The sequence below is a fragment of the Campylobacter sp. CNRCH_2015_1657 genome (assembly GCF_025772685.1).
GTDB classification, from domain to species: Bacteria; Campylobacterota; Campylobacteria; order Campylobacterales; family Campylobacteraceae; genus Campylobacter_D; species Campylobacter_D lari_D.
On record NZ_JAKMSO010000003.1, the window covers coordinates 114,603 to 168,217 of the forward strand.

The following is a 53,615-nucleotide window of genomic DNA, read 5'->3' on the forward strand; positions in this document are numbered from 1 at the left end:
AACCCCTAGTTTATTATTTAAAAGTTCTTGCAAAAATTTTATCTACATTTTTTGTATAGTAGTTATAATCAAAACAATTTCTAATATCTGCTTCACTTAAAGATTTTTTCAAATCCTCATCAGCTAATAAAGCTAATAAAAACAAACTCTCGCCTTTTTCATTTAAAGCAGGCTTACCATTTTGCAAATCAGCCCAAACTTTCATAGCATTTCTTTGAACAATCTTGTAAGCTTCTTCTCTGCTTATACCTTTAAATGGAAGCTCAAGCAATACTCTTTGAGAGAATACAAGTCCTCCAGTTAAATTTAAATTTTTCATCATATTTTCTGGATATACCAAAAGCTTTTCTATCACACCGCATAATCTTGAAAGCATAAAATCAGTCGTGATAAAAGCATCAGGTAATACAAATCTTTCAACGCTAGAATGTGATATATCTCTTTCATGCCATAGGGCTACATTTTCTAAAGCAGGTGTTACATAAGCTCTTATCATCCTGCAAAGACCGGTGATATTTTCACTCAAAACAGGATTTCTTTTATGAGGCATAGCTGAGCTTCCTTTTTGTCCTTGAGAAAAATATTCTTCAGCTTCATATACTTCTGTTCTTTGAAAATGGCGGATAGCAACAGCTATTTGCTCACAACTTGAAGCTAAAATAGCTAAAGCCGAGATAACCTGTGCGTAGCGATCTCTTTGTATAACTTGGTTTGAAACTGGTGCTGGCTTAAGATCTAAGTTTTTACAAACTTCTTCTTCAAATTCAAGCGGAGCATGAGCAAAATTTCCCATAGCACCGCTGATTTTTCCATAGCTAATCACTTCTTTTGCATGAATGATTAAATCTTTTGCATGAACTAGCGAATCATACCAAATAGCCAAAACCAAACCAAAAGTTATAGGCTCTCCATGAATTCCATGGCTTCTTCCTACCATTAAGGTATTTTTATGCTCATATGCTCTTGTTTTAATCGCTGCTAAAACTTGATCTAAATCTTGCAAGATTAATTCTAAACTATCTTTAATCTGCAAAGCAACTGCAGTATCAATACAATCTGAACTTGTCATCGCATAATGCACAAAACGACTTTCCTCACCCAAACTTTCACTTACACTAGTTAAAAAAGCGATAACATCATGTTTGGTAGTTTTTTCTATCTCATCTATTCTTGCTATATCAAATTTTGCATTTTTTATAATTTTTTCACAATCATCGTCTTTAATAAGACCAAGTTTATTCCACGCTTTCACAGCAGCTAATTCCACTTTTAACCACGCCTCATATTTTGCTTGCATGTCCCATTTTTTAGCCATGATTTCTCTGCTATATCTTTCAACCATTTTCAAGACCTTTTTTTATATAATTTTTTATGAAAAAATAGCTTGAATTTTATTATAAATTACCTAAGAAAGTTATTAAATGGCATATATAAAAAAGAAACTAGCAAATAATGGAAAAAAGGCATTTAGACTACTTATGGATGAGTTAAAAATTTCTATGCGTGAAGCACAAAAACTCATTGATAAAAAAAGACTATTTTGTGATGGAAATTTGGTAGAAGAAAAAAACAAATTTTTAGATGGTCTAGTAGAATTAATCATATATGAAAATAATCCCAAAGGATTAGAAATAATTTATGAAAATGAAGATTTTGCTGTAGTAGAAAAACCAAGCGGGGTGCTAACTCATCCTAATGGACGCAATTGTACTTATAGTCTTTGTGATGAAATTTGGCATTTATGGGGTGAAAAAGCTTGCGTGGCTCATAGATTAGATAAAGAAACAAGCGGGCTTTTGCTCATAGCTAAACATAAAAATGCACAAATTGAGTTAAAAACCATGTTTGAAAAAAGATTAGTGCAAAAAAGCTATCTTGTTCTAGTAAAAGGAAAAACTAAAAAAGAATTTATAGTAGATAAAAGCATGGATTTAGCTAAAGACTACGATGCAGTAAAAACTAGAATGCATATTTGTGAAAATGGTAAAGAAGCTTTAACGCAATTTTATACTTTAGAATATTTTGAAAATTTAGATGTCAGTTTAGTTTTAGCTAAACCTCTAACAGGCAGACAACACCAAATAAGACTACATTTGTTTCATGTGAAACATAAAATTTTAGGTGAACCTTTATATGGTTTAGAAAAAACACAAATAGAGCAAATACTTGATGGAAAAATGAGTAATATAAAAAGAGCTCAAATTACAGGTGCTAAAAGACTGCTTTTACACTCTTTTAGCTTAGAATTTACATATAAAAATCAAAAATTTTTGATACAATCTCAAAAAGATATAAAAGATGAATTTTTGAAAAATTTATCTTAATCTTTTTCTAATTTTAAAACTTTATCAGTTTGGATTGCAACTGCAATTTGCTTAGCTGGCTTACCATAATCCCTACAATAATCACAAGATTTATAAAAATCTTGAGAATAAAATTCAAAAAATCTTTCTTTAGAATCCTCTAAATTTAAAAAATCGCCATTAAATTCTTCAAGTCCTTTTAAACGTGATAAAGAACTTGATATAGGGCAAACAAAAACAGCTCCTTTGGGTGCTAATTGTTTATTTTCTAAACCCTCAGATGTCATCAAACTTACACATGGCATTTGACAATTACGATAGTTTTTGATTATATCTTCTTTACTTCTACTACGTTTATAAATTTTTTCAGGATCACTCCAAGTAGAATTTTCACCACTAGAGTCCATAGAAAATGGAATTTTATTTTCTTTTAATTTTCTTAAAATGCTTTCTTGCTTTAGTGGAATTTTTAAATTTGGTGATCTTTTGTAATCTGAAATCGTAATTTTTCTAACCTTATTAGATTTTTTTAACTTTTTCATCAATTCATCTTTAAAATCAATAGTTGCATTAGTAACTAAAGAAAAAGTTAGTATTTTCTTTTGAGTATCTAAATAATCAATCAATTGTGGTAAATCTTTAAATAACAAAGGCTCTCCACCTATGATTCTAACCCTTGCGATAGAATCTACCTTAGATAAAAGTAGCTCTAATGATTCTATAATGCCCTCTAAAGTACAAGTATATTGATTTGATGGTGAAAAATACTGCATTAAATTATTACATGATTCACAACGCAAAGTACATCTTGTAGTTAAAACTAATTCTAAATAAGGAATATCCACCTTACCTTCTAAAACCCTCTTTTCGAAGTATTTTTTCAAATAAAATTTTTTCATCAAAGCAGCATAAGGAACTTTAAAAATTCTAGCAATTCCTCTTTTGCCATTTAAATACGAAAAATACCAAGAAATATTTGGTTTTATATATCTATTTTGAAATAATTGGTTTTCTAATAATTGTTTTTTATCTACCATTGTTTTTCCCTTCATTCTTTAATACATAAATAATTCCACCAAGTCCTATGATCACTACTATGCTTATAAAAATAAGCTGTGCTATATCTAAAAAAGTCATTGTTTACTCTGCCTTTCTTTAAGCTGTCCGCATGCAGCTGAAATATCAAGTCCTTTACTTTCTCTTATCGTACAAGTAACACCTTTGGCACTTAAATAATCTTGAAATTTAACCGCATTTTCAACACTTGGTCTTTTATATAAACTTCCTTCGTGTGGATTAAAAAGTATTAAATTCACTTTGGCTTTTATACCATTTAAGAGCTTGACTAGTTCTTTTGCATGTTCTATTTTATCATTTATACCATCGATTAAAAGGTATTCAAACATTACTCTTTTACGCTGATCTATAGGAAAATTTCTCACCGCTTCCATAATGCTTGCTATATTATAAGCTTTATTAATAGGCATTAATTCACTTCTAAGCTCATCATTTACAGCATGGAGCGAAATAGCCAAAAGCACACCTAAATTCATTTCTCCAAGCTCTTTAATTTGCTTTGCTAAACCACTTGTACTTATAGTTTGTCTTCTAGGGCTTATCGCTAAAGCATCATTATCAGCTAAAATTTTAACTACCTTAGAAACATTTTTAAGATTATCCAAAGGCTCTCCCATACCCATATAGACTATATTAACCCTTCTTTCATAAGGTATGTTATTATGTTTTTTAATCCATAAAATTTGTCCTACTATTTCTCCTGCAGTCAAATTTCTTTTCAAACCGCCTTTAGCAGTCAGACAAAAACTGCACCCACTTTTACACCCCACTTGAGAGGAAACACAAATAGTATATCTTGCATGTTTGATGATTTTTCCATTTTCATCTACAAGCTCTTCTTTCATAGGTAGCAAAACAGCTTCTATTTTTTTACCATCTAAAAGCTCAAAAAGATATTTAATACTCCCATCCTTGCTTTTTTCATCTTTCACACATTTTAAAGGTGAAAAATGAAAATTTTCTTGCAAAAACACCCTAAAGTCTTTTGGTAAAGATGACATTTGTAAAAAATCGTCTGCATATTTTTTATATACCCATTCAAAAATTTGCTTTGCTCTAAATTTTGGCTGGACTAAATTTTCTAATTCTTCTTTAGTAAAATCTAATATATTTTTTAATTCACTCAATTTTTTTCCTATATAAGTTTCTTATCTAATAAAAAATCTTTTAATAATTCTTTTGCTTCTTGATGATTTTTAAAAAAATCTTCATGTGCAAATTCATTACAAAAATTTGTAGCACATAAATAACAAATTCCTTCTATTCCTTGCATTTTTGCACAAGAAAGCACAGCGTATGCTTCCATATTTTCTATATGTACGCCTTTTTTAAAAAATTCTTGGGCAATATTTTCATCTTTACAAATATAATTTGAAGAATTAATCATAGTTTCATGTGAAACATTTAATCTAATCTCATTTGCTATAGGTGTATAAAAACTATCAAATAAATCTGCGTATTCTAAATTTGCAGCATTAGAACTTTCATAAATGTCTAAAATTTTTCCTTCTTGGTAAATTCCACATGTACCTATAAAAATCACTCTATCTGTTTTTACTTGACTTAAAATTTTACCTAGAGAAAAAGCAGAATTAACTAAGCCTACACCTATACTTTGTGCAAATTTAAAATCCTCATTTCCTCCTGCACACACTATAAGATTTTTCAAAAATTAACCTTTATAAAAAATAATTCAAATTTTATCTAATTAGCGCTTAAAATAATGCTATAATTAATATTTTTTAGATAAAATAAATTTATGATAAAAGCAAAAAAATATTTTGGGCAAAATTTTTTATATGATAAAAGCGTGGTAGATAAAATCATCCAAGCCATACCCAAAGATACTAAAAATATAGTTGAGATTGGGCCTGGCTTAGGTGATTTAACGCAAGAACTTTTGAAAATTCCACAAGCTCATATTAGAGCTTATGAGATTGATAAAGATTTGATTCCTATTTTAAATAAAAAATTTCAAAATGAGATTGAAGGTGGAAATTTTGAGCTTATTCATCAAAATGCAAGTGATGCTTTTGATCAAGGAAGTTTAAGTGATAAAGAGTACTTTTTAGTAGCAAATTTACCATATTATATTGCTACAAATTTGATTTTAAAAGCCCTAGAAGATCAAAATTGCCTTGGGCTTATAGTAATGGTGCAAAAAGAAGTGGCACAGAAATTTTGTGCAAATGAAAAAGAAAGTAATTTTTCGGCCTTAGGGGTGCTTTGTGCATTAATATGCCAAAGACAAATGCTTTTTGATATACAGCCACAAAGCTTTAATCCTCCACCAAAAGTTACTTCAGCTGTAATGAAGTTAATAAAAACTACTCATTATCAGCAAAAATGTGAAAATATAGAAGCTTTTAAAGAATTTCTTAGAGCTTGTTTTCAAAATCCTAGAAAACAACTCTTATCTAATTTTAAAAATAAAAAAGAAAAAATTCTAAAAGCATTTGAAGCACTAGACATCTCTTCTACCTCAAGAGCTCATGAAATTAGCGTTGATTCATACCTTAAAATTTATGACTATTTAAAGGATGACTATGAGCGAAGAAAACAAAACTCAAGAACAAAATAAAACTAAAAGATTTAATAAATTTAGAAACAAAAGAAAAAAAGATTCACAAAATCAAGAGCAAAATAGCGAAATTAAAAATGAAACAAAAGTAGAAAATACTCAAACTGAAGCTAGCGAAGAAAAAAAGAAAAAGAAAAAAAATAGAAATTTACCATCTAAATTAAGCGGTAATGAAGAATGGCAAATAGAACTTGCCAAAAGTATAGAAGCTAATAAAATCATGCACGAGCTAAGACTTCACCCTTTAAAACACAACAACTCAAGCGAACATAAAATTCGTATTACACCTTTGGGCGGGCTTGGGGAAATCGGTGGAAATATCACTGTTTTTGAAACTAACAATGATGCAATTATCATTGATATAGGTATGAGTTTTCCAGATGGAACTATGCATGGAGTAGATATTATCATACCTGATTTTGACTATGTAAGAAAGATTAAAAACAAAATTCGTGCTATCATCATCACTCATGCTCATGAAGATCACATTGGTGCTGTGCCGTATTTTTTCAAAGAATTTCAATTTCCTATCTACGCAACACCTTTAGCACTAGGTATGATTTCAAATAAATTTGAAGAGCATGGTTTAAAGGCTGAGCGTAAATGGTTTAGACCTATAACAAAAAGACAAATTTATGAAATAGGTGAATTTAATTTAGAATGGATTCACATAACCCACTCTATCATCGATGCTTGTGCTTTGGCTATTAAAACTAAAGCAGGAACCATCATACACACTGGCGATTTTAAAATAGATCAAACACCAATTGATGGCTATCCAACGGATTTAAGTCGTTTAGCTCAATATGGCGAAGAAGGCGTACTTTGTCTTTTAAGTGATAGTACAAACTCATATAAAGAAGGTTATACAAAAAGTGAAAGCTCCGTAGGACCTACTTTTGATCAAATTTTTGCCAAAACTAAAGGCAGGGTAATCATGAGCACCTTTAGCTCTAATATCCACCGCGTATATCAAGCTATTAGTTATGGTTTAAAATACGGCAGAAAAGTGTGTGTTATAGGGCGTTCTATGGAAAGAAATCTCTATACTACTATGGAACTTGGCTATATCAAACTTGATAGGAAAATTTTCATTGACGCTGATGAAGTAAGCAAATACAAAGACAACGAAGTACTAATTGTCACTACAGGAAGTCAAGGCGAGACCATGAGTGCTTTATATAGAATGGCAACTGATGAGCATAAATTTATCAAAATCAAACCTAGCGATCAAGTTATCATTTCAGCTAAAGCAATACCAGGTAATGAAGCAAATGTTTCTGCTGTGCTTGATTTTCTTTTAAAAGCAGGAGCTAAAGTAGCTTATCAAGAATTTAGTGAAATTCATGTAAGCGGACATGCTAGTATAGAAGAACAAAAACTCATGCTAACTTTAGTAAAACCTAAATTTTTCTTACCAGTGCATGGAGAGTATAATCATATCAATAAACACAAAGAAACTGCTCTAAAATGTGGTATACCTGAAAGAAACATCTACTTAATGAGTGATGGGGATCAAGTAGAGCTTTGTCAAAAATACATCAAACGTGTAAAAACAGTTAAAACAGGAAAAGTCTTTGTAGATAATCAAATCAACAAACAAATCGCAGATGATGTGGTAATTGATAGACAAAAACTCGCAGATAGCGGTATAGTTGTCATTATCGCCCAGCTTGATAAAGCAAGTAAAACACTAATTAATAAACCAAGAGTATTTAGTTATGGCTTGGTAGCTGATAAACAAGATGGAGCATTCTCAAAAGAAATGAGTGATGTTTTAAGTCAATTTTTCCCAAATGTAAAAGATGAAATTTTAGATAATCCAAAAGTTTTAGAAGCTCAAATTAGACAAGTACTAAGAAAGCATATTTTTAGAAAAATCAAAAAATATCCAACCATAGTACCAACTATTTTTGTGATGTAAAGTAAAATTATGAGAATTAATAAATTCATCTCACACAATAGCAAATATTCTCGCCGTGAGGCTGATGAGCTAATCAAGCAAGGCTTAGTAAAAATCAATAAAAAAACAGCCTTGCTCAGTGATAGTGTAAATACTGAAGATAAAGTTTTTATCAATGGTAAAAAACTCCATAAAAAAACACAATTTTCAGTCATCATTTATCACAAGCAAAAAGGCGAAATAGTTAGCAAAAAAGATGATAGAGGTAGAAAAACCATCTATCATACTTTACCAAAACAGTTTAGCACTTGGCTTAGCGTAGGAAGGCTTGACTTTGCAAGTGAGGGATTACTTTTACTAACTGATTCACCTGTAATAGCAGATGCACTTATGCATAGTGATTTAGAAAGAGAATATTACTTAAAAGTAAAAGGTAATATAGATAAAAATGTCATCGAAGCTATGCAAAATGGCTTAGAAATTCAAAATGAAAAAAAAGGGGCTCACGCCAAAACTAAAATAACCTCAATGAGTTTTGCTCCATTTTTAGGCTTTGAAATTTTTGGTTCAAGCGGAGGCTATACCAAACTAAAAGTAATCATTAATGAAGGTAAAAATAGGGAGCTAAGACGCTTTTTTGGACATTTTGATTTAGAAGTGATGGATCTTAAAAGAGTGGCATTTGGAGCATTAGATCTTGGTATGTTAAAAGCTGGTAAATATCGTTATTTGGAAAATGGCGAGTATGAAAAACTGCGCGATTTTTTAAAAATAAATGATATTAGGTATTAAAATTAATACTTTAAAAATACTTAAATTAATTAAAATTTAATTTTAATTTTGTATAATTAGCAATTTAATTTATATAAAAAAGGAAAATTATGGCAAACCATAAATCTGCTGAAAAAAGAGCAAGACAAACTATCAAAAGAACTGAAAGAAATAGATTTTATAGAACAAGATTAAAAAACATTACAAAAGCGGTTCGTGAAGCAGCGGCAAATAACGATAAAGAAGCTGCACAAAATGCATTAAAAGTAGCTAATAAAAGCATTCACGCTATGGTAAGTCGCGGATTTTTGAAAAAACAAACTGCATCACGCCGTGTTAGCAGATTAGCATTATTGGTAAACAAATTAGCATAATTAATGTTAGCTGATAAACTCAAACCTTTTTTAGCACGCTTTGATGAGTTAAATACTCTTCTTAGTGATGTTAATATCTCTAATGATATTTCTAAAATGACAGCTCTATCTAAAGAGCAAAAAAATTTAGAACCCATAGTAGAAAAAGCAAAAGAATATCTCAAAACCTTAGATGATATAGAAGAAAATAAACTTCTTTTATCTGATCCTGAACTAGGTGAACTTGCAAAAGAAGAACTTAAAAATCTCGAAGTTTTAAAGCCACAACTTGAAGAAAAATTAAAAATTCTCTTATTACCTAAAGATCCAAACGATGATAAGAATATCTTTTTAGAAATTCGTGCAGGTACAGGTGGCGATGAAGCTTCTTTATTTGTTGGGGATTTAGTAAAAGCTTATATACGCTATGCTGAAAATCGTGATTATAAATACGAAATAGTCAGCTCAAGTGAAGGTAGCGTAGGTGGATTTAAAGAAATCATCATTCTTATCAAAGGAAATGGAGCTTATTCAAGGCTAAAATACGAAGGTGGCACACATAGAGTTCAAAGAGTACCTGAAACAGAATCTCAAGGTAGAGTTCATACTTCAGCTATTACAGTGGCTATTATGCCTGAAGTTGATGATGTTGAAATTCAAATCAATCCAAATGATTTAAAAATCGATGTAATGCGTAGTAGCGGTCATGGTGGTCAAAGCGTAAATACCACAGATAGTGCTGTAAGAATCACTCACATTCCAACAGGTATAGTTGTAGTAAATCAAGATGGTAAAAGCCAACATAAAAACAAAGAAAGTGCCATGAAAGTCTTAAAGGCAAGACTTTTTGAAATGCAAGAACAAGAACGCTTAGCTAAAGAAAGTCAAGCAAGAAAATCACAAGTTGGAAGTGGCGATAGAAGCGAACGCATACGCACTTATAATTTCCCTCAAAATAGAATTAGTGATCATAGAATAAATCTTACTTTATATAGACTTGATGCGATTTTAGAAGGTGGACTTTTTGATGAAATCATTGAGCCATTAATCGCTTATTATCAAGCAGAGGCTTTAAAACAAGAAAATTTATAATTCTTGTTTTAATTATTGCTTGCTAATAAAATTCTATATTGTTCTTTATCAACATTTATCAAAAGCGAAACTAATTTAAAAGCTCTAAATTTTTCCATTACAAAAAGATCTTTACTATCTTTTAAAACTATAGCAACTAAATTTTTCATTACTTTATCAAGCCAAATATTTTTATATTTATCATTTGCTGAATGATATCTTCCAATAGCATTCCAATTAAACCCGTATCGTTGTATAATTTCATAAAGTAATCTTGCTGCTATGTCTATATTTGCACTAACTTTTACAATCTCTTTTTCGCTAACACCATAACGCTTTAAATGAATGCTATTAATTTGCATTAAACCATAATCTCTTGTTTGATTTTTATTTCTACCAATGATATTATGTTCATAAGCTGCATTCTCTGTCAAAGCTATGGCTTTAAGTAATGCCATGGGTATGTTATACTTTCTAGCCGCGATTTTAAAATCTTTATCATATTTATAAAAATTTTCAGGTATATAAATATCACCTATAAAAATTTTTGTATCAAAAGCAAAAGTAAAATTAAAAAATATTGCTAATAATAAAATCCTTTTTAACATTTTACTCCTTTATAGTACTTATGCTATAGCAAATTTATAAATAAAAATTATGCAAATAAGTTAATAAATTATCTAAGAATTTCTTTTATAGTAAGTTGAGGGGTGATTAATCCTCTAAAATTATTTTTAGAAATACTAGCTATAAAATCAATATTTTCACCAATTTCTGGCTCATAGTCAAAATTAAAAAATAAAGCTTCTAAAGTCTTATTTCCTTGTGTTAAAATAAGTTTTATATGATTTTCATCTTTACCAAGTCTTTTTTTGTTTTTTACAAAAAGCTTATCAAATTTAAAATATGGTCTTGGGTTTTTATGCCCAAAAGGTTCAAAAAATTCCAATATCTCTAAAAGTTCAAAATCAACTTCATTTGGATCAATACTACCTAAAACCTCATCAGTATTGTAAAAATCATCTTTAGGGATATTTTGACAAATTTCATAAAGCTTATTTTTAAAAATACCAAATTTTTCAAGCTCGACTAAAACTCCAGCTGCACCTTTATGTCCACCATAGCTTAAAACAAATTCTTTAGCTTGTTCTATAACATTTAAAATATCTATCCTACCCACGCTTCTAACGCTAGCTTTAGCCTTTTGCTCACATTCTGAAAAAACAAAGGCAGGCTTGTTAAAATGCTTTGCTAAACGACTTGCAACTATACCCAAAACACCCTCATGCCAATTTTGGCCATTGACAATAATCACAGGATCATTTTCATCAACTTGTTCTAAACATTGTTTAAAAAGCTCGCGCTCTTCATCTTTACGGCTATTATTATAAGTAATAATTTGTTCTAAATAACCCATAACCTCATTAATATTTTTAGAATGCAAAAATTTATAAGAAATAATCGCATCATCCATTCTACCTGCACTATTAATCAAAGGTGCAATTAAAAAACTAATATTATCAAGCTCAAATTTATCCTTACCAAAATACTGCTTGATAGCTTTAAATGCAACTCGTTTTGAATCATTAATACATTCTATGCCTTTTCTAACTAAGGCTCTATTTAAATCTCTAAGCTCCATCATATCTGCGATAATTGCGATAGATAAAAGCTCTATAAATTTACACATATTATAATTAATTTTACATACTTCTTTTATAGCAGCAACTAAATACCAAGCCACTTGAGCACCACAAATTTCAATATCAGGAAATTCACAATCTTGTTGTTTAGGATTAATGATCGCATAAGCTTTTGGTAAAGTAGCTGGAGGCATATGATGATCGGTAATGATTAAATCAATTCCTTTTTGTAAACAAAGCTCTGCTGCATCAAAAGCAGCTATACCATTATCTACAGTGATGATTAAATCTACCCCATTAAGTTCATTGATGATTTCTTCATTTAGACCATATCCATCTTTAAAACGATTTGGAATTTTTACCACATAGTCATATCCGATATCATCAAAAAATTCAGATAAAATCACACAAGAAATCACCCCATCTACATCATAATCTCCAACAATAGCAAGCTTTTGATTTTTTTCAATCGCTTCTTTAATACGTAAAGCACCCTTATAGACATCTTTTAAACAAGATGGCATAGGTAAATCACAAAGCTTTACATGTGTATCATTGATAAAACGCTGGTGTAAAATTTCTTTTATTTTGGCTTTATTTAGCATGATTTGTTAAAGATGCCTTGATAAAAGAAAAAATAGCCGGATTAACCCTAACTAAGCGTGAAGTAAATTCAGGGTGAAACTGCACTGCTAAGAAAAATGGATGATCTTTAAGCTCTACAGCCTCAACTAAACCTTCATTTTCCCCGCTTATAATAAGCCCATTTTTTTCAAACATTTCTTTATATTTTGGATTAGCTTCATAGCGGTGGCGGTGGCGTTCTTTTACGCTTTTTTGATTATCATAAACCTTACTTAAAAGTGTATTTGGCTTGATATGACACTCATAAGCTCCAAGACGCATAGTTCCACCAAGTGGAGTTTTACTTGTTCTAATTTGCTTTTCTCCACTTGCGTCAATAAATTCATCAATCAAAAAGATGATAGGATTTTTACAATTTGGATTGAATTCATGAGAATTTGCATCTTCTAGTTTTAAAACATTGCGTGCAAATTCCACTAAAGAAAGCTGCATACCCAAACAAATTCCTAAAAATGGAATTTTATTTTCTCTTGCATATTGTATGGCTTTGATTTTTCCTTCTACTCCACGGTAACCAAAACCACCTGCTACTAAAATCCCATTTACATCTTTAAAGCTTTCTTCGACATTTGCATTTTCTAATTTTTCACTATCGATCCATTTTAAATTTACTCTTGCATCAAGTGCTGCACCTGCATGGATAATGGCCTCTGTTAAGCTTTTATAGCTTTCTTTTAAATCTACATATTTTCCTACAAAAGCGATGCTAAGTTCATTACTTGGAGCGATGACTCTTTTTACTAAAGAATCCCATTCGTTCATACTTGGCTTTAAATTTTGAAGATCTAATAAACTTGCAATAGAATTTAAAATATCTTGTTTTAAAAAATTTAGTGGAATTTGATAAATACTAGCTGCATCCACACTTTCTATAACGCAGTTTTTTTCAACTCCGCATGAAATTGCGATTTTGTCTTTTAACTCTCTATCTAAAGATTTTTCACTTCTGCAAATGATCATATCAGGGCTTATACCTATACGGCGTAATTCCCCCACACTATGTTGAGTTGGTTTTGTTTTAAGTTCTCCTGCTGCTTTGATAAATGGCACTAAAGTCAAGTGAATATTAATAGCATTGTATTTACCCACTTCAAGTTTTAAAGCTCTAATAGCTTCTAAAAATGGTAAGCCTTCTATATCTCCTACCGTGCCACCTATTTCAACAATTAAAATATCTTTATCAATTCCAGCCTTTTTAATACGATCTTTTATCTCATCAACTATATGAGGGATTACTTGTATAGTTTTTCCTAAGTAATCTCCTCTTCTTTCTTTTTCTATAACACTTTGATAAACTCTTCCTGTGGTAAAGTTATTATCTTGAGTTAAATTCTCATTTAAAAATCTCTCATAATGTCCTAAGTCTAAATCTGTCTCAGCTCCATCTTCAGTTACAAACACTTCCCCATGCTCTAAAGGACTCATCGTGCCAGGATCTACATTAATATAAGGATCTGCTTTTAAAATACTTACTTTTAAACCTGAATTTTTTAAAATAGTAGCAATAGATGCTGCTGCTATACCTTTTCCTAATGAGCTTAAAACACCACCGGTTACAAAAATATATTTAGTTTGTTTTAATTTCATAAAATAACCTTAATTTCTTTTTTTAAAATTATAACGAATAAAAAATTTTATTTTTATAAACATTTGTGTAAAATTCAATTATTTTTGAAGGAAATTTTCGATGAAAATCACATTATTAAATCATACTCCACTTTCTGTATGCTCTCATGCAACAAGAACATGTTGGCAAAGTTTTGACAAAGGTGATTGTGGTGGTGAGAAAGACAAAGAATTAATCGATCGAGTGGGAAATAAATTCAAACATGCTTCAACCTTAGAGCATTTAAACTATACTTTTTATATACAAGGTATTTCAAGAGCATGCTTACAAGAAGTTGCAAGACACCGCCACACTAGTCCTAGTGTAAAAAGCACAAGATATACTTTAAAAGAACTAAGAAATGAAAGCGAATTTAAAGAAAATGACTTTGAAAATGCTAAAAGATACTTAGTATTAACCGGAAATGAAGTAGTAGATAATGCAAGTATCAAAGCTTTAGAAAATCTGCGTTTGATTTTGCAAAATAGCATTAGTTTAGATATAGCAAAATACTGCTTACCAGAAAGTTATAAAACAGAATTAACTTTAACAATTAATGCAAGAAGTTTGCAAAATTTTATTACTCTAAGAAGCTCAAAATCAGCCCTTTGGGAGATAAGACAACTCGCAAATGCTTTATTTGAAAACTTGCCTGAGGAACATCAATTTATTTTTAAACATTGTGTTTATCAAGAAGAAAATTCCCAAGATTGATTGGGAATTTTTACTTATATTTTTTTAAGAAATTCAGTTTTCAAAACAATCACACCAAATTTATCTACTTTAGCTTCAATTTCAGTGTCTTTGCTTGTAAGTTTAATATTTTTTATAGTCGTGCCACGCTTTAAAGTAGTGCTTGTACCTTTTACCTTTAAATCTTTCACAACACTTACACTATCACCTGCATTAAGCTCAGTTCCATTTGCATCTTTTGGCATATATTCTCCTTAGAATTTATAAGTATATCCTAGATATAAACCATAATTTGTTTGTTTAGGATCGTAAAAGTTTGAACCTACCATATTTTGATAAAAATTTCTTGTATTATAATGAGTTTGCTCAGCTTTAAAACCAAACTCAATTTCATTTACTTGATTTAACTCATATAAAGCACCTATTTTTGCCCCATAAGTATAACCATCAAAATCTTGAGATAATGATAATATACTTGTTTTTAAAGTAAGATCTGTTCTTGCATAACCACCATATACCCCTAAAACTGCTCTTGTTTTTTCAAAGATTTTTGGAGTAAAATCATAACCAAGTAAAAACTTATGTGTAGTAAATTCTCCATCAATTTTAAACTTTGTAGTATTGATTACATCACTAAATTCGCTTGAATAATTATAAGCACCATAAATTCTATGATTTTCACTAAAACGATAACCAACTCTTAAACCAAAAACAGGAACATTACCTTCTAAATCACCATTATATTTAATGTTTTGTGTTTTTCTATGATCAAGATCAGATTTTACCTTAGTATGGAACCATCCTGCATCAATACCTAATAATATTCCTGAATTTTCATCAGCTAAAGCTAAATTTGAAACCAAAGCAACACTTGTAACTAAACTAAATAATTTTAATTTCATATTTTCCTCCTTAAAATAAGACTTAATATATCCTTTTATTTTTAATAAAAACTTAATTTTGTGGTACCACTAAATCAGATCTACACTCAATTACGGTATGAACATTACCACGAGGGTTAAAATCACCTACTACTTTTATCCATTTTGGATCAAGTTTTTCTTTTAAAGTATTATAAATTTCATTAATACTTGCTTCATGTGAAACATTTCTATACATAAAGGTATTAATATAAAGTTTGATTGCTTTAAGTTCTACTACTAATTTATTTGGAATGTATTCTAAGTAAATTGTAGCAAAATCAGGATACCCACTACGCGGACAACAACACATAAATTCAGGTAAAGTGATTTTAATCACATAATCATTTTTGGCATCATTTGGCCAAACTTCCATATTTTCTACACTAAAATCTTTGATTTCTTTTTCACCATATCGCATTTATAATCCTTAGTTTGTTTTTAAAACTTTATAATACCACAATATTTTATATTTTATTTTGACAAAATTTAAAAAGCTTATCTTGAAGTGAAAGTAATTTTTCACTTTCATTACTAAGAATTTTTATACACAAACCCTCATAAAAAAGTTGATTTATATCGTCAAATGAAGCTTTTAATTCTTCATAAAACTCATCATATCCAAAAAGATAAATACTCAAATAATGCGTATGATTTGCAAAAAAATTTAAATCATTTTCTTTCATATAAGAAGGATTGATTTTAATTTTATCATTTAAAATTAAAGTATCATTTCTATAAATTTGAGTTAAACTCTCATAATTTTTAAAAACAAATTTTTCATCCATAGCCACTCTACCAAAAATGACAAAATCAACATAAACTAATCTTGAAAAAGAAGCTAGATTAATCTTTGTATTTTGTATAAAATTTGCATTTTCTTGAAGCAAAAGTGGCTTTGGCATATAAAAAAAGCTTGCATTTTCTTCAAGAGTAAAATCAATATTTTTACTCGCAAAAGAATCTTTAGTATCATATACCTTTTCATAACTTTGTGTGAGTATAGCGGTGTTTGTACTTTTCTTACATATGATTTCAAAACTTAAATGATCCTCTTTAAAAATTCCAGCACTAGAATTTAAAACATATATACTAGTTAATTTTTTATCATAAAAATTCCTCATAAGTTTAAAAGGAGGAGTGAAAAAAGAATTTTTTATGATAGTTTTTTCATTGATAGTATCTAATGTAAGTTTAAAAACACTCTTTTGAGCAAACAAATCAATCCTTTAAAAGTGTGTATTTTTTAATCCAAGTAATGATTTCTTCTAAACCTTCTTTAGTTTGAAGATTACTCATGATAAAAGGTCTATCTCCACGCATTTTTAAAGTATCTTCTTGCATGATTTTTAAAGAAGCATTTACATAAGGAGCTAAGTCTATTTTATTGATAATCATTAAATCAGATCTACAAATAGCAGGACCACCTTTGCGTGGAATTTTTTCTCCTTGAGCAACATCTATAACAAAGATAAAAAAATCCACAAGTTCAGGTGAAAAAGTCATTGATAAATTATCTCCACCACTTTCTATAAAAATAAGATCTAAATCACTAAAACGCTCTTGTAAAAGTTCAACAGCTTCAAGATTACAAGAAGCATCTTCTCTAATGGCTGTATGAGGACAACCTCCAGTTTGCACTCCAATGATTCTTTCTTTTTCAAGAACGCCTTGTTTGATTAAAAAATTTGCATCTTCATTTGTATAAATATCATTCGTAATTACAGCCAAAGAAAGCTCATCTTTTAAAGCTTGACATAAATTTAATACTAAAGCTGTTTTACCACTACCTACAGGACCACCTATGCCTATTTTAACCATTATAACCCTTTTAAGAAATATAAATTTTAAATGCTAAATTTTGGTGTTTTATACCCAAATAATCATTTAAGATATTGTGATTTTCACACCAATCTTTTAAAGTTAAATTTTGTAATTTAGAAAGAACCTTTTGAAAATCTTGCTGTAATTGAAAAAGTAAAATCTGTCCTTCATTTTGCGATAAAGGCACGATTTTTACAAGAATATTAACAAAATTACTCATTAAAGCAAATAAAAAACTTTCATACATAAAATCAAGCTCATTATCTTTACAAAATAAAGCATACACAAAAGGATAAATAGGAGTTTGATTTTCTTTAATGTATTGATTTAATAAAGGATTTGATAATCCATAAAGACTGACATTTTTTACAAAGCGTTTAGCTAGAAAAACATAAGCTTGACTTTGTTCTTTTGCAACTATACTTGATAAAAATTTTCTTTGAAAGACTAGTAAATTTTTTACATCATTTGCGTTTTCATAAGCTATTTTCAAAGCTAAAAGCTCAAAATATAAAATATTAGAATAAAGCTGAGTTTTTAAAACTTTTTTTGTATCTTCTATATTTTTTATATAAGCAAAATTCACATAAGATTCTAAACCAAAAGAATGTGAAAAAGCTCCTATAGGAAAAGAAGAATCACTAATTTGTAAAAGTAAAAAATTTAATTTATTCATCTTTATTCTTTAATAAGTTTAAAATTTGGATCAACTTGGATAAAACTTGGCATATCAAGCATATATTTTGGCTCTAAAATTTCTTCACATTTTTCGTATTTTATATTAAATTTTTCTAAAAACTTTATGATAGAGTTTTGCTCTAAAGTAATGAGTTTATGATCTTTATAAAATAAATTTAAATGCATATTGCCCACTTGATAACTTATTAAAGCAAGGTTGTATTCATTTTCTATGTGAATTTTTAAAACCTTTTCAGGTTTGATTTTCACTAAAATCAAAAAATCCTCATCATATAAACAATCATTATGATTTAAACCTTTATTATTAGGCATTTTTATAGCGACATCTAGTCCTTTTAAAGTCGTTGTTCTTAATATCTTTTTAAAAGTATCAAACCAACTAAGCTCTAAAAAATCGCATTCTTTGTTTAAATCATAATGCGTTATTTTATTTTGAAGTAAAATCATTAAATCATAAAATATTTTCTAGCTAAAGCTAAAGAATCAACGCTCTTAGAGCTAATAAGCTCACCATTTATTTTTACTTCATAAGTTTGTGGATTTACTTCTATATCTTGAACTTTATCATTAAATTTTAAGTCTTTTTTAGTGATATTTCTACAATTTTTTACTGCAACACATTTTCTTTTTAAGCTTAATTTTTCAGGCATATTAGCTTCTAAAGAAGCTTTAGAAACAAAATGTAAAGCATTTTCATTTAAATTTGCACCAAACATTTTTTCATAGATAATAGGCTCAGGTGTTGGGATAGAAGCATTAGCATCGCCTATTTTTGCACCTACTATCAAGCCACCTTTTAAAATAAGCTTTGGTTTTACTCCAAAAAATTTAGGTTGCCAAAGTACTAAATCAGCAAATTTTCCTACTTCAATAGAACCAACATAACTATCAATCCCATGTGCAATAGCAGGATTTATAGTATATTTTGCTATATAGCGTTTAATACGGAAATTATCATCTAAATCATTATCTTCTTTCAAAGCACCAAATTCTTTTTTACATTTATCAGCACTTTGCCATGTTCTTAAAATCACCTCACCTACGCGTCCCATAGCTTGAGAATCACTACTCATAATGCTAAAAACACCCATATCATGAAGTTTATCTTCTGCTGCTATAGTTTCAGGACGAATTCTACTATCTGCAAATTCAACATCTTCTTTGATTTTATTATCTAAATGATGACAAACCATAAGCATATCTAAATGTTCATCAATGGTATTTTTAGTAAAAGGCATAGTAGGATTAGTACTTGCAGGTAAAACATTTTCAAAACCTGCCATTTTAATAATATCAGGAGCATGGCCACCACCTGCACCTTCAGTATGAAAAGTATGGATAACTCTACCATTAATAGCTTTAATCGTATCTTCTACAAAACCTGCTTCATTTAAAGTATCTGTATGGATAGCTACTTGTATATCCATTTCATCAGCTATATTTAAACTAGCATCAATCACACTAGAAGTAGCACCCCAATCTTCATGAATTTTTAAGCCGCATGCACCGGCTATGATTTGCTCTTTTAAAGCATTTTTATTACTTGAATTTCCTTTACCTAAAAAGCCAAAATTCATAGGGTAATTTTGCGTAGCTTTTAACATAGAATGTATATGATAAGCCCCACTTGTGCAAGTTGTAGCATTTGTTCCCTCACTTGGTCCTATGCCACCTCCTATCATAGTAGTAACACCACTATATAAGGCACATTCAATTTGAGTTGGGGAGATAAAATGTATATGAGTATCAATACCACCTGCAGTTACTATTAAACCTTCTGCACCGATAATATCTGTACTTGTGCCTATAACTAAGCTAGGATCAACTCCATCTTGTATATCAGGATTGCCTGCTTTTCCTATACCTACTATATAGCCATTTTTTATCCCAATATCTGCTTTATAAATACCGGTATAATCAACAATCAAAGCATTAGTTAAAACTAAATCCGGAAATTCTCCCTCACTTACACTTTGAGCCATACCATCTCTAATATTTTTACCACCACCAAATTTAACTTCTTCGCCATATAAAGTATAATCTTTTTCTACTCTTAAAATCAAATCTGTATCTGCTAATCTTACTCTATCATTAGTTGTTGGACCATACATATTCACATAGTCTTTTTTGCTAATCTTAATCAAAGAAATCCTTTCTCTTTTGCTTTTGATAAAGCTTTAGTTTTATTTTCATCATTGATAAAATCATCACAAAGATTATTAAAACCTAAAACCTTTTTTAAACCACCAAATTCTATTAAACTTACTGTTTTTTCTTCACCTGGTTCAAATCTCACACTTGTTCCTGAAGCGATATTTAACCTTTTACCATAAGCTTTTTCTCTGTCAAAAGACAAAAAGCGATTAACTTCAAAGAAATGAAAATGCGAACCAACTTGTATAGGACGATCACCTTTATTGCTTACTTTAATTTCTATAGAAGTTTTATTTTCATTAAGCACAATAAATTCTGATGATAAAAATATCTCTCCAGCTTTTATTTTATCATCATTTGCTATAGGCTCATGTATAGTAACTAATTTTGTGCCATCTTCAAAAGGAAGTTCTATTTGAATTTCTTCAAGCATACTTGCAACACCATCAATCACATCTTCACTTGTAAGTAAAGTTTTCCCTATACTCATCAATTCACTCACACTTAAATTTTTTCTTGCAAGTTCCATTAATTCATAACATATATAAGCTAAAGCTTCATTATAATTTAATTTTATTTTTTGCTCTTTTCTATCTTTAGCGATTTTCCCTGCATAATGAAGCATTAATCGTTGCAATTGCTGCTGAGTAAAATGCATTTTAATCCTTATAAATTTTTTAGATATTATATAACTATTTGCTTGCTTTTAAGCAAAAAATTCTATTACATTTTTTAATTCTATTTTATAGTCTTTTTGAATTTCTATAAAAGGAAGATTTAAATTTTCACATTGAGCTTTAAATTTTTGATGATTTAAAATAAGAGTGTTTATTTCTTCTTTTTCACTAAATAAACGCTTTTCTATAACATTTTCATTTTGATAGATTAATTCATAATTTTGCAAAATATATTCTTTTGAAAAAACGATATAAAGTATTTTAATATCAGAATGATTTTGAAATTTTTGTAACTTTTTTGGAGTAAGATAAAATCCTTCAATGATTAAATTTTGTTTATTTTCTATACAAATTTAAATCATACCATCTACAATAGGAAACAAAAAATCAGTTATTTTTTCATCCTCATCTACTCTAAAAGGACAATTTTTCAAGAAGTCTTTGAGCAAGCAAGGTCTTTCCACTATGACCTTGCCCTCCAGTTAAAAAAATCATTTAAAAATTAAACATCCAAATGTTTAACATCTTTAGCATGAGCTTGTATATACTCACGGCGTGGTTCTACATCATCACCCATGAAAAGGTTGAAAGTATCATTTGCTCTTTGAGCATCTTCTATGGTGATCTTTAACAAACGACGATTACTTGGATCCATAGTTGTTTCCCAAAGTTGTTCAGGATTCATCTCACCAAGACCTTTATAGCGTTGTATATAAGCACCTTTTTTAGCATTTTTTTCAACTTCATCTAAAATTTCTAAAATATCTTTATCAAATTTTAAATCTCTATCTTTAATTTTTTGATAAATATAATTTGCCTCTTCATATAAAGGATTAGCAAACAAATCATCATTGATGATAAGCTCTTCTAAACCATTTTCAGTTTGCACATAAACACGAATTTCATTTTCATTGATATATGAATTTAAGATATTGTGATTTTGTTTTTCTAAAAATTCTTTTATGACTTTAAATAATTCTTCATTAGAAGCTTTTATCAAATCAGGATTTTCTATCAAATACCTAATCACTGAAATTACATTAAATCTTTTTTCTAATTCTTTTAAAACACTTCTATAAGCTGCAACGATTTTTAGAAAATCTTTTAAATCATTTAATCCTATGCCCTCATAAGTAGAACTTTCTATACCTGTTTCGATCAAATAATCATTTAAAGCTTTTTCATCTTTTAGATAAATTTCTTTTTTCTGACCTTTTTTATAACGATATAAAGGTGGTTGAGCTAAATAAATATGTCCATTTGTTACAAGATCATTCATAAAACGGAAGAAAAATGTCAAAAGCAAAGTTTGTATGTGAGAACCATCTACATCAGCATCTGTCATAATGATGATTTTATGATATCTTAGTTTTTCTATATCAAACTCATCACCGATCCCACAACCAAAAGCTGTGATCATATTTTGAATTTGTTCACTTTTTAAAATTTTATCTAGTCTTGCTTTTTCAACATTGAGTATTTTACCTCTTAAAGGTAAAATCGCTTGGAAAGTTCTTTCTCTACCTTGTTTTGCAGAACCTCCTGCACTATCACCCTCAACTAAATAAATTTCGCTTTCACTTGGATCTTTACTTTGACAATCAGCTAATTTTCCTGGTAAAGTCCCTACACTTGAACTTTCTTTTTTACGGGTTAATTCTCTAGCTTTTTTAGCTGCTTCTCTACCACGAGCTGCCATTAAAGCTTTATTCATGATAGCTTTTGCTTCGATAGGATTTTCTTCAAAATATTTTGTCAAATATTCAAAAGAAGCCTTAGAAACTATAGGTCTAACATAGCTTGAACCTAATTTTCCTTTAGTTTGTCCTTCAAATTGTGGCTCAGGTACTTTAACACTTACAACTGCTATTAAACCTTCTCTTACATCATCACCTGTGATTTTAGAGTCTTTCTCTCTAGCACTAGCATTTGCTTCAATGTAATTGCTAATAACACGAGTTAAACCCATTCTAAAACCTGCTTCGTGCGTTCCACCATCTGGAGTTTTTATATTATTAACAAAAGAAAGTAAATTTTCACTATAACTATCATTATAAAGCAATGCTACTTCAACATTTACATCTTCTTCATCTACATTGAAAAATATTGCCTTAGTTAGAGCTTGTTTTTTATTTAAATCTGTAACAAATTGACTTATACCACCTTCAAAATGAAAGCTTTCTGCTTTTCCTACACGATTATCTTTAAAATTTATAGTAATTTTTGGATTTAAATATGCAAGTTCACGAAATCTTTTAGCTAAAATTTCATAATCAAAATCAGTCACTTCAAAAATTTGATCATCTGGCCAAAATTCTATGATTGTTCCTGTTTTTTTACTTTTACCTATGGTTTCAAAATTACTTGTAACTTTACCTTCTGAAAATTCTTGGCGATAAATTTCTCCATCTCTATGCACTGTAGCAACTAATTTTCTTGATAAAGCATTTACAACGCTTACACCAACCCCGTGTAAACCACCTGAAACTTTATAAGTATCTTTATCAAATTTTCCACCTGCATGAAGCACGGTTAAAACTACAGTTAAAGTAGGGATATTTTCAGTAGGGTGAATTCCCACAGGAATTCCTCTACCATTATCACTTACTATACAAGAGCCTTCTGTAGTAATTTCTACATTAATCGTATCACAAAAACCTGCCATAGCTTCATCAATAGAATTATCCACTACTTCATAAATCATATGATGAAGACCGCCTATGTTGGTATCACCTATGTACATACCAGGGCGTTTTCTAACAGCTTCTAAGCCTTTTAAAACTTTAATATTTCCTGCGCCATAATTTTGATTTTCTTGCATTTATTTTCCTTATAAAATAACTGGCATAATTACAGTTTGTAATTCTTCACTTGAAACTAAGAATGCCATATGAGGTTCATTTATGCTAAGTTTGAATGTTTCACTTTCAATAGAATTTAAAAAGTCAGTGATGAATTTATTTTTAATGCAAAGATTAAATTCTTCATCTATATTAAGTTCCATTTCAAGTTCAGTTTTTGCTTCCATATTATCTAAACTAATACCTTCAAATACAAGTTTATCTTTATGAAAATTTAATTTCATTTTTTCAGTGATTACATTGATTTTTTTCAATGCATCCATAAATTCTTCTGTTTTAAAAATAAATTCTTTTGTGATATTTTTTGGAATTACTCTTTCATAATCAGGGAATTTATCATTAATAAGTTTTGTAAAAAACTCAAAATTATCATTTTTTGCAATCAATATATTTTCATCATAATAAATTTCAATTTTTTCAAAAAAGATTTTTTGCATTTCTAAAATAGCTTTTTTAGGGATACAAAGATTAAATTCTTTTTCGTTTGTTTTATTTAGTGTAAAAACCGCTAAGCGTTTAGTATCTGTTCCTACAAAGCTAATGTGGGTTGTTTTTATATCAAGTAAAGCACCATTTAAAGAATACTTTGGATTATTTGTATCAACTGCAGGTAGGATTTTTTTCAAAGATCTACTTAAATCACTCGAATCAATATCAAATTTATCTTTTCCTTCGGTGCTTGGGAAATTTGGAAAATCTTCATAATTAAACATAGGAAGTTTATATTTAGTTCCTTTTTGTCTAATAAAAAGGAAATTTTCTATAGTTTCTAAAACTACATCTTCATTATTTAAACTTTTAATGATATCTAAAATACTTTTAGCATTAGCAGTTGCAAAACCTGTACTTTCAACTTTAATTTTTTTGATTTTATAGTTAATACCTATTTCATAATCACTTGCCCTTATGATTAATTTATCTTCAACTACTTCAAAAAGTAAGTGAGAAGCGATGTTGCTTGAGTCTTTTTTGTCTACATAAGAGTTAGTTAAAACTATGGCAGATTCTAAAGTGTTTTTATTAATGCTAATTTTCATTTTACTTCCTTTGTTTTTTAAATTTATTTTATCATAATAATAAGCAATGTGAAAATGTGAAATGCTTTTTAAAAGCCTTTTTTTATAGAAATTTTACTCATAGAATAAAATTTTTTATTTTTCACTTTTATTCACAGGGTGCTTTTTATTTTTGTTAAAATTTTATTTCTTAATTCTTCTACTATGGCTTTTAGGTTTTCATTTTCGCTCATTAACTCTTGAATTTTTTTAATATTATGTGAAATGGCAGTGTGATCTTTCATATTAAAAAATCTAGCAAGTTGAGGCATAGACATAGTTGTAAGCTCTCTTGCTAAATATATCACAACCCTTCTTGCCATAACGATATTTTGTGTTTTTTTGTTTGATTTTATATCATTAGGTTTAAGATTATAGCTTTTTGAAACATCAGCAAGTATATCTTCAACACTAATATTTTCTTTTGTTTCTTTAATGTGATCTTTCATAAAGCTTTTAACGATTTCTAAAGTGATTTCTTGGTTAAAAAGCCTTGCTTGAGCATTTAAATTTGTAATCATACCTTCTATTTCTCGGATATTATCTCCCATTGAAGTAGCGATGTAGCTTATGACTTCAGGTTTGAGATAAATAGCATTAAATTCGCATTTTTTCTTGATAATTGCGATTTTTGTATCAAGCTGAGGTGGAGTGATATCTGCGATAATCCCATTTGCAAAACGACTTTTTAAGCGTTCTGTTATGCCTTTTAGCATATTTGGAGGATTATCACTTGTCATGATGATTTGTCCAAATTTTTCTTTGATTTCATTAAAAGTAAAGAAAAATTCTTCTTGAATTTTGTCTGTTTTACCTAAAAACTGCACATCATCGATGAGTAAAACATCGCAATTTTTGTATTTTTCATGGAATTTACTCATGGTTTTGTTATTTAAATGCATGGTAAAATCATTGATAAAATTATCACTTGTAGCATAAATAACCTTATATCCATTATCCAAGCACACATTTCCGACAGCTTGAAGCAAGTGAGTTTTTCCAAGTCCTGTAGGGCCATAGATAAAGATAGGGTTGTATAATTTTCCAAGTTTGCTTTTATCGGTAATGGCTTTGCAAGTTGCATAGGCAAATTGATTAGAATCTCCTACAACAAAGCTTTCAAAAGTAAAAGAAGGATTTAAAATAGTACTTTGAAATTTAATCTGTGAAATATCTGTAGAAAAATGTTTTTTCTCTATCTTTTGATCATTTGTTATGATTTTAACTTGAGGGTTAATCCCTGTTTTTACTTCATAAAAATAAGCTAGTTTTTGTGCGTATTTTGTTTGTATAAATTTAGCCAAAAAATGATTTGGTGCGATAAATACTAAGATATTATTTTTACTTAATTTTTCACTAAATTGTAAGTGAGAAATGTAAGTATTGTATTCGTTATTGCTAATTTCAGTTTTAAATTCAAATAAAAAATCTTTTATATTCATTATTATTCTTATAAATTATGATGTAAAACTTAAAATTCTAGCTTATTTTTTATAAAAAATGGTTAAAATTATTCACATAAAAATTTAAATTTCACATCTATGTGAATAAAAAGGTGAAAAGTTTGAAAGTTTTAGGGATAGATCCTGGTTCTAGATATTGTGGATATGCTATTGTAGAAAGAATAAATAATAAAAATCAACTCATAGAAGCAGGACTTATCAAAATCAAACCCAATGATTTACAGTATCAAATTACAGAATTATGTGAAGGACTTGATCTAATCTTTAAAAATCATCAGTTTGATGAGGTAGCTATAGAAGATATATTTTTTGCTTATAATCCAAAAACGGTTCTAAAACTAGCACAATTTCGTGGAGCTTTGAGTTTAAAAATCTTACAAATTCATGGAGAATTTGCAGAATACACACCTTTACAAGTGAAAAAAACCGTAACAGGTAAAGCAAAAGCTACTAAAGAGCAAGTAGCTTTTATGGTAAAAAGATTACTTGGAATTTCAAAAGACATCAAGCCACTTGATATTACCGATGCTATCGCAGTAGCTTTGACGCATTTAGCAAATTTGAGAGTAAAAAAGTGATTTTACTTTCCATTTCCTATAAAATAAATTTCAACATCATGTAGAAGTTTTTCACATACAGCAGAATCAGTATTTTTTTCTACTACTAGGTTGATATGATTTTTGGTATCTCTAAAACTTCCTGCAGATTTTGAATTTTTTAATTCTAATTTTTGATTATCTTTTAAATATTTAATAGTTATTACAAATTTATGTGCCGCGGTAGCTTCGCCTAGATTTGTTTCTATCAAAACATTCATATTTGATGCTTTTGCTAGGGTTGCTTGAGTTTTGTTAATCACTTCTTTCATTCTTCTATTGAGTTCTAAAATTCTTGAGATGAATTTATTATCTATACTTTCAAATGCTATTTTTAGTTTATTCATAATTTCTTGATTAGTAGGTTTATCAGGTGCTACATAAACCATATAAAGTCCATTTTTAATATCTACTTTAGTGCTTTTAGTATCACGCCCACTACCAAAAACTTTTATATATATAGCATTATCAAGATATACTCTATCTATCATAGGACCATAGATTTCATATTCTCTTTTCCTTACGATTACTTCTCTTGCGGCTACTTGAATTTTTACTGAACAATCATGAATTATAGGTTCCATTTCTTTTTTTATTTCAAGTAGTTCTTTTAGCATATAACATCCTTATTATTTTTTTAGTATTATAGATTATAACAAAAAAATGTTTTTTTCTTTGTTAATTTTAGTTTATATAATTTTTATAACATTCCAAAGTTATTTTAAAAAAAGGAAAAAAATGAAAATTAAAATTATAGTTTCAAGTTTAGTTTTAGCAAGTACTTTATTTGCTGCAAATTCTCATCATGCTCATCATGGAGCTTCTGGAAGTATTTCATCACAAATCATGATGAGTATGCATGAACCTATGATGAAAAATCCTTTAGTACAAAGCAATGACATAGAAAGAGATTTTTTAGCTAATATGATTCCACATCACCAAGGTGCTATTGACTCATCTAAGCTTTTATTAGAACATACAAAAAGTGAAGAGATGAAAAAAATCGCTCAAAATATCATCAAAGCTCAAGAAAAGGAAATCCAAGAATTTCAAGAAATTTTAGATAAAAATCTTTATACAAAAACTCAAATTGATGAAGAAACTTATAAAAAATTCGTTCAAGAAGAAAAAGAGTTAATGCAAAAAATGATGATTTTAATGAGTTCGGTTAAAGAAAGCAAAAACATCAATAAAGACTTTTTAGAAGCGATGATAGCACATCATCAAGGTGCAGTAGATGCTTCAAAACAAATTTTATTTTATTCTAAAGACAAAACTATCACTGATATTGCTAAAAAAATCATCTTAGATCAAGAAAAAGAAATCCAAGAATTTACGAATTTGTTAAAGTATATGTAAAAATAGGTAGTTTAGTAAAATTTCTAAGAACATATTATTACTTTTATCTAAAAATAAAAGTAATAATATTTTTAGATATTAATTAAATACTAAATACTAGCTTTTATTTAAAATTCAATATATCTTATATAGATTAGTATATAATTATATAAAATTTATATTTTGGATATTAATGACTACGTTATCAAGTTTTAATATTAGTTCTCGTCGTTATTTAGGCAACAAAACAAAACTTTTACCATTTATTTTAAACATTACAAATAAAAACTGTAAAAATATAAAGTCTGTTGCTGATATATTTTCAGGAACGGGAGTAGTTGCTAGCGCATTTATAGATAAAATAATTTATACAAACGATATCTTACAAAGTAATTATTTTTGTAATGTTGCATGGTTTAGTCCTGAAAATTATGATGAAGATAAAATAAAATTTTTGTTAAATGATTTTAATAAATATGATAAAAATGAAAATAATTATATGAGAGAAAATTTTGCTGATACTTATTTTAGTGCTAAAGTGTGTTCTAAAATAGGTTTTATTCGTGAAAGTATTGAAAATTTAAAAGAAAGTGATAAAATTAATGAAAAAGAAAAAGCTATTTTAATTACTTCATTAATATATGCAATGGATAAAATAGCAGCTACATGCGGACATTACGATGCTTATAGAAAAAATGCAAAACTAGTTAATGAAATTAATCTTACTCTACCACAATTTTATAATAAATTAAACACTAATAATCGATGTTTTAATAAAGATGCAAATGAACTTATAGAAGAAATTTATGCAGATTTAATTTATATCGATCCTCCTTATAATTCTAGACAATATAGTGACACTTATCATTTATTAGAAAATATAGCTACTTGGAAAAAACCACAGGTTTTTGGTGTAGCCCGTAAAATGGATAGAAGTATGATTAAAAGTAAATATTGTAGTAATACTGCAAATGATACTTTTGTTAATTTAATATCAAATATAAATGCAAAATATATATTATTATCTTATAATAATATGTTTGCTAAAGGTAATAATCGTTCAAATGCGAAGATAAGTGATGAAGTTATAATACAATCATTAAGCACAAGAGGTGAAGTGAGTATTTTTTCTCAAGAACACAAAGCATTTAGTACAGGTAAATCAAATATTAAAGACAATTATGAAAGGTTGTTTTTATGCAAATGCCGTTAATTGCTTCACCGCTAAATTATACTGGTGGAAAATTTAGATTACTTCCTCAAATTTTGCCATTATTTCCTAAGAATATTAATACTTTTATTGATTTGTTTTGCGGGGGTTGTAATGTAGGTTTAAATGTAAAAAGTAAAAAGACAATATATAATGATATCAATATAAAACTCTATAATTTATATAATTTTTTTAAAAAAATGGATAGTGAAAATATTTTAAAACAAATTTATAAAATAATTGAGAAATATGATTTGTCTATTGTTAGTAAGTATGGATATGAATTTTATAAATGTGATAGCTCTAAAGGGTTGAGTAAGTATAATAAAAATGGCTATTTAAAGCTTAGAAATGATTTTAATATAGAAAATAATACATCTTTTGACTATTATATAATGTTTTATGTGATGATTGTTTATGCATTCAATAATCAAATCCGATTTAATTCAAAAGGTAATTTTAATTTACCTGTTGGAAAACGAGATTTTAATACTAAAATGGAGCAAAAACTTATTAATTTTATTAAAAGAATACAAGAACAAAATTGTTATTTTTCTTGTATTGATTTTAGAAATTTTAATATTCAAAATTTAGAAAAAAATGATTTTGTTTATATTGATCCACCTTATTTAATTACTTGTGCAACCTATAATGAAAATAGTAGTTGGAATGAGAATGATGAAAAAGACTTGCTTGATTTTTTAGAAAAATTAGACAATCAAAATATAAGATTTGCTCTTTCAAATGTTTTATCTAGTAAAGGAAAAACTAATGAAATATTAAAGCATTGGTTAAAAAATAAAAAATATAAAGTTCATCATTTAAAACATAAATATTCAAATTCTAATTATCAAATTAAAGATAAAAATTTTACAAGTGATGAGGTATTAATTATTAATTATTAGGAATAAAATGGAAAATTTTAGATATAAAAGTTATTGCTGGAGTTTAGGAACTACAAGTTTTAGAACTGAGAATTTTAATAAAAATATTGAACTTCAATTAAAATTACTTAATGATTTTTGGCAACTACCAAAAAATATAGGACAAGAATGGATAGGTAATAGAATTTTACAATCTAATTACTATGATTTTTTAAAAGACAATGGTTTTGTTATTGGAGTTGCAAATAATAAGGATAAAGATGCAAGACAAAAAACTTCAGGGCTTGTTGATATAGGGTTAATTGATAATAATAGAAAATTAACAGAAGTAGGGTATAAACTTTTACAAGTCAGTGAAAGCAGAGATTTTAGTACAGATAATCTTTTGCAAATTTCAAAAGATAGTTTTATATATTTAAAACAACTTTTGAAAACTAATATTACTATAGAAAATGAATGTGTTAAACCTTTTATAATTGCACTTTATCTACTTAATAAACATCAATTTTTAGAATATGATGAATTTGTATATCTTCTTCCACTTTGTACGAATAAAAAATATACAGAACAAATTTTAACACAAATTTCATATTTAAGAAATGATAAAATAAATATAGATGATATTATTATAAATCGTTTAATGGAAATGGAAAATTACCAAGAAGCATTGAAATGGTTTTTAGCTTCAAAACAAATTAACAAAGATGTAATTTGTAAAATAGGAATGAATAGAAAAAGTCCAAGTTATGATTTAGATTATTTTGAAGTTTATGAAATATTAAAAGCTATATTTTTACAGAAACAAAAAGATGAAAATTCATTGATAAAGTTATATAACATTATAAGAAAATTAAAATTAAAAAACTTATGGGGCAAATTTATTTTTACTACTAAAATAACTACAAAAAAGATAAAGAAAGAGCTTTGTAATGTTTTAAATCCTAGTATTTTTGATAAAGTTTCTAATGAGGATGAATTTAAATTAGCTTTTTTTAAAGTGTTGCATTTATTAAAAGCAAAAGCTACTCTTAGAGATTATGCTGATTTAAATCGACGTTATTTAGGGCTTAGCAATATATTCTTATTTAGAAATAATAAAGTTGAACTTGACATAATTCCAAAATATTTTTTTAAAACAGTAATAGAAGATTTATATAAAAATGCATTTATCTCAGATAAAAATTTATATAAAGACTGCGAATTAAATGAAATTTCATCATTTTTTGTGTCAACCGATAATATTATTATAGATTCTATAAATAGTGAGTTTGGACTTAATATTTCAACACTTGATGATGCAATGAGTGAGTATGAAAAGCAAAGATATAAAAGATTTAACAAGTTAATTGATGAAAAATTTAATGATGAAAAACTTATAGAATTATTAAATAATCTTGAAATAAGAAAAGATGAAATAATAAAAGAGTATATTACAAATAATGCTGATATTCCTACTATATATGAATATTTATTAGGTATTATATGGTACAAAATAAGTGCAAGAAAAGGTAAAATTTTAGATTATATGAAATTATCCATGGACGCAGATTTTCTTCCTATATCTCATGCAGGCGGTGGCGAAGCAGATATTGTTTATGAATACGAAGAAAATGAATTTTATCCACAACATACTTTGCTTCTAGAAGCAACACTCACAGATAAAACAAATCAACGAAGAGCAGAAATGGAACCTGTTTCAAGACATTTGGGACAGCATCTTTTGGCAACAAGAAATATAAATTCTTATTGTGTTTTTTCAACTACACATTTAGACATAAATGTTTTAAGTGATTTTAGAAATCGTAAAAATTCTACATATTATGATACTTGTGATAGTACAAATAAAATTAAAGGAATGAAAATTATACCTTTGGAAACAATTGAATTAAAAAATATCATAAAAAATAATAAAAAATATAGTGAACTTTATTCTTTATTTGATGAAGCATATAAGACTAATTTGGATGAATTGGATGCTGATGAATGGTATGTAAAATATATAAAAGATAAACTAAAAAATTAAATTCATAGATCCAATCAAAAGAAATAAAAAATGGTGGCTCCGATTGGACTTGAACCAACGACCACCACCATGTCAAGGTGGTGCTCTACCAACTGAGCTACGGAACCTTAAAAAAACAAAAATTATATAAAAATATTTTTACATTGTGCTTAAAATCACTTTTTAATTTTTTTCATATCATTTAACCATAAATCTAGCTGTGCTTCAAAACCTATACCTTTGCTATGATAAAATTTCAAATCTTTTTCTAGATATCTTTGCTTAACCCATCCTCCAAAATCATGCGGATAAAGGTAGTTTTTTCTTTGTGGGTTATTATTATCAAGATAAGGAAGTATTTTTAATGCAGGATTATTTTGTACATAATTTAGTGCTTCATTTATAGCAAGATAGCTTGAGTTTGACTTAGGCGAACTTGCTAAAAATACCACACATTGAGCTAAGATGATCCTAGCTTCAGGATAGCCTATGTTTTTTACTGCTATGAGTGTGCTTGTGGCTAGGTTAAGTGCTTGTGGGTTTGCATTTGAGATATCTTCACTTGCAAATATCACTAATCTTCTAGCGATGAAATCCGCACTTTCACCCCCATCAATTAACCTCGCAAGATAATATAAACTCGCATCCACATCACTTCCTCTTAAACTTTTTATCATAGAACTAGCTAGTCTATAGTGTGTATCTTTACTTGAAGTGCCATCGCTTAAAACATTTGCTCTTAATTTTTTTAAAGTTTCAAGTGTGATATGAGTGCTATCTAAAGCCAAAGCAAACTCACATAAATTTAAAAAGCTTCTTGCATCATTTGCACTAGAAGTGATTAAAAAGTCTTTAGCATCATCATCGATTTTACATTGGAGTTTTTCTTGCACTTTTGTGGCAAGTTTTTCTAAGTCTTTATACTCTAAACCTTTAAATTCAAAAAGCATACTTCTGCTTCTTATGCCTGAAGTTAAAGTAAAGTAGGGGTTTTCAGTGCTTGCGCCTATGAAAAGGCATTTTTGATTTTCCAAAGGGATTAAAAGCATTTCTTGCTGGGTTTTTGAAAGCCTATGTACCTCATCAATAAATATCAAAGGTTTATATAAAGAATTTTCATAATTACTTAGTATTTTTCTAAGTTCTTCAAGTTTAAAATTCCCTCCATCAAACTCATAAAAGTCTAGTTTATACTCATACGCTATTGCTCTTGCAAAAGAAGTCTTCCCGCAACCTGCTGGGCCAAAAAATACACTATGAGGGAGTTTTGAAACTTGTATGAATTTTTTAAAAATTTCTACTAAATTTTCTTGTCCTAAAACCTCATCTAAAGTTTTAGGACGAAAAGTTAAGCTTAAATTTGTCATTGTGGATTTATGGTAAGTCTTTCACCATTAATGATAGTTGTAACATCACTTTTATTAGAATCATCATAGATAAAATCAAGCATATAAGAGCCATTATTATCTACGAAATAAGTATCAAAATTTGCAAAATCAGGCCAAATTTGACTAGGAAGAATTTCTGTGTTTGCATGAAATTGTGATTTTATATTGTTTTCAGTGAAAATAGTTTGTCCATTTGCGTCAAATTTTTTACCTTCTTTTTCAAAACTTAGATTATTTAAGATGATTTGTGGGTTTGCTTTTAAAAACTGACTTGCCAAAAGCATCATAGAAAAAATATCAGTGTTTGAATTTTGCATTAAGCTATCATAAGCTTTTTTAGAAAGATTATTAAAATCCATATCTAAATTAATATTATTTAGCATAAAGTTTTCATTTGCAAGATTAAATTTAGCTAAATCTAGTTTTAAAACACTATCATAATCGTTTTGAGTATTTTGAGCTGTTTTTGCAAAAATTTTTAATTTATCAAAGTCAAAAGCAATAGAACTTATAAAACTAGCACTATCAATGCTTATATTTTGCTCACTATTTCTACTAGGACTAAAGATATCATTAAAGCTTAATTTTTGTATAGGAAATTCAGAAATTTTGATATTTTTTGCTTCTAATTTTTCTTTATGAGATAGTTGTTCTAATAAAACATAACCTAGATTAAGTTCCATATTTTTTACAAATTCATCAGAACCTATAATCTTAAATGATGTATTGTTTAAAACTAAATTTGTATCATTGCGTGTGAAATTAATATCATTTATTTTTGCATTGATGTTAATGTCACCACCTTTGACGCTAACTAAGATTTTAAAGATTTCTTCGTTTGGAAAAATGCCTTTTAAGTCTTCATTTTCATTTAAAATAGAAACGATAGCATTATTACTTGCAAAAAAATTATTGGAAAAATCCACATTCACTTTAAAACTATAAGGTAAATCATTAAGTGTAGCTATAAAACTTCCTTTGGAATTTAAAAGTCCTTTAGTGTAATTAGTATCTTCAACATTATAATATGCTGTATCTTGACTCATTTGTGCAAAGATTTTTTCATTGATTGAGTTAATATAAGAAGCTGAGGTAAAAAACCCTATAACTAGTAAAATTACTACTACAACCCCTGCGATGATTTTTTTCATTCATTTTCCTTAAGTGAAATTTTAAAAATTATATATTTTTATTACTAACTAATGCTTATAAAATTCTCACATTTATACATTACTTAACTTTTTTACTTATAATTGCACTATTTAAAATCAAAGGTAAAAAAAATGAAACTTTTTGGAACAGATGGAGTACGCGGTAAAGCGGGGGAGTTTTTGGATTCATTTTTAGCAATGCGTTTGGCTATGGCTGCTGGAATTTATTTTAAAGACAAAGCCCTTACAAACAATATCTTAGTAGGAAAAGATACAAGAAGAAGTGGTTATATGATAGAAAATGCTATCGTTTCAGGACTTACTTCTATAGGTTATAATGTTATAGAAATAGGCCCTATGCCAACACCTGCTATTGCGTTTTTAACTGAAGATATGCGTTGTGATGCAGGGATTATGATATCAGCTTCACACAATCCTTACTATGATAATGGCATTAAATTTTTTGATGCACACGGAAATAAACTTGATGAGCAAGCAGAAGCAAAAATAGAAGAAATTTATTTTAATGATAAACTCATAGAAGAAGCAAGAACAACAAAATCACAAATTGGTCAAGCAAAAAGAATTGATGATGTGATAGGAAGATATATTGTTTCTATAAAAAATTCTTTTCCTAAAGAGCTGACTTTAAAGTCTTTACGCGTTGTGTTAGATGTGGCTCATGGAGCTTCTTATAAGGTAGCACCTACGGTTTTTAAAGAACTTGGTGCAGATGTGATTGTGATCAATGATAAGCCAAATGGTTTAAATATCAATGAAAATTGCGGGGCTTTACATCCTTTAAATTTAGCTTTAGAGGTAAAGAAATTTAGAGCAGATGTGGGTTTTGCTTTTGATGGGGATGCGGATCGTTTGGTTGTTGTGGATGAAAAAGGCGAAGTAGCTCATGGAGATAGTCTTTTGGGTGTTTTAGCTTTATTTTTGAAAAAACAAGGCAAGTTAAAATCAAGTGTAGTTAGCACTATAATGAGCAATGGTGCTTTAAAAGAGTTTTTAACTAAACATAAAATCACACATGAAACTTGCAATGTAGGCGATAAATATGTACTTGAAAAACTCAAAGAATGCGGTGGAAATTTTGGTGGTGAGCAGAGTGGGCATATTATCTTTAGTGACTATGCAAAAACTGGAGATGGTTTGGTAGCTGCTTTACAATTTAGTGCTTTAATGCTAAGTGAAGCAAAAAGTGCAAGTGAAATTTTAAATCAAGTTAAACCTTACCCACAGCTTTTGCATAATCTTAAAATTTCAGAGAAAAAAGACTTAAGCAAGCTTGCAGGCTTAGAAGAGTTGAAAAAAGATTTAGAAAAAAAAGGAATTGCTAGTTTGTTTAGGTATTCAGGTACAGAAAATTTAATACGCTTATTACTTGAAGCAAAAGATATTAAGCTTTTAGAAAAAGAAATGAAAGCTGTTGAAAGCTTTTTTATGAAAGCATTGAATGCTTAAAATTTTATCTTTAAAATTTTGGCTTGTTTTTGCTTTAGTTTTTATACTAGATCAAGTAAGTAAGTATTTGTTTTTGCAAGGGCTTGAATATAAGGGTGAAATTTTTGATTTAGTTTTAACCTATAATACCGGTGTAGCCTTTTCAATGTTTGCATTTTTAGGAGAGTATTTAAAATACATACAACTTGTTTTTATTTTGGCTTTGTTTGTGTATTTGCTTTATCAAAAAGAATTTTTTAAAACACATTTGATCGCTTTTGCTATTATGCTATCTGCTGGGTGTTCAAATTTACTTGATCGCTTTGTGCATATAGGTGTGGTGGATTTTGTATTTTGGCATAAGTGGTTTGAATTTGCTGTGTTTAATTTAGCTGATGTGATGATAAACATTAGTGTAGCTTTGATTTTAATAAAAGAAATTTTTAATAAAAAAGGAGAAAAATGTTAGATTTTTTAACTGACTGGTATTTGTGGATTAAAATGGTGCATTATTTAGCTTTTGTTTCTTGGATGGCTGGATTGTTTTATTTACCAAGACTTTTTGTCTATCATACAGAGCATAAAGATAATAAAGGCTTTGTAGAAGTGGTAAAAATTCAAGAAAGAAAATTGTATTTTTATATCCAAACTCCTGCGATGATAGTAACTTTAATAAGTGGAAGTTTGATGTTGCATGTAAATAAAGTTTTGATGGTTGGATCAGGATTTATGCATGCTAAATTAACCTGTGCTTTGCTTTTGATTATTTATCATTTGCAAAATTATTATTATTTAAAACAACTTCAAAATGATACTTGCAAAAAGAGTGGGAAATTTTTTAGAGCTTATAATGAAATTCCAACGATATTATTTATAATTATCGCTATTATGATGGTGGTAAGACCATTTTAGTAAAAAGCCTTTAAAGGCTTTTTATCCTTTAAACTCCATACTTTTAAAATCAAGTGGATCAACATTTTCTTGCATGATATTAATGTGTTCTTTATCTTGTAAGCGTTTATTATCTCTAAATACAGCACGCACTAAATCCATACCAGTGTAAAAATCTTTCATTAATACCATAAACAAATAACGCCCAAATTCACTTGTGTGTAAAGTATTATTTTCTTTTTTTATAGCTTTACTTAGCTTAAGACCTAAAAGCTCTATAAAAAGATCTTTTTCTAAATTGCAATCTAAAGTTTTGTTAAATTTATCAATCTCGATTTTACCTGCAAACATTTCAGTTAAAAAGACATATTTGATGATTTCTTTTCTGCTAAAATTAGCTTTAGCAATATTTGCATTTTGTTTTTCTTTTATGAGTTTAGAATAATCATTTAAATTAAAAGCATTGATTAAAAGCTCTCCATCTAAAAAGCTAAAAGCCCCACTTCCTACACCCAAATACTCATGATGGCTACTTACATACTCATCATTAAAGCTACTTTTTTCTAAAGAAAATGACCATGCATTATTTCTTTCATAATCTTTGAAAAAATCTATAATGATTTTATAAAACTCAAATTCATTATCTTTAAAACTTACTCCTAGAGTTTTTGCGATATTATCTTTTGTGAGGTTTGATTTCATTAAAGGATAAGTTGTGATTTGTTGAGGTTTTAAATTTTTGGCTATTTCTAAATCATTGAGTAATTGCTCTTTAGTTTGAGAAGGAAAGTTAAAAATCAAATCAAGACTCATAATAGGAAGCACACCTATAGCTTTAGAAAGCTTTTCTTGAAGCTCTTTGCTTGAACCAAATTTATGATACCTTGCTACTTTTTTTAAAGTATCATCATCAAAACTTTGTATACCACAACTTAAACGATCTATAAGCCCTTTAAACATTTCTAGCTTTTTAGGTTCGATATGATTAGGATCGCTCTCGCAAGAAATTTCTTTAATATTAAATAATTTTTTGCAAAGTTCTAAAGTTTTAGCAAGTTCTTCTTCGTTGATCAAAGTAGTACCACCACCCACATACATAGAAGTAAAATCAAATCCTTTGTCTTTGATTTGTTTGATTTCTTCTCTTAAGCTTTCAAAATATCTTTTTGCTAAATCTTCACTATAATAATACTTATGAAAACTACAATATGGACAAAAAGTATGGCAAAATGGTATATGAGCATAGAGCATATAAGATTTTTTTGGATTAACTTTTTTTTCTTGTCCTTCTTTTAAAAGTTTTACATCAAAACCATTCTCTAAAGATTTTTGCATGGCTTTATGTGAGTAAGAAAGAGCTAAGTTTTGTAAAAAATTCATATTTTTCCTAAAAATTTCATTTTGTAGTTATTTAAAAAGACTATAATTGTATCATATTTTTACAAAGGCTTTATAATGAAAAATATTTTTATAGCATTTTTTGTATTTTTATTAGGGCTTATAAGCGTGTCAAATTCTGCACCTTTAGATGAAATTTTTCAAGATATTAATGTTTCAGGTAATATGCGTTATCGTTTTGAGCATAATAGCCCAAAAGATAGAGGAAATAATAATTTTAATCAAAGAATTCAAATTCAAATGCATTAACAACTAAGCCTTAAAGGCTCAGTTGTTATAAAAGTTTTCTTTTAAGTTTTCTTCCATAGTTTTGATATTTTCTTTTGATTCTTCTTTAGCGTTAAATCCACCACCAAAGGCTTTCATAACATCTACAATGGAATTTGCAAGCTCGTAAGATGAGTTAGTGTAAGAAAGTTTAGCATTTAGGTAATTTCTTTGATCTTGTAAAAAATCAGCTAAATTAATCACGCCATTTTCATATCTTAAGGTAGAAATTTCATAAATTTTACTTTGAGCTAGAAATAAATTTTTATAATTTTGCTCATTTTCATAATAGCTTTGGCGGTTAAATAAAGCAAGTCTTATTTCCCCAAAGGCCGTTTTTAAGGTATTTTCATATTGTAAAAAAGCTTCATCTTTGGTAAGTTTTGCGATATTAACATTATTCATAATCTCACCCCAATGAAAAATCGGCATTGCAAAATTTCCAGCTACATTCCAAGTATTGCTTCCATGTTTAACTAAAAGATCTAAATCATTACTTTGAAAACCCAAAAGTCCTGTTAAAGAAAGGTTTGGTAAAAATGCAGTTCTAGCTACTCCAACAAGATAGTTTTTTTCTTCTAAAATTTTTAAACTAGCTTGTATATCAGGTCTTTGAAGTAAAATTTCACTACCAATACCTTCAGGTATGCTAAGCTCGTATTGTCCTATTTTTTTATACTCTATGCTATTATAAAGTATATCATCAATATCATTTGAAGTTAAGATTTTTAAAGCTTTGGTATTAGCTTCTTTTTGAATTTTAGCATTTGTGAGTAAAACTCTTGAATTTTCAAGTTCAGCTTTAAATTTGTTAAGCTCATACTCACTAATTACTCCAAGTTTAAAATGCTCTAATTTTAACTCATAAGTTTTTTGATAACTTTGGGTTGTTTCTTCTAAAATTTTTACTTGCTCACTTAAGCTTGCTAGATTAAAATAAGTTTTTACTACATTAGAGATTAAGCTTAATCTTGCACTTTCATAGTCAAACTCACTAGCTTGTAATTTTGCTTTTGAAGCATTATAAGTATCTTTGTATTTACCCCATAAATCTACTTCATAACTTAAATTTAAACCCATATTAAAATCATTGCCATAGACAAATTCATTACTTTTGTTGCTTGGAGCATTGATACTAGTTTTTGCTCTTGCTCCGCTAGCACTTCCATCTAGTTTAGGAAGCAGATCGCTTCTTGCTATACCTAAAGCCTCATAAGCTTTTTGTAAATTCATATATGCAATTTGCAAGTCGTTATTGTTTTTTAAAGCTTGATCGACTAAGGTGTTTAAATAATTATCATCAAAAGCTTTCCACCATTGTTTGTTAATGCTGATGTTTTGATCTAAGCTTTTAGTGTAATTTACATCTTTAATTTCTAAATTTGGTTTTAAACTGCAAGCTGTTATTAAAAAACAACTTGCAAAAATTATTAACTTACGCATTGATTTTACCTCTTTTTTTATCAAGCCATTTATTAAAACTTTCTAGTAAATAGAAAAATAAAGGTACAAAGAAAATGGCTATAGTAGAAGCTGCTATCATGCCACCTATAATACCTGTACCTATCGCATGGCGGCTTGCACTTCCTGCTCCATATGCAAAGAAAAGCGGTAAAATACCACAAATAAATGCCAATGAAGTCATTACAATAGGTCTAAATCTCAATTTTGCTGCACTAATAGAAGCTTCAAAAATACTCTTTCCTTTTTTAAGATGCTCTTCCATAGCAAATTCAACAATCAAAATGGCATTTTTAGCAGAAAGGCCTATTAAAAGTAAAAGTCCCGTTTGAAAATATATATCATTTTCTAATCCTCTAAGCCATACAAAAAGCAAAGAACCAAATACTGCAAAAGGCACAGCCGTAATTACTGCTAAAGGCATGAGCCATCTTTCATATTGTGCTGCTAGAATTAAAAATACAAATAATAGTCCTAGCATAAATGCTATTTGTCCAGCACCGCTACTTGTAACTTCTTGATAAGCTGAACCTGACCAAGCAATAGAATAATCCTCTCCTAAAGTTTCTTTTGCCACTTGTGCAATTGCATCAATGGCTTGTCCTGAAGTATAGCCAGGAGCAGGATCGCCTTGCACTAAAGCCGATGGAAACATATTAAAGCGTTTTACATCATCAGGACCAACACTTCTTTGTAATGTTAAAATGCTATCTAGAGCTATCATAGAACCATCTTTTGATCTAACAAAGATGTTTTTTAAAGCATTTTGAGTATTTCTAAAATCTCCAATTGCGCTTATATTTACACGATAATTTTTTCCAAGCATAGAAAAATCATTTACATAATAAGTTCCTATGGTGGCATTTAGAGTGCTAAATACATCAGCTAAATTTAAACCATAAAGTTTTACTTTATCGCGATCAATTTCTAGTTTTAATTGCGGAAAATTAGTATCAAGCGTTGTTCTTACATTGTGAAGTTCGGGACGCTTGTTTGCTGCTTCAACTAATTTATTTACATCAACTTGAATTTGATCATAACTTTTTCCGCTACGATTTTGTGCATACATCTCAAAACCACCAGTTAAGCTTAAACCTTGGATTGGTGGTGGATTAACAAAGAAAGTTTGAAAATTTGGATTTAAGAAGTATTGTTTGTTATAAGATCCAACTAAATCAAAACTACTAATATCTCTATCATCCCAATTTTTCAAATTAACAAACATTGCACCAGAATTTTCTTTTAAAGAACCTGTAAAAAGATCATAGCCTATAAGTCCTACCACATTAGTTACATTCTCATTTTTGCGGATTTCTTCTGCCATAGCATCCATTGATTGAGTAGTTCTATTAAGTGAAGATGCTGCGGGTAGATTGACAATAGTTAAAAAGTTTCCTTGATCTTCATTTGGAACAAGTGAATTTGGAACAAGTTTGAAAAGTCCATATAAACCACCCAAAAAGATTGCAAAAATTAACATAAAACGCACTGTTCTTTTAAGTATATAAGCCACACCAGCGCCAAAAACTTCGGTAGACCAATCAAAAATATCATTAAATTTTTTCACAAAATAAAAAGGTTCACCTTCATTTCTTCTTAAAAAAATTGCACATAAAGAAGGAGTTAGTGTTAAAGCTACAAAGCCTGATATAGTAACAGATATTGCTAAGGTTATGGCAAATTGTTTTTGAATTTCTCCCACAAAACCTGATATAAATGAAACGGGTATGAAAACCGCACAAAGTACAAGAACTATAGAAACAACAGGTGCAGCAACTTCATCCATAGCTTTAATAGCTGCTTCTTTTATGCTTATATTTGGATCTTCATGCATAATTCTATCGATATTTTCAACTACTATAATTGCATCATCAACAACAATACCAATAGCCAATACTAAGGCAAAAAGCGTAAGTAGATTGATACTAAAACCTAAGACATATAATCCTGCAAAAGTTCCCAAAATAGAAACAGGAACAGCAATCATTGGTATAATAGTTGAGCGGAAATTTTTTAAGAACAAATACATTACAATTACAACTAAAATTAATGCTTCAAAGAAAGTTTTTACCACTTCTTTAATGGAAGCTTTAATAAATATAGTTGTATCATAAGGCACTTTATAAGTTAATCCTTCAGGGAAATTTTTAGAAAGTTCTTCAAATTTTTTCTGCACTAATTCTGCTGTATTTACAGCATTTGCTCCGGTTTGTAAGAAAATCAAAATAGGAGTAGCGTCATTTCCGTTTAATCTACCTTTAAAAGTATATTCTCTTGATCCTAAAGAAACTTCGGCTACATCTTTAAGTCTTAAAAAAGAGCCATCACTATTTGCTCTTATGATAATATCTTCAAATTCTTTAGTATTTTTTAATCTTCCTTGCATAGTTACTGAATACACATAAGGAGATCTTTCCACCACAGGTTCTTGACCTATCTTACCAGTAGCATATTGAGCATTTTGCTCGCTAATTGCAGCAATAACATCAGTTGCAGTAACTTGATATTTGTTTAATAAATCAGGATTAAGCCAAATTCTCATAGAATAATTTCTTGCACCAATAGCTACGGCATTACCCACACCAGGAACCCTAGCAAGATCATCTAAAATATTTAATGCAGCATAATTATACACTTCGAGTGAATCCATAGAGCCATCAGGAGAATATAAAGTAGCAACTTCTAATATACTTGAACCGGTTTTTCTTACACTAACACCAGTTTTTTTAACATCTTCGGGTAGTTTTGCCATAGCAGCTGAAATTCTATTATTAACATCAACTGTTGCTTGGTCAGGATCTGTACCTATATTAAAATATACACTTAAGCTCATATCTCCTGAAGAGCTTGAAGTTGAATCCATATAAATCATATTTTCAACCCCATTGATTGCATCTTCAAGAGGAATAGCCACCGTTTGAGCCACCGTTTGAGCATCAGCTCCTGAGTAAGTTGCACTTACCTTAACAACGGGTGGAGTTAAGGAAGGATATTGCTCCACGGGTAAAGAATAAAGTCCTATAATACCTGCTAAAGAAATGATAATAGCTACAACAGAAGCAAATACAGGTCTTTCTATAAAGAATTTAGAAAACATTATTTATTCTCCATTACGCTAACACTTGCACCAGGACGGATTTTTTTGAAGTTATTTAAAATCACTTTATCCCCATTTTTTAAGCCCTTATCAATAATTGCTTTATCAGAAGTTTGATAAATAACATTAACAATAGTTTTAACTACTTTTCCATCTACAAGGGTATAAACATAAGTAGCACTATCATCTTGCAAAAGCGCAACTTGAGGAATTTCAAAACCATCTTTTTGAACAAAACCACCAACATGAACATTTGCGAATGAGCCAGGCATTAAGTTTGAATTGTTGTTATCAAAAATAGCTTTTGCTTTTACTCCACCACTATGAGTATCTATAACGCTATCTACGAAATATAATTTTCCATTGAAAAGTTCTCCACCAACATTAGCTTGCGCTTGGATATTTTCTAATTTCCAATTGCCGCTTTGAATATTTTTATTCATATTGATTTTATCTACATCAGAAATATAAAAATCTGCAAAAATTGGGTTAATGTTTGTAATGCGTACAAGTTCAGTAGACGAAGCATTTACATAATCACCCACATCCATTAACGCATCACCTAAAATTCCATCAAAAGGAGCACTTACTATGGTGTATTTTAAGTCTAATCTTGCATTAGCAAGTTTTGCTCTAGCGCTTTCTAGATTAGCTTTTGTAGAGTTAAATTTAGCCAAACTTGCATCAAATTCTTTTTGTGAAATAGCATTTTTTTCTATTAAAATACTATCTCTTTTAAAATTTTTTTCAGCATCATCAAAATTAGCTCTTGCTACCAAAGCTTCTCCATAAGCCATATTTACACTTGCTTGGTATTTGTCAGGTTCTATAAGAAAAAGCTTATCGCCTTTTTTTACAGCTTGACCACTTTTGAAGTATTTTGCTTTGATTTCACCGCTTACTTTAGGTTTGACTACTACATCTAATTCAGTACTTAATCTCGCAGGATAAGTAAATTCTAAAGGTAAATTAGCGCTTTGCATAGTCATAATACTAACAGGTTGAGGAGGGAGTTGTTTAACTTGTGCATTTTTATCATCTGAACATGCTATAAAGATAAGAGAAGCACAAGCTAGAGTTAAAAGTTTTGTTTTCATTTGTTTCCTTAAGTTATTTATTTAGCTAAATAAAAAGTAATTTATATTACAAAATTAATAAATACTATTTTATCAATCTTTAGTTAATTAAAATTAACAAGACCTTGAGTAAAAAGCTTTACGATTTTTTTTGCATGGCTTTGTTGTTCTTTTTTATTCATTGAAACTTTATTTTCAAAAGTACTTTGTATAAAAAATGTCCCTCTAAGCATAGCGCAAAAAGTATAACTTAAAAATTCAGCATTTTGAGCTAAAATTTCATTTTCTTCTTCAAATCTTTTTCGAAGAACATATTCTACTTCTTTTCTATTGCTTCCTTTAAACCATTTTCCAAAATCAAATTTTTCATTATAAATTTCAGAATACAAAAGTCTTACTATAGCTATAGTTTTGGTGTCGTTAAAAATCCCTAAATAAGCTTTTGCAAATTGATATAAGAATTCTTCTAAATTAGCATCAGGTGAAAGTCGCATATTTTTTTTTAAAATAGCTAAAAAATGATTTTCTGCAAAATCATTTAAAACCGCTTCAAATAAACCTTCTTTACTTTTAAAATGCTCATATACGCAAGAAAAAGATCCACCAGCTTGTTTGATAATATCTTTAAGATTAGTTGCTTCGTAGCCATTTTTTAAAAATGACTCCGCGGCGATTTGTTTGATTTTTTCAAGCCTTGCTTGAGATTTTGAAGAAATTCTTTTTTTCATTTTAGTATTTTTTATGCTCTATGATAGAATTTTTAGGATATACAAAATTACTCTCGCGTAATATGACAATATTTTTATCATCAAGCGCATAGGCTTTGATGGTTAATGGTATTACAGTGTCTTTTCTATCATTATCGGCTAGTTTTTTAGTAGCTTTTAAAACAACTATATGTTTATCTTTTTCGCCAGCTTTTAGTTTAAAAGATTTTTTAGGTCTAATGATTTCTAAGCCATCTTCAATGCCTTGTAATTTCACATCAAAATAATACTCATGAGTTTTATTATCGGTGTTTTGAAATAAAAATACATAAGCATTACTAATAATTAATTCTCCATCATGGGTTTTTCTGATTTGATAAAGCTCGCTAGAACGGTTGATATTTAAAAGCATATTTTCTTTTTTACTTCCCATTAAAACTAAAGCCACAAAAACACCACATAAAACAACTAAATATCCAATAGTTCTAAATCTAAAATATTTTACTTTTTCCCTTGTTTCAATAGCTTTTGCACTAGTCCAATTAATTAAGCTAGGACGATTAAATTTGGCTTGAACTTTTGAACAAGCATCGGCACATTCAAGACAATTAATACACTCAAGTTGCATTCCTTGGCGTATATCTATATGTGTAGGACAAATTTTTACACAGGCTTCACATCCTATACATTCACCTTGTGGTGGCTTTTGATAAAGTTTGGTATGTCCATCATAAATCATACCTCCTCTTTTATCATCATATATTACTTGAACGGTGTTATTATCAAACATTACAGATTGAATTCTTGCATAAGGACATACATAAACACAAAATTTTTCACCCAAATATACTATATCAAAAGTAAAAGCCAAAGAAGCACAAAATAAAATCCCTAAAAGCAATAAATGATCAGCAGGATTTTGAATGTATGTAAAAAAATCTTCAGGTGGTACAAAATACCATAAAAATGCACTCATCATTAACAATGAAAAAAGATAAAAAATCACAATACTTAAAGCTTTTTTGACGAAAAATCCACTGACTTGCTTTTGTTTATTTGCTGTGCTTTTATGAATTTTAAAGATTTTTGTTTGTAAAAGATCTCTATAAATAACTCTAGCAATAGTTTGAGGACAGCTCCAAGCACACCAAATTCTTCCTGCTAAAGTAGTAACAAAAAGTATAGTTAAAAACATACCCATGATAACAAAAGGCATTAAATACAGCTCTTGAGTATCAAAAGCGATAAAAAATAAATTAAGTTTTTTATGATCAAAGCTTAATAAAAAGAAATGATTTCCATTTATTTTTATAAAAGGTAGTGCTATAAAAATGATCATAGAAATGATATAAGCTATATATCTTTTTTTAGTATAGTTTGTGATGTGAGCATTCATTTTATTTTCCTTAGAAATATTTCTTTATATTGTAGTATTAGAAAAATTAAATCAAACTTTGTCTTAATTAATAATTTATATTTAATTTTTATTTATATAATTATTACAAAAATAAGTTTTCTTTTCAAGAAAATTATGATATAATCTTTATTTTAAAATTTATTTAAAGAAAGGTGGTGAGGGTCGTGCCAGGAATCAAGGTACATCCTAATGAGTCTTTTGATGAAGCGTATAGAAAATTCAAAAAGCAAGTAGATAGAAATCTAGTTGTTACTGAAGTTCGCGCTAGAAGATTTTTTGAGCCTATGACTGAAATTCGCAAAAAACAAAAAATTTCAGCACGCAAAAAAATGCTTAAAAGACTTTATATGCTTAGACGCTACGAGTCAAGACTCTAATACCAAAAAGCCGAGAAATCGGCTTTCTTCGTTAAAATATTTATGTTTTTTTGGATTATAATTATTCATTTTTTCGGACTTATTTTACCAGGACCTGATTTTTTCTTAGTAAGTTCATATGCATTAAGAGAAGGGGTTAAAAGTGCTTTAAAGGCAAGCTTGGGAGTAAGTTTAGCTGTTAGTATATGGATTATACTTTCTATACTCGGATTAAATGTCGTTTTTCATAAATTCCCATTTTTACAAATTATACTATCAAGTTTTGGAGCATTTTATCTTTTGTATTTATCTTTTAAGATTTACAAGAATACAAAAAATGACAAAATTAAAGTTCAAAAAACTTATATATCTGCATTTTTAAGTGGAATGATTACAAATTTATCTAATCCTAAAGCAATTTTTTATTTCGCCAGTGTTTTTGCAAGTTTTGATTTTACACAAATGCGATGGATGTTGATAGTCTTGATATTTGTTTTGATTTTAGAAACTATAATTTATTTTTCTTTGATTTCTTTATTATTTTCTAAACCATTTATGGTAAGAATTTATCAAAAGAATTTAAAACTTATTGATTATCTAAGTGCTTTTATATTTTTTGTTTTTGCTGTGTTTATTTTAAGTAGTAATTTAATGACTATGATAAACTAAAACAATTAATTTTTATTAATACTTTTTTTGTTAAAATCTTATTAAGTTAAATTTATAAATTTTTATAGGAAAGATTATGAAACACATTAAAACTATACTCAAACTTAGTATGATAAGTGGTATTGCTGCAATTAGTGCAGGTGCTTTAAGTGCATGTAGTAATAATACAAATGATTCTAGCAATAACGCTTTAAGTCAAGCGGCAAATACTCAAGGGGCCTTTGTTATTATTGAAGAAACCGCTCCAAATCAATACAAAATCAAAGATCAATTTCCAAGTGATGAAACTAGGGTAGTCTTAAAACAACTTGATGGAACTGAAAGGGTTTTAAGCAAAGAAGAAATGGATAAATTAATCCAAGAAGAAGCTGCTAAAATAGACAATGGTACTTCAAATTTAACAAATCCAAACAATGCTCAAATGAGTAGCGGGGGGCTTTCTTTAGGCGAGACATTGCTTGCGAGTGCGGCTGGAGCTATTTTGGGAAGTTGGATAGGTTCAAAGCTTTTTAACAATCAAAATTTTGCAAATCAACAAAGAGGAGCATTTTCAAATCAAAGTGCTTATCAAAGAAGTGTAAATAGCTTTAATAAAGCAAGTACAAGTGCTACTTCAGGATCAAATGCAAAAAAATCAGGCTTTTTTGGTGGTGGCTCTAAAGCTACTTCAAGCTCTACAAATTCTTTTGGCTCTTAAAAGGTGAAAAAATGAATTTTTTAAAAGTAAATCCTTTAGAAAAATCTTATTTAGAGCAAATAGGTTTTTCATGGCATACGGATAATGATGGAAGTGATTATTTAGATTCTAATTTAGTTTGTGTAAGGGAAGATGAAGCAAATGCATACTATGAAGCAGTTAATGAGCTTTATGATATGTTTGTAGCTGCTGCACAAGAAGTGATTGATAATGATCGTTTTGACGAGCTTGGAATTCCTTTTAATTTGGTTGATGCGATTAAGATGAGTTGGGAAAATGATGTACATTGGCATTTATATGGTAGGTTTGACTTAGCAGGTGGGCTTGATGGTAAGCCTATAAAACTAATAGAATTTAATGCTGATACTCCAACATCTTTATTTGAAAGTGCTATTTTGCAATGGGCTATTTTAAAGCAAAACAACCTAGATGAAAGCTCGCAATTTAATAATATATATGAAGCTTTAAGAGATAATTTTAAGAGACTTATAACCTTAGAAGAAGATGTAAGTGAATTTGAAAAATATTATGAAGGTTGGAAAATATTGTTTTCTTCAATTGCAGGTAGTGATGAGGATATGATTACAACAAAACTTTTAGCACACATTGCTAGTGAAGCTGGTTTTGAGAGTGAATTTTCTTATATTGATGAGGTAGAATTTTCACCCGAAGGAATTTTTAAAAATGATGTAAATTTTGAGTATTTTTTCAAACTCATTCCTTGGGAAAGTATAGCTATAGAAGAGGGTGAACTTGCTATGCTCTTAACTCAAATTATGCAAAATCAAAAAGCAATTATTTTAAATCCTGCTTATACTTTACTTTTTCAAAGCAAGGGTATAATGAAAATTTTATGGGAGCTTTATCCAAATCATCCTTTATTGCTTGAAACAAGTGATGAACCTTTAGTGGGTAAAAAATGTGTTAAAAAGCCTGTTTTTGGTAGAGAAGGAGCAAATGTTTCTATTATAGAGGCTAATGGAGATATAAGTTTTGAAACAAGTGGAGATTATCAAAACAATCGTTTTGTGTATCAAGAATTTGCTGAGTTTAATCAAAATGAAAATGATTATTATCAAGCAGGAGTTTTCTTTGCTTATGAGGGTTGTGGTTTAGGTTTTAGAAAAGGTGGTTTGGTGCTTGATAATTATTCTAAATTTGTAGGGCACATTGTTAAAGGATAAAAAATGAAAATAGTATGTTTAGACGCTGCTACTTTAGGTGGAGCTGATTTAACAGCTTTTGAAAGTATTGGGGAATTTATAAGTTATGAACTTACATCTAAAGATGAGGTTATCTCAAGAATATCTGATGCACAAGTTGTGATGATAAATAAAGTCATCATTGATCAAGAAGTTATAGATAACACCAATTTAAAGCTCATTTTGCAGCTTGGCACAGGGGTAAATAATATAGATGTAGCTTATGCAAATTCTAAAGGTATAATAGTAAAAAATGCAGCTGGGTATTCTACCAAAAGTGTTTTAAGTCATACATTTGCTTTGCTTTTTGCTTTTTTAAATCAAATCCCATATTATGATGGATGGACCAAACAAGGGCTTTGGGTAAAAAGCCCAATATTCACTGATTTTAGTAGAACTTTACATACTCTAACAGGAAAAAAACATGGTATTATAGGGCTTGGAGTTATAGGTAAAGAGGTAGCTAAGGCTTCGCAAATATTTGGAGCAAATGTTTGTTATTATTCTACCTCAGGGGTTAATAATGATGATACATATGAGAAAGTAAGCCTTGAAGAGCTTTTAAAAACTTCTGATGTGATAAGTATCCATGCACCTTTAAATGAAAAAACAAAAAATTTATTAAGCAAGAAAGAATTAATGCTTTTAAAAGATGAGGCCATTTTAATTAATGTAGGTCGTGGTGGGATTATTAATGAAGTAGATTTAGCTCAAATTATGGATGAAAAAAATATTAGAGTAGGGCTTGATGTACTTGAAGTAGAACCTATGGTTGAAAATCATCCTTTGCTTAATATAAAAAATAAAGAAAATTTAATTATCACTCCACATGTTGCATGGGCTAGTGAAGAATCCATACAAAATTTAGTCCAAATCGTATTTAATAATCTTAAGGAGTTTATAGAAAATGGCAAATGAACATAGTTTTGACATTAGTGGGGAAATTGACAAACAAGAGCTAAAAAATGCTTTAGAGCAAGCTAAAAAAGAGCTTGATAGCAGATATGATTTAAAAGGCATTAAAAGTGAAATAGAGCTAAATGAAAAAGAAAGTATTTATAAGCTTACTTGTTCAAGTGAAGCAAAAATTGAAGTGCTAAAAGATATTGTTATTTCAAAACTTATCAAAAGAGGGATTAACCCTAATGGTATTAAAGAGTTAAACAGGGAGAGTGGAGCAAATTTTAGATTGAATTTAAAAGTTAATGATGCCATTGATGCTGATAGTGCTAAGAAGATTAATAAAGCTATAAAAGATAGTAAGCTAAAGGTAACTTCAAGTATTAGAGGCAATGAAATTCGCGTAGTTGGTAAGCAAATTGATGATTTACAAAGCGTGATGAAAATAGTAAAAGAGTTAAATTTAGAACTTAATCTTAGTTTTAAAAACCTTAAATGATAAAGTTACTTCAAATAATTTTTTTGTGTTTTGTGTGTGTTTTTTTAAGCTCTTGTGCTTTAAAAAGTAAAACACAATCACAAAGTGCTTATATTGTTTTAAAAACGCCTCAATTTAGATTTGCTGATTATGGCTTTTTATATGAGGGAAAAAATTTTACAAGTTTAGAACTTTATAGTGCCTCTAAGGCTTTACTTGAGTTAAAAATCATGGATAAAATTTGCATTAATGGTGTATGTTATGCAAAAACTTTTTTTAATAAAAGATTTTTTAATAATGAATATTATGATGATTTTTTGCAAGATTTAATTTACAAAAAACCTATTTTTTATGGGAAAAATAAGCAAATCACTTCTTGTGGTTTTACTCAAAATATTATAAGCAAAAATTATGATATTTTTTATGAGGTTTGTGATAAAAATATGAGTTTTAGTGACAAAAAATCTAAAATTAAATTTAGCATAAAATCAATATAAAGGAAAATATGAAAGATTTAAAACTTTTTCTTAATGATACTTTTAAAAGCAATATTTATAAAAACTTACAATGCAGTGAAGATGAAATTTTAATTTTAAAGCATTTGTGTAAAAATTATTTACAAGCAAATGTAAGTATTAATGCCTATAATCTTCTTAGTGAAGTTTTTAAAAATGATGAATATGAGTATTTAGATCATTTAAAAGATCTTAAAAATCTTATAGAAAAAGGTTTTATTATTCAAATTTTTTCTGATTTTAAATCGAGTAAAAACTCAAGTTTATTTTTAAATTTGTTACAATGCGAGTTAAGTTTAAGTGAGGTTTTTTTACAAATTTTAGAAAATAAAACTATACAAGATTTTATGCAAGATCAAATTTATGAAGATCATATTGCATATTTAAAAGATGAATTTTTTAAAATCGAGCTATATCAAAGATTGCGTTTTTTTGCTAAAAGCTCTCAAAGTAAGAATATTAAAAAAGATATAGCTATATTTGAAGCATATATTAAAGAGCGTTTAAAAAAGAGTAAAATTTCTAATGTTTTGGCAGATATTTTTAAAGAGTATGCTTTAAACGATAAAGAATGTTTGATATTTATTAGTTTATTAAAAGAAGAGTATTTGCTAAATACTGAAAATTCTTATAGTAGAGATTTTAATTTTTTACTTCATTTAATTAGCGAAGATGATGTTCAAAAACAAGAAAACAAAGTCTTACTAGAAGAAGATTCTAAGCTACTTAGTTCAAATCTTTTAGAATATGATGAATTTGTTAATTCTTTGGGTGATATAACTAAGATTTTTTATTTAAGTGATGATATTTTACAAAGAATTATTAATTTTAAAGAACCAAAGAAGAATAAAAAAATTAAACTTCAAAATTTAGTTAAAGAACAAGATATTTTTGAGCTAATTGAGCCAAATATTAATATAGATGATGTTATTATGCCCCAAAGCACTAAAGATCTATTGGAAAGTATATTAAAACAACAAGATAAAAAGGTTTTAGAAAGATTAAATAAATGGGGTATAAAAACAAATAAAAACATAGAAGCTAAGATAATTTTCTATGGTCCTGCTGGCACGGGTAAGACTATGAGTGCGCTAAGTATGGCAAAAGCTATGAAAAAATCTATTTTGAGTTTTGATTGTTCTAAAATTTTAAGCAAATATGTGGGCGAGAGTGAGCAAAATGTAAGAAAAATTTTTGATACTTATAAAGAGCTTTGTCAAACAAGCAAACAAAGTCCTATTTTGCTTTTAAATGAAGCTGATCAATTTTTAAGTACTAGAGTAGAAAGTAGTGGCGGTGCTGATAAAATGCACAATCAAATGCAAAATATTTTTCTAGAACAAATTGAGCGTTTTAGCGGAGTTATCATAGCTACGACCAATTTTTTAGAAAGTTTAGATGTGGCTTTTTCAAGAAGATTTGAATATAAAATAGAATTTAAAAAGCCAAATTACGAACAACGCTTGATGATATGGCAAAAAGCTTTACCTAAAAATGCTAAATTTGATGATAATTTTGATTTAAAAAATCTTGCTTTGTATGAGCTAAGTGGAGCTCAAATTGCTATGGTAGTTAAAAATACAGCTTTGAAAGCAGCTATTTCTAAGGACGGTGTTTTTAAAATGAGTGATTTTTTACATACAATAGAAAAAGAAATAGAATCTTCATTTGATAAAAATAAAATAGTTGGTTTTAAAAATTAAATTCACATAAATTTCACAAGCAGTTAATATCATTTTTTACTTTTATTTAAAGGAGAAAAAATGAAAATAAAATTAATGTTAGCTAGTTTAGTTTGTGCAAGTTCTATGTTTGCAGATATGGTTGTAAGTCCAAATGCTCTACCTCAAAAAGCTCAAGAGTTTTTAAACACTCATTTTAAAGACGTAAATGTAGGTTATGTAAAACAAGATGTAGATTCTTATGAAGTAAATTTAGTCGATGGGACTGAAATTGACTTTATCATCAATGGAGACTGGAAAGAAGTTGATGGTAAATACAAAAGCATTCCAACAGGATTTATCCCAAAAGAAATTATTGCAAAAGTACAAGCAGTACAACCAAATGCAGCTATTGTAGAAGTAGATAAAAAAATAAATGGCTATAAATTTAGAACAAACAATATGATGGAAATTTATACAGATTTTAAAGGTAATATTTTAGGCCA

Annotated in this window: 55 protein-coding genes and 1 tRNA gene; 25 read left to right on the forward strand and 31 right to left on the reverse strand. The window is 28.6% G+C overall.

Going from position 1 to position 53,615, the window contains the following annotated elements:
* Positions 1 to 13: 13 nt before the first annotated feature.
* Positions 14 to 1,342 carry an adenylosuccinate lyase gene (gene purB, locus L8X27_RS03490; RefSeq protein ID WP_263671543.1) on the reverse strand — a complete coding sequence of 443 codons (1,329 nt, stop codon included), beginning with the start codon at positions 1,340 to 1,342 and terminating at the stop codon, positions 14 to 16.
* A gap of 79 nt (positions 1,343 to 1,421) precedes the next feature.
* Here purB and L8X27_RS03495 point away from each other — a divergent pair, with 79 nt between their 5' ends.
* Positions 1,422 to 2,324: an RluA family pseudouridine synthase gene (locus L8X27_RS03495; protein ID WP_263671544.1), complete on the forward strand. Its 903-nt coding sequence runs from the start codon at positions 1,422 to 1,424 to the stop codon at positions 2,322 to 2,324.
* On the opposite strand, the gene L8X27_RS03500 is transcribed toward L8X27_RS03495, so the two are convergent.
* Genes L8X27_RS03500 through L8X27_RS03515 form a run of 4 tightly spaced genes read right to left on the reverse strand, consistent with a single transcriptional unit; the run spans position 2,321 to position 5,049 of the window.
* Complete coding sequence (locus L8X27_RS03500) at positions 2,321 to 3,340, reverse strand: radical SAM protein (protein ID WP_263671545.1); 1,020 nt, start codon at positions 3,338 to 3,340, stop codon at positions 2,321 to 2,323. The two genes, L8X27_RS03495 and L8X27_RS03500, sit on opposite strands and share 4 nt — an antisense overlap.
* The gene (locus tag L8X27_RS03505) at positions 3,330 to 3,440 is read right to left on the reverse strand and encodes a hypothetical protein (RefSeq protein WP_263671546.1); all 111 of its coding nucleotides are present in this window, start codon (positions 3,438 to 3,440) and stop codon (positions 3,330 to 3,332) included. Before L8X27_RS03505 ends, L8X27_RS03500 begins: the two co-directional genes overlap by 11 nt.
* Positions 3,437 to 4,507 carry a 23S rRNA (adenine(2503)-C(2))-methyltransferase RlmN gene (gene rlmN, locus L8X27_RS03510; RefSeq protein WP_263671547.1) on the reverse strand — a complete coding sequence of 357 codons (1,071 nt, stop codon included), beginning with the start codon at positions 4,505 to 4,507 and terminating at the stop codon, positions 3,437 to 3,439. The genes L8X27_RS03505 and rlmN overlap by 4 nt, the downstream gene beginning before the upstream one ends.
* An 8-nt stretch (positions 4,508 to 4,515) precedes the next feature.
* Entirely contained in the window at positions 4,516 to 5,049 is a 534-nt protein-coding gene (locus L8X27_RS03515) for a purine-nucleoside phosphorylase (protein WP_263671548.1), read from the reverse strand.
* A 90-nt stretch (positions 5,050 to 5,139) separates the two neighbouring features.
* On the opposite strand from L8X27_RS03515, the gene rsmA reads away from it, so the two are divergent.
* From rsmA to prfA, 5 genes are all read left to right on the forward strand, one after another.
* Complete coding sequence (gene rsmA, locus L8X27_RS03520; RefSeq protein ID WP_263671549.1) at positions 5,140 to 5,961, forward strand: 16S rRNA (adenine(1518)-N(6)/adenine(1519)-N(6))-dimethyltransferase RsmA; 822 nt, start codon at positions 5,140 to 5,142, stop codon at positions 5,959 to 5,961.
* Positions 5,927 to 7,885: a ribonuclease J gene (locus tag L8X27_RS03525; RefSeq protein ID WP_263665305.1), complete on the forward strand. Its 1,959-nt coding sequence runs from the start codon at positions 5,927 to 5,929 to the stop codon at positions 7,883 to 7,885. Before rsmA ends, L8X27_RS03525 begins: the two co-directional genes overlap by 35 nt.
* A 9-nt stretch (positions 7,886 to 7,894) precedes the next feature.
* Positions 7,895 to 8,656 (forward strand): pseudouridine synthase, encoded by a 762-nt coding sequence (locus tag L8X27_RS03530; protein ID WP_133319094.1) that lies wholly within the window; start codon positions 7,895 to 7,897, stop codon positions 8,654 to 8,656.
* An 89-nt stretch (positions 8,657 to 8,745) separates the two neighbouring features.
* Positions 8,746 to 9,009, forward strand: a complete 264-nt coding sequence (gene rpsT, locus L8X27_RS03535; RefSeq protein ID WP_039617063.1) for a 30S ribosomal protein S20 — start codon at positions 8,746 to 8,748, stop codon at positions 9,007 to 9,009.
* A 3-nt stretch (positions 9,010 to 9,012) separates the two neighbouring features.
* Complete coding sequence (prfA, locus tag L8X27_RS03540; protein ID WP_133319093.1) at positions 9,013 to 10,080, forward strand: peptide chain release factor 1; 1,068 nt, start codon at positions 9,013 to 9,015, stop codon at positions 10,078 to 10,080.
* An 8-nt stretch (positions 10,081 to 10,088) separates the two neighbouring features.
* Here prfA and L8X27_RS03545 read toward each other — a convergent pair whose 3' ends face one another.
* The 3 genes from L8X27_RS03545 to L8X27_RS03555 all read right to left on the reverse strand — a co-directional run bounded on the left by L8X27_RS03545 (position 10,089) and on the right by L8X27_RS03555 (position 13,934).
* A complete protein-coding gene (locus L8X27_RS03545) occupies positions 10,089 to 10,667 on the reverse strand; it encodes a lytic transglycosylase domain-containing protein (RefSeq protein WP_133319092.1) in 579 nt (192 codons plus the stop codon).
* Positions 10,668 to 10,735: 68 nt separating this feature from the next.
* Positions 10,736 to 12,307, reverse strand: a complete 1,572-nt coding sequence (gene recJ / locus L8X27_RS03550) for a single-stranded-DNA-specific exonuclease RecJ (RefSeq protein WP_263659219.1) — start codon at positions 12,305 to 12,307, stop codon at positions 10,736 to 10,738.
* On the reverse strand, positions 12,297 to 13,934 hold the full coding sequence (locus L8X27_RS03555; RefSeq protein WP_263671551.1) for a CTP synthase: 1,638 nt from the start codon (positions 13,932 to 13,934) through the stop codon (positions 12,297 to 12,299). The genes recJ and L8X27_RS03555 overlap by 11 nt, the downstream gene beginning before the upstream one ends.
* Positions 13,935 to 14,034: 100 nt before the next feature.
* Between L8X27_RS03555 and thyX the strand changes: the two genes are divergently transcribed.
* Positions 14,035 to 14,667, forward strand: coding sequence for an FAD-dependent thymidylate synthase (gene thyX, locus L8X27_RS03560; RefSeq protein ID WP_039617054.1), 633 nt, complete (start codon positions 14,035 to 14,037; stop codon positions 14,665 to 14,667).
* A gap of 14 nt (positions 14,668 to 14,681) precedes the next feature.
* Here the strand turns inward: thyX and L8X27_RS03565 are convergent, their stop codons facing one another.
* From L8X27_RS03565 to dnaA, 13 genes are all read right to left on the reverse strand, one after another.
* Positions 14,682 to 14,891 carry an alkylphosphonate utilization protein gene (locus L8X27_RS03565; RefSeq protein WP_263671552.1) on the reverse strand — a complete coding sequence of 70 codons (210 nt, stop codon included), beginning with the start codon at positions 14,889 to 14,891 and terminating at the stop codon, positions 14,682 to 14,684.
* 9 nt (positions 14,892 to 14,900) lie between these two features.
* Positions 14,901 to 15,548: a porin family protein gene (locus tag L8X27_RS03570; RefSeq protein ID WP_263671553.1), complete on the reverse strand. Its 648-nt coding sequence runs from the start codon at positions 15,546 to 15,548 to the stop codon at positions 14,901 to 14,903.
* A gap of 52 nt (positions 15,549 to 15,600) precedes the next feature.
* Positions 15,601 to 15,987: a preQ(1) synthase gene (queF, locus tag L8X27_RS03575; protein ID WP_263671554.1), complete on the reverse strand. Its 387-nt coding sequence runs from the start codon at positions 15,985 to 15,987 to the stop codon at positions 15,601 to 15,603.
* A 46-nt stretch (positions 15,988 to 16,033) separates the two neighbouring features.
* The gene (locus L8X27_RS03580; protein WP_263661395.1) at positions 16,034 to 16,786 is read right to left on the reverse strand and encodes an urease accessory protein UreD; all 753 of its coding nucleotides are present in this window, start codon (positions 16,784 to 16,786) and stop codon (positions 16,034 to 16,036) included.
* Position 16,787: 1 nt separating this feature from the next.
* A complete protein-coding gene (gene ureG, locus L8X27_RS03585; RefSeq protein ID WP_039617044.1) occupies positions 16,788 to 17,387 on the reverse strand; it encodes an urease accessory protein UreG in 600 nt (199 codons plus the stop codon).
* Positions 17,388 to 17,397: 10 nt separating this feature from the next.
* Positions 17,398 to 18,066 carry an urease accessory protein UreF gene (locus L8X27_RS03590; protein WP_263671555.1) on the reverse strand — a complete coding sequence of 223 codons (669 nt, stop codon included), beginning with the start codon at positions 18,064 to 18,066 and terminating at the stop codon, positions 17,398 to 17,400.
* Between the two features lie 2 nt (positions 18,067 to 18,068).
* Entirely contained in the window at positions 18,069 to 18,536 is a 468-nt protein-coding gene (locus L8X27_RS03595) for a hypothetical protein (protein WP_263671556.1), read from the reverse strand.
* Positions 18,536 to 20,233, reverse strand: a complete 1,698-nt coding sequence (ureC, locus tag L8X27_RS03600; protein ID WP_133319085.1) for an urease subunit alpha — start codon at positions 20,231 to 20,233, stop codon at positions 18,536 to 18,538. The genes L8X27_RS03595 and ureC overlap by 1 nt, the downstream gene beginning before the upstream one ends.
* Positions 20,230 to 20,901 (reverse strand): urease subunit beta, encoded by a 672-nt coding sequence (gene ureB, locus L8X27_RS03605; RefSeq protein ID WP_133319084.1) that lies wholly within the window; start codon positions 20,899 to 20,901, stop codon positions 20,230 to 20,232. The genes ureC and ureB overlap by 4 nt, the downstream gene beginning before the upstream one ends.
* A gap of 48 nt (positions 20,902 to 20,949) precedes the next feature.
* Complete coding sequence (locus tag L8X27_RS03610) at positions 20,950 to 21,147, reverse strand: hypothetical protein (RefSeq protein ID WP_133319083.1); 198 nt, start codon at positions 21,145 to 21,147, stop codon at positions 20,950 to 20,952.
* Between the two features lie 275 nt (positions 21,148 to 21,422).
* A complete protein-coding gene (gene gyrB / locus L8X27_RS03615) occupies positions 21,423 to 23,741 on the reverse strand; it encodes a DNA topoisomerase (ATP-hydrolyzing) subunit B (protein ID WP_263671557.1) in 2,319 nt (772 codons plus the stop codon).
* Between the two features lie 9 nt (positions 23,742 to 23,750).
* Positions 23,751 to 24,818, reverse strand: a complete 1,068-nt coding sequence (dnaN, locus tag L8X27_RS03620; protein WP_263681052.1) for a DNA polymerase III subunit beta — start codon at positions 24,816 to 24,818, stop codon at positions 23,751 to 23,753.
* Positions 24,819 to 24,949: 131 nt separating this feature from the next.
* Positions 24,950 to 26,278, reverse strand: a complete 1,329-nt coding sequence (gene dnaA / locus L8X27_RS03625) for a chromosomal replication initiator protein DnaA (RefSeq protein ID WP_263681054.1) — start codon at positions 26,276 to 26,278, stop codon at positions 24,950 to 24,952.
* A 122-nt stretch (positions 26,279 to 26,400) separates the two neighbouring features.
* Between dnaA and ruvC the strand changes: the two genes are divergently transcribed.
* On the forward strand, positions 26,401 to 26,877 hold the full coding sequence (ruvC, locus tag L8X27_RS03630; protein ID WP_039627288.1) for a crossover junction endodeoxyribonuclease RuvC: 477 nt from the start codon (positions 26,401 to 26,403) through the stop codon (positions 26,875 to 26,877).
* A 2-nt stretch (positions 26,878 to 26,879) separates the two neighbouring features.
* Here the strand turns inward: ruvC and L8X27_RS03635 are convergent, their stop codons facing one another.
* Positions 26,880 to 27,512 carry a hypothetical protein gene (locus L8X27_RS03635; protein ID WP_133319079.1) on the reverse strand — a complete coding sequence of 211 codons (633 nt, stop codon included), beginning with the start codon at positions 27,510 to 27,512 and terminating at the stop codon, positions 26,880 to 26,882.
* A gap of 121 nt (positions 27,513 to 27,633) precedes the next feature.
* Here L8X27_RS03635 and L8X27_RS03640 point away from each other — a divergent pair, with 121 nt between their 5' ends.
* The 4 genes from L8X27_RS03640 to L8X27_RS03655 all read left to right on the forward strand — a co-directional run bounded on the left by L8X27_RS03640 (position 27,634) and on the right by L8X27_RS03655 (position 32,350).
* Positions 27,634 to 28,254 carry a DUF305 domain-containing protein gene (locus L8X27_RS03640; RefSeq protein ID WP_263681056.1) on the forward strand — a complete coding sequence of 207 codons (621 nt, stop codon included), beginning with the start codon at positions 27,634 to 27,636 and terminating at the stop codon, positions 28,252 to 28,254.
* Between the two features lie 172 nt (positions 28,255 to 28,426).
* Complete coding sequence (locus tag L8X27_RS03645) at positions 28,427 to 29,446, forward strand: DNA adenine methylase (RefSeq protein WP_263681057.1); 1,020 nt, start codon at positions 28,427 to 28,429, stop codon at positions 29,444 to 29,446.
* Positions 29,431 to 30,348: a DNA adenine methylase gene (locus tag L8X27_RS03650; protein WP_263681058.1), complete on the forward strand. Its 918-nt coding sequence runs from the start codon at positions 29,431 to 29,433 to the stop codon at positions 30,346 to 30,348. The genes L8X27_RS03645 and L8X27_RS03650 overlap by 16 nt, the downstream gene beginning before the upstream one ends.
* 7 nt (positions 30,349 to 30,355) lie before the next feature.
* Positions 30,356 to 32,350 (forward strand): AlwI family type II restriction endonuclease, encoded by a 1,995-nt coding sequence (locus L8X27_RS03655; RefSeq protein WP_263681060.1) that lies wholly within the window; start codon positions 30,356 to 30,358, stop codon positions 32,348 to 32,350.
* A 31-nt stretch (positions 32,351 to 32,381) separates the two neighbouring features.
* On the opposite strand, the gene L8X27_RS03660 is transcribed toward L8X27_RS03655, so the two are convergent.
* The 3 genes from L8X27_RS03660 to L8X27_RS03670 all read right to left on the reverse strand — a co-directional run bounded on the left by L8X27_RS03660 (position 32,382) and on the right by L8X27_RS03670 (position 34,868).
* A tRNA-Val gene (locus L8X27_RS03660) sits at positions 32,382 to 32,457 on the reverse strand.
* 48 nt (positions 32,458 to 32,505) lie between these two features.
* Positions 32,506 to 33,696 (reverse strand): replication-associated recombination protein A, encoded by a 1,191-nt coding sequence (locus L8X27_RS03665; protein WP_263661890.1) that lies wholly within the window; start codon positions 33,694 to 33,696, stop codon positions 32,506 to 32,508.
* The gene (locus L8X27_RS03670; RefSeq protein WP_263681062.1) at positions 33,693 to 34,868 is read right to left on the reverse strand and encodes a YdgA family protein; all 1,176 of its coding nucleotides are present in this window, start codon (positions 34,866 to 34,868) and stop codon (positions 33,693 to 33,695) included. Before L8X27_RS03670 ends, L8X27_RS03665 begins: the two co-directional genes overlap by 4 nt.
* Positions 34,869 to 35,000: 132 nt before the next feature.
* On the opposite strand from L8X27_RS03670, the gene glmM reads away from it, so the two are divergent.
* From glmM to hemJ, 3 genes are read left to right on the forward strand one after another with little or no spacing between them, the layout of a single operon-like run.
* Entirely contained in the window at positions 35,001 to 36,338 is a 1,338-nt protein-coding gene (glmM, locus tag L8X27_RS03675) for a phosphoglucosamine mutase (protein WP_039629248.1), read from the forward strand.
* Complete coding sequence (lspA, locus tag L8X27_RS03680; RefSeq protein WP_133319071.1) at positions 36,331 to 36,786, forward strand: signal peptidase II; 456 nt, start codon at positions 36,331 to 36,333, stop codon at positions 36,784 to 36,786. Before glmM ends, lspA begins: the two co-directional genes overlap by 8 nt.
* Complete coding sequence (gene hemJ / locus L8X27_RS03685; protein WP_039629243.1) at positions 36,780 to 37,229, forward strand: protoporphyrinogen oxidase HemJ; 450 nt, start codon at positions 36,780 to 36,782, stop codon at positions 37,227 to 37,229. Before lspA ends, hemJ begins: the two co-directional genes overlap by 7 nt.
* Before the next feature lie 21 nt (positions 37,230 to 37,250).
* Here the strand turns inward: hemJ and L8X27_RS03690 are convergent, their stop codons facing one another.
* Positions 37,251 to 38,588 carry a coproporphyrinogen III oxidase family protein gene (locus tag L8X27_RS03690; RefSeq protein WP_263671564.1) on the reverse strand — a complete coding sequence of 446 codons (1,338 nt, stop codon included), beginning with the start codon at positions 38,586 to 38,588 and terminating at the stop codon, positions 37,251 to 37,253.
* 75 nt (positions 38,589 to 38,663) lie between these two features.
* Between L8X27_RS03690 and L8X27_RS03695 the strand changes: the two genes are divergently transcribed.
* On the forward strand, positions 38,664 to 38,855 hold the full coding sequence (locus L8X27_RS03695) for a mini-MOMP protein (RefSeq protein WP_263671565.1): 192 nt from the start codon (positions 38,664 to 38,666) through the stop codon (positions 38,853 to 38,855).
* Between the two features lie 18 nt (positions 38,856 to 38,873).
* On the opposite strand, the gene L8X27_RS03700 is transcribed toward L8X27_RS03695, so the two are convergent.
* The 5 genes from L8X27_RS03700 to ccoG all read right to left on the reverse strand — a co-directional run bounded on the left by L8X27_RS03700 (position 38,874) and on the right by ccoG (position 46,610).
* A complete protein-coding gene (locus L8X27_RS03700; protein WP_263671566.1) occupies positions 38,874 to 40,316 on the reverse strand; it encodes an efflux transporter outer membrane subunit in 1,443 nt (480 codons plus the stop codon).
* The gene (locus L8X27_RS03705; RefSeq protein ID WP_263671567.1) at positions 40,309 to 43,431 is read right to left on the reverse strand and encodes an efflux RND transporter permease subunit; all 3,123 of its coding nucleotides are present in this window, start codon (positions 43,429 to 43,431) and stop codon (positions 40,309 to 40,311) included. The genes L8X27_RS03700 and L8X27_RS03705 overlap by 8 nt, the downstream gene beginning before the upstream one ends.
* Positions 43,431 to 44,528, reverse strand: a complete 1,098-nt coding sequence (locus L8X27_RS03710) for an efflux RND transporter periplasmic adaptor subunit (RefSeq protein ID WP_263671568.1) — start codon at positions 44,526 to 44,528, stop codon at positions 43,431 to 43,433. The genes L8X27_RS03705 and L8X27_RS03710 overlap by 1 nt, the downstream gene beginning before the upstream one ends.
* A gap of 83 nt (positions 44,529 to 44,611) precedes the next feature.
* Positions 44,612 to 45,235 carry a TetR/AcrR family transcriptional regulator gene (locus L8X27_RS03715; protein WP_133319065.1) on the reverse strand — a complete coding sequence of 208 codons (624 nt, stop codon included), beginning with the start codon at positions 45,233 to 45,235 and terminating at the stop codon, positions 44,612 to 44,614.
* Between the two features lies 1 nt (position 45,236).
* On the reverse strand, positions 45,237 to 46,610 hold the full coding sequence (ccoG, locus tag L8X27_RS03720; protein WP_133319064.1) for a cytochrome c oxidase accessory protein CcoG: 1,374 nt from the start codon (positions 46,608 to 46,610) through the stop codon (positions 45,237 to 45,239).
* A 185-nt stretch (positions 46,611 to 46,795) separates the two neighbouring features.
* On the opposite strand from ccoG, the gene rpsU reads away from it, so the two are divergent.
* The 9 genes from rpsU to L8X27_RS03765 form a co-directional block, all read left to right on the forward strand.
* Positions 46,796 to 47,008 (forward strand): 30S ribosomal protein S21, encoded by a 213-nt coding sequence (gene rpsU / locus L8X27_RS03725; RefSeq protein WP_002780697.1) that lies wholly within the window; start codon positions 46,796 to 46,798, stop codon positions 47,006 to 47,008.
* A gap of 42 nt (positions 47,009 to 47,050) precedes the next feature.
* On the forward strand, positions 47,051 to 47,656 hold the full coding sequence (locus L8X27_RS03730) for a LysE family transporter (protein WP_133319063.1): 606 nt from the start codon (positions 47,051 to 47,053) through the stop codon (positions 47,654 to 47,656).
* A 76-nt stretch (positions 47,657 to 47,732) separates the two neighbouring features.
* A complete protein-coding gene (locus tag L8X27_RS03735) occupies positions 47,733 to 48,353 on the forward strand; it encodes a UPF0323 family lipoprotein (protein WP_133319062.1) in 621 nt (206 codons plus the stop codon).
* Between the two features lie 11 nt (positions 48,354 to 48,364).
* Complete coding sequence (locus L8X27_RS03740) at positions 48,365 to 49,537, forward strand: glutathionylspermidine synthase family protein (protein WP_258107722.1); 1,173 nt, start codon at positions 48,365 to 48,367, stop codon at positions 49,535 to 49,537.
* A gap of 3 nt (positions 49,538 to 49,540) precedes the next feature.
* The gene (locus L8X27_RS03745; protein ID WP_263659243.1) at positions 49,541 to 50,473 is read left to right on the forward strand and encodes a D-2-hydroxyacid dehydrogenase; all 933 of its coding nucleotides are present in this window, start codon (positions 49,541 to 49,543) and stop codon (positions 50,471 to 50,473) included.
* Entirely contained in the window at positions 50,463 to 50,954 is a 492-nt protein-coding gene (locus L8X27_RS03750) for a YajQ family cyclic di-GMP-binding protein (protein ID WP_133319059.1), read from the forward strand. The genes L8X27_RS03745 and L8X27_RS03750 overlap by 11 nt, the downstream gene beginning before the upstream one ends.
* On the forward strand, positions 50,951 to 51,430 hold the full coding sequence (locus tag L8X27_RS03755) for a hypothetical protein (protein ID WP_133319058.1): 480 nt from the start codon (positions 50,951 to 50,953) through the stop codon (positions 51,428 to 51,430). Before L8X27_RS03750 ends, L8X27_RS03755 begins: the two co-directional genes overlap by 4 nt.
* Before the next feature lie 8 nt (positions 51,431 to 51,438).
* Positions 51,439 to 53,151 carry an ATP-binding protein gene (locus tag L8X27_RS03760; protein ID WP_220566935.1) on the forward strand — a complete coding sequence of 571 codons (1,713 nt, stop codon included), beginning with the start codon at positions 51,439 to 51,441 and terminating at the stop codon, positions 53,149 to 53,151.
* Between the two features lie 60 nt (positions 53,152 to 53,211).
* Positions 53,212 to 53,615, forward strand: a 404-nt coding sequence (locus L8X27_RS03765) for a PepSY-like domain-containing protein (RefSeq protein ID WP_263671569.1), incomplete at its 3' end; no start/stop codon positions are given.

What these genes read in the sequence shown, in the direction of transcription:
- L8X27_RS03690 (WP_263671564.1), bottom strand. Translation starts at nt 38,588, where the DNA reads ATGAATTTTTTACAAAACTTAGCTCTTTCTTACTCACATAAAGCCATG.
- prfA (WP_133319093.1), top strand. Translation starts at nt 9,013, where the DNA reads ATGTTAGCTGATAAACTCAAACCTTTTTTAGCACGCTTTGATGAGTTA.
- L8X27_RS03525 (WP_263665305.1), top strand. Translation starts at nt 5,927, where the DNA reads ATGAGCGAAGAAAACAAAACTCAAGAACAAAATAAAACTAAAAGATTT.
- L8X27_RS03730 (WP_133319063.1), top strand. Translation starts at nt 47,051, where the DNA reads ATGTTTTTTTGGATTATAATTATTCATTTTTTCGGACTTATTTTACCA.
- L8X27_RS03570 (WP_263671553.1), bottom strand. Translation starts at nt 15,548, where the DNA reads ATGAAATTAAAATTATTTAGTTTAGTTACAAGTGTTGCTTTGGTTTCA.
- rsmA (WP_263671549.1), top strand. Translation starts at nt 5,140, where the DNA reads ATGATAAAAGCAAAAAAATATTTTGGGCAAAATTTTTTATATGATAAA.
- recJ (WP_263659219.1), bottom strand. Translation starts at nt 12,307, where the DNA reads ATGCTAAATAAAGCCAAAATAAAAGAAATTTTACACCAGCGTTTTATC.
- L8X27_RS03670 (WP_263681062.1), bottom strand. Translation starts at nt 34,868, where the DNA reads ATGAAAAAAATCATCGCAGGGGTTGTAGTAGTAATTTTACTAGTTATA.
- L8X27_RS03545 (WP_133319092.1), bottom strand. Translation starts at nt 10,667, where the DNA reads ATGTTAAAAAGGATTTTATTATTAGCAATATTTTTTAATTTTACTTTT.
- L8X27_RS03655 (WP_263681060.1), top strand. Translation starts at nt 30,356, where the DNA reads ATGGAAAATTTTAGATATAAAAGTTATTGCTGGAGTTTAGGAACTACA.
- L8X27_RS03665 (WP_263661890.1), bottom strand. Translation starts at nt 33,696, where the DNA reads ATGACAAATTTAAGCTTAACTTTTCGTCCTAAAACTTTAGATGAGGTT.
- purB (WP_263671543.1), bottom strand. Translation starts at nt 1,342, where the DNA reads ATGGTTGAAAGATATAGCAGAGAAATCATGGCTAAAAAATGGGACATG.
- L8X27_RS03710 (WP_263671568.1), bottom strand. Translation starts at nt 44,528, where the DNA reads ATGAAAACAAAACTTTTAACTCTAGCTTGTGCTTCTCTTATCTTTATA.
- L8X27_RS03700 (WP_263671566.1), bottom strand. Translation starts at nt 40,316, where the DNA reads ATGCGTAAGTTAATAATTTTTGCAAGTTGTTTTTTAATAACAGCTTGC.
- thyX (WP_039617054.1), top strand. Translation starts at nt 14,035, where the DNA reads ATGAAAATCACATTATTAAATCATACTCCACTTTCTGTATGCTCTCAT.
- L8X27_RS03495 (WP_263671544.1), top strand. Translation starts at nt 1,422, where the DNA reads ATGGCATATATAAAAAAGAAACTAGCAAATAATGGAAAAAAGGCATTT.
- hemJ (WP_039629243.1), top strand. Translation starts at nt 36,780, where the DNA reads ATGTTAGATTTTTTAACTGACTGGTATTTGTGGATTAAAATGGTGCAT.
- L8X27_RS03565 (WP_263671552.1), bottom strand. Translation starts at nt 14,891, where the DNA reads ATGCCAAAAGATGCAAATGGAACTGAGCTTAATGCAGGTGATAGTGTA.
- L8X27_RS03650 (WP_263681058.1), top strand. Translation starts at nt 29,431, where the DNA reads ATGCAAATGCCGTTAATTGCTTCACCGCTAAATTATACTGGTGGAAAA.
- L8X27_RS03505 (WP_263671546.1), bottom strand. Translation starts at nt 3,440, where the DNA reads ATGACTTTTTTAGATATAGCACAGCTTATTTTTATAAGCATAGTAGTG.
- L8X27_RS03740 (WP_258107722.1), top strand. Translation starts at nt 48,365, where the DNA reads ATGAATTTTTTAAAAGTAAATCCTTTAGAAAAATCTTATTTAGAGCAA.
- gyrB (WP_263671557.1), bottom strand. Translation starts at nt 23,741, where the DNA reads ATGCAAGAAAATCAAAATTATGGCGCAGGAAATATTAAAGTTTTAAAA.
- lspA (WP_133319071.1), top strand. Translation starts at nt 36,331, where the DNA reads ATGCTTAAAATTTTATCTTTAAAATTTTGGCTTGTTTTTGCTTTAGTT.
- L8X27_RS03715 (WP_133319065.1), bottom strand. Translation starts at nt 45,235, where the DNA reads ATGAAAAAAAGAATTTCTTCAAAATCTCAAGCAAGGCTTGAAAAAATC.
- L8X27_RS03555 (WP_263671551.1), bottom strand. Translation starts at nt 13,934, where the DNA reads ATGAAATTAAAACAAACTAAATATATTTTTGTAACCGGTGGTGTTTTA.
- L8X27_RS03635 (WP_133319079.1), bottom strand. Translation starts at nt 27,512, where the DNA reads ATGCTAAAAGAACTACTTGAAATAAAAAAAGAAATGGAACCTATAATT.
- L8X27_RS03500 (WP_263671545.1), bottom strand. Translation starts at nt 3,340, where the DNA reads ATGGTAGATAAAAAACAATTATTAGAAAACCAATTATTTCAAAATAGA.
- ccoG (WP_133319064.1), bottom strand. Translation starts at nt 46,610, where the DNA reads ATGAATGCTCACATCACAAACTATACTAAAAAAAGATATATAGCTTAT.
- L8X27_RS03640 (WP_263681056.1), top strand. Translation starts at nt 27,634, where the DNA reads ATGAAAATTAAAATTATAGTTTCAAGTTTAGTTTTAGCAAGTACTTTA.
- L8X27_RS03760 (WP_220566935.1), top strand. Translation starts at nt 51,439, where the DNA reads ATGAAAGATTTAAAACTTTTTCTTAATGATACTTTTAAAAGCAATATT.
- L8X27_RS03755 (WP_133319058.1), top strand. Translation starts at nt 50,951, where the DNA reads ATGATAAAGTTACTTCAAATAATTTTTTTGTGTTTTGTGTGTGTTTTT.
- L8X27_RS03750 (WP_133319059.1), top strand. Translation starts at nt 50,463, where the DNA reads ATGGCAAATGAACATAGTTTTGACATTAGTGGGGAAATTGACAAACAA.
- L8X27_RS03645 (WP_263681057.1), top strand. Translation starts at nt 28,427, where the DNA reads ATGACTACGTTATCAAGTTTTAATATTAGTTCTCGTCGTTATTTAGGC.
- L8X27_RS03695 (WP_263671565.1), top strand. Translation starts at nt 38,664, where the DNA reads ATGAAAAATATTTTTATAGCATTTTTTGTATTTTTATTAGGGCTTATA.
- L8X27_RS03745 (WP_263659243.1), top strand. Translation starts at nt 49,541, where the DNA reads ATGAAAATAGTATGTTTAGACGCTGCTACTTTAGGTGGAGCTGATTTA.
- dnaA (WP_263681054.1), bottom strand. Translation starts at nt 26,278, where the DNA reads ATGAATATAAAAGATTTTTTATTTGAATTTAAAACTGAAATTAGCAAT.
- L8X27_RS03705 (WP_263671567.1), bottom strand. Translation starts at nt 43,431, where the DNA reads ATGTTTTCTAAATTCTTTATAGAAAGACCTGTATTTGCTTCTGTTGTA.
- glmM (WP_039629248.1), top strand. Translation starts at nt 35,001, where the DNA reads ATGAAACTTTTTGGAACAGATGGAGTACGCGGTAAAGCGGGGGAGTTT.
- ureB (WP_133319084.1), bottom strand. Translation starts at nt 20,901, where the DNA reads ATGCATTTTACTCAGCAGCAATTGCAACGATTAATGCTTCATTATGCA.
- rpsT (WP_039617063.1), top strand. Translation starts at nt 8,746, where the DNA reads ATGGCAAACCATAAATCTGCTGAAAAAAGAGCAAGACAAACTATCAAA.
- dnaN (WP_263681052.1), bottom strand. Translation starts at nt 24,818, where the DNA reads ATGAAAATTAGCATTAATAAAAACACTTTAGAATCTGCCATAGTTTTA.
- queF (WP_263671554.1), bottom strand. Translation starts at nt 15,987, where the DNA reads ATGCGATATGGTGAAAAAGAAATCAAAGATTTTAGTGTAGAAAATATG.
- L8X27_RS03530 (WP_133319094.1), top strand. Translation starts at nt 7,895, where the DNA reads ATGAGAATTAATAAATTCATCTCACACAATAGCAAATATTCTCGCCGT.
- L8X27_RS03595 (WP_263671556.1), bottom strand. Translation starts at nt 18,536, where the DNA reads ATGATTTTACTTCAAAATAAAATAACGCATTATGATTTAAACAAAGAA.
- L8X27_RS03590 (WP_263671555.1), bottom strand. Translation starts at nt 18,066, where the DNA reads ATGAATAAATTAAATTTTTTACTTTTACAAATTAGTGATTCTTCTTTT.
- L8X27_RS03735 (WP_133319062.1), top strand. Translation starts at nt 47,733, where the DNA reads ATGAAACACATTAAAACTATACTCAAACTTAGTATGATAAGTGGTATT.
- ureG (WP_039617044.1), bottom strand. Translation starts at nt 17,387, where the DNA reads ATGGTTAAAATAGGCATAGGTGGTCCTGTAGGTAGTGGTAAAACAGCT.